We start from the raw sequence: 56131 nt of genomic DNA on the forward strand, positions 1-56131 counted from the left end.
GAGGCCGACGTCAAGGGCGGACGCCCAAACATTGGGCCGGAGAGGCGGCTGCGAGCCATGCTGCCGTAAATCCTGTTCAGCAACGACGTGGCGTAGGTGTCGTCCACCAGGTGCAGCCCGCCGGTGCCGCGCACTGTGTCTTCGAGTCGCAGCGTCACCGGAAAGTGCTGCGTGAACGGGTCAATGCCCTGCCGGTCGAATGAGAAAAAAGAAGTTGGATTGCGCGGTCCGCGTCCATGCGCAGATCTGTGCGTCGGCAAGGTCCAGGCAGGCGAACGCCGGTTGTGATTGCGCGTCTACGCGATCACGCCGCGCCCTTTGGACGAGCCCGCCCCTTCGACCGCCACGCCGCCGGCCGCGCAGAAGGTCGCCCAGTTGTAGAACTGCGATTTCGTGATCGACGAGAACGTTGGGCCGAGCCCGTAGGCGTTCGAGAACTCCATGTCCGAGAGCGGCCATCAGCTGGCCATCACCAGTGAGCACGTTGCTGCCCAGCACGCGCCTCAGGAAAGCGCAGCCGCCGGTGGCGATAACAACCGCGCCGGCCCTCACCCCCCCAGGTGTCGCTGCTCTGGCGGTTCACGCCGGTGGCACCGTAGACGGTGCTGTGCTCGAGGATGTGTGCACCCGATTCCTTCACGCGCTTGCGCATCAGCCGCATGTAGTCGGCACCTTGCAGCGCAGCGCGCTCTGATCGCCGGAGGGAAATGGATAGCCCAAGCCCTTGAGCCGCTCGACATTGGCCCAAGTCAGTTCGAGCCCCCGGTTCATCCAGGCGTGCTCGGCCAGGTGGCCGCCCATCGCGAGGCGGCTGTCCTAGGCCTCTTCGTGTGCCTTGCCGTCGAGCGATACATGCAAGAGACCAGTACCCGAAGACGCAGTGGCCCCGAGGTGCCGCAGAAGCTCTTGTCGGCCAACAGCACGTGCACGCCCTGCTCAGCTGTGCTCACCGCAACTTAGGCGCCAGCCGGGCCGCCGTCGATGACTAGCACGTCCACCTGGTGCTGAACGGAGTCATGGCCCCGGGAGGGAAGCTGCCGCTAGAAAGTTCTTGCGCCCATAGTCGTCCACCTTGCAAGGCAAAGAGAGCGATCGTGTCAACGCGCAGCGCGGCGCACAAAGAAGGAATACGTGGATCAATATGCCGTTGGCGCACCCAGCAAGCCCAGGGGCTGACCATGATGCACCAATTTCCGCATATCGAAGCATGTTTTCGTTATTTAACGAAAAAAGTATCGCTGACTACCATCTGGCCTCATTGAACTGGTCATAACAGGTCAGCCGCATGTCTACCGCCAGGGCGCTCGCGCCCATCGCCTTTTCTCCCGTCCCGCTCTACACCCAGGTGCGCGAGACACTGCGCGAGCGCATCCTCGACGGCACCTACGCACCACATGCGCAACTGCCCTCCGAAAGCGAAATGGTCGCGCTGTTCAAAGTCAGCCGCATCACGGTGCGGCAGGCGCTCAGCGACCTGCAGCGCGAGAACCTGATCTTCAAGATCCCGGGCAAGGGCACCTTCGTCGCCAAACCCAAGGCCTTCCAGCAGCTGGGCCAACTCGAGGGTTTTGCCGAATCAATGGGCCGCATGGGCTACGAGATCCGCAACCAGGTCACCAGCCACAAGACCGTGCCAGCCTCGCCGCGCGTAGCGCAGCGCCTGGGCCTGCCCGAGGGCACGCCGGTCGCGCAGATAAAGCGCGTGCGCCACCTCAACCGCGCCCCGGTGTCCTACGAGGTGACTTACCTGCCCCACGCCATCGGCGAGCGGCTGCGGCAGGCGGACCTCGCGGGCCGCGACATCTTCCTGATCCTTGAGAACGACTACGGCATCGCGCTCGGCCATGCCGACCTGCAGATCGACGCGATGCTCGCCGACGAAGTGCTCTCCCGCGCCCTGAGCGTGCCCGAGGGCACCGCCGTACTGCGCGTGGAGCGACTGACCCACACAGCCGAGGGCGCACCGCTGGATTTCGAAGACCTCTATTTCCGCGGCGATGCCTTCCAGCACCGCCTGCGCATCGCCCGCAGCTATCCCACGAAGACAACCCCATGAACATCCTCACCCGCACCGTCGACGTGCTGGTCATCGGCGGCGGCACGGCCGGTCCGATGGCCGCCGTCAAGGCCAAGGAAGCCAACCCGAAGCTCGAAGTGCTGCTGCTCGAGAAAGCCAACGTCAAGCGTAGCGGCGCCATCTCGATGGGGATGGACGGCCTCAACAACGCCGTGGTGCCGGGCTTCGCCACACCCGAGCAGTACGTCAAGGAAATCACCACCGCCAATGACGGCATCGTCAACCAGAAGACGGTGATGGCCTATGCGCGCAACAGCTATTCGATGATCGAGGAGCTCGACCGCTGGGGCGTCAAGTTCGAGAAGGACGAGACCGGCGACTACGCGATGCGCAAGGTGCACCACATGGGCACCTACGTGCTGCCGATGCCCGAGGGCCACAACATCAAGAACGTGCTCTACCGGCGCCTGAAGCGCACGCGCGTGGAGATGTCGCAGCGCCTCGTGGTCACGCGTCTGCTGACCGCGGCCGACGGCAGCATTGCAGGCGCGATGGCCTTCGACTGCCGCACGGCCGAGTTCCACGTGATCCGCGCCAAGTCGGTGGTGCTTGCCACGGGCGCGGCCGGCCGGCTCGGCCTTCCCGCCTCCGGCTACCTTTTCGGCACCTACGAGAACCCGACCAACGCGGGCGACGGCTACAGCATGGCCTACCACGCGGGTGCGGAGCTCTCGGGCATCGAGTGCTTCCAGATCAATCCGCTCATCAAGGACTACAACGGCCCCGCCTGCGCCTACGTGACCGGCCCCTTCGGCGGTCACACCACCAACAACAAGGGCGAGCGCTTCATCGAGTGCGACTACTGGAGCGGCCAGATGATGATGGAGTTCTACAACGAGCTGCAGGGCGGCAACGGCCCGGTCTTCCTCAAGCTGAGCCACCTAGCCGAGGAGACCATCGCCACCATCGAGCAGATCCTGCACACCAACGAGCGCCCGAGCCGCGGGCGCTTTCATGCCGGTCGCGGCACCGACTACCGCGAGCAGATGGTGGAGATGCACATCTCCGAAATCGGCCTGTGCAGCGGCCATTCGGCCTCTGGCGTTTGGGTGGACGAGCATGCGCGCACGACAGTGCCAGGCCTGCATGCGGCGGGCGATCTGGCCTGCGTGCCGCACAACTACATGCTCGGAGCCTTTGTCTACGGCCGGCTTGCAGGTGAAAGCGCTGCAAGGCATTGCGCAGAAATCGAGCTGCCCGCGCTCGACGAAGAACAGGTCGCACGCGAGCACGCCCGCGTCAGCGCCCCGCTCCTTCGCAGCGGCGGGCTGCCGCCCGCGCAGGTCGAATACAAGCTGCGCCGCATGGTCAACGACTACCTGCAGCCGCCCAAGGTCACGCGCAAGATGGAGATCGGCCTCTCGCGCTTCGAGCAGATCCACGAAGACCTCGAACAGCTCGCCGCCCCCGGCCCGCACGAGCTGATGCGCGCGATGGAAGTGCATGCGATCCGCGACTGCGCCGAGATGGCCGCGCGCGCCTCGCTCTACCGCACCGAGAGCCGCTGGGGCCTCTACCACCACCGCGTGGACTTTCCCGAGCGCAACGACCGCGACTGGTTCTGCCACACGCAGTTGCAAAAGCAAGGCGACGCGATGGTGAGCTTCAAGCGGCCGGTCGATCCCTACATCGTGCCGCTCGATGCGCACGAGATGTCGGCCTACCAGCACCTGCGCGTGTCCGCCGCCGTGCGCGAGCCGGTCGCGGCCTGACACCTTCACAACTGCACCGCGACAAAAAAAGAGAACCCCACATGCCCCTCGCCTTCAACCCCACCAGCGTGCCCGTGCGCGTGGACGACGACAAATGCATCGCCCACAAGGGCTGCACCGTCTGTGTGGACGTCTGCCCGCTCGACGTGCTCGCCATCGACCTTAGCAAGGGCAAGGCCTACATGAAGTTCGACGAGTGCTGGTACTGCATGCCTTGCGAAAAAGACTGCCCCACCGGCGCGGTCACCGTCGACATCCCCTACCTGCTGCGCTGAGCCGCGGCCGCCGCATTTCAACCCGGAGCATCACGATGAAAACCCAGAGAACCCTGACGCTGTGGAGTGCGACTCTTGGCCTGCTGCTGGCCCTGCCTGTCGTTTCGGTCGCACAGGCCGAGACCATCCGCATCGCCATCGGCACGCAGGACACCACGATCAACTGCGCCACCGGCGGCCTCTTGATCCGCGAACTGAAGCTGCTCGAGAAATACCTGCCGCGCACCGGCAAGTACAAGGACGCGCAGTACCAGATCGAGTGGAAGAACTTCACCTCCGGCGCACCGCTCACCAACGAAATGGTCGCGGGCAAGCTCGACCTCGGCTCGATGGCCGACTTTCCGGGCAGCTTCAACGGGGCCGCCTTTCAGAAGGCGGGACGCAAGAGCATCTTCATCACCGTGCTTTCCGGCAGCACCACGGGCAGCGGCAACGGTATCGTTGTGCCCAAGGATTCGAAGGTGCAGTCGCTCGCCGAACTCAAGGGCAAGACCATCTCGGTGCCCTTCGCCTCGACCTCGCACGGCATGCTGCTGCGCGCGATTCAGGCGCAAGGCTGGGACCCGCTGAAGGACGTGAACATCACCACCCAGGCGCCCGAGGTGGCCGGCCCCGCGCTGCAGGCCGGCAAGGTCGAGGCGCATGCGGATTTCGTGCCTTTCGCCGAGCTCTTTCCGTACCGTGGCTTCGCCCGCAAGATCTACGACGGCTCGCAGGCAAACGCGCCCACCTTCCACGGCAGCCTGGTGGACGAGGAGTACGCGAAGAAGTACCCCGAGGTCGTCACCGCCTACCTGCGCGCCGCGCTGGAAGCCGACCGCCTCGTGGCCGCCGAGCCTGAGAAATACAGCGAGCTAATCACCAAGGTCACGGGCATCGAGGCCGAAGTCAATTACCTCTTCCACGGCCCGCTCGGCCTGCAGACGCGCGACCTCAGCTGGAAGCCCGAATACCGCCAGGCGGTGAAGACATCGCTCGACACGCTGCGCCTGTTGAAGCGCACCGACAACGACATCGATGCCAATGCCTTCGTGCAGGACGGCTACATCCGCACCGCCTTCAAGGAGGCGGGCCTGGACTACGACAGGCAACTAAAGAACTACGCCCGTGCCCCGCTGGTCGCGAAGGATGCAGCGACCGGGAAGCCCATCGCCGATGTGAGCCGCGTGGCGCAGGTCTGGGTGGCCGGCGAGCCGCTGGTGCGCCACTACGCCTCGCCCGAGAACGCTTTCGCCGACTTGCAGAAGCTGGAGAAGGCAGGCAAGAAGGCGCGAGTGGTCTATGCGCAAGACCGCCACAGCGGCAACAAGCTGCTGGCGGCCGATGCGTGGTTCGTGCTCGGCGCTAAGGGCGAGGTCGATGTCTTCCTGCTCAAGGATCAGGCCGAGGGCTGGGCCGCAAAAAATGGTGGCAAGGTGGCGGACTTCGCCGGCGTGCGCGCCGCGCTGGCCGGCTGATGTTCCTCGGGCTTCACCATGACCAGCTTGTTCAACAACGGCAACCTGCCGCGCGCCACATGGCGCATTGCCGCGCTGTTCCTGTGCGTGCTCGCATGGCACCTGGCCACGCGCGAGCGTATGAACCTGGGCTTCATCACCTTCCAGAACGTGCCGCGACCGCGCGAGGTGGCCGAATCCGCGTGGTCGCTAGTTCAGTCGCCGCTGGTGCTGCAGCATCTGTCGGCGAGCCTGCGCCGCGTGTTCATCGGCTTCGGCCTCGCGGCAGTGGCGGGCGTTGCGCTCGGTCTTGCGATCGGCCGCGCCAACTGGGCCGAGGACACGCTGCTGCCGCCGCTCGAAGTGCTGCGCCCCATCCCCGCCGTCGCGTGGATTCCGCTGGCCATCCTGATGTTCCCGTCATCCGAAGCTTCGATGGTCTTTATCACCTTCGTCGGGGCGCTTTTTCCTGTGCTGCTCAACACCGTGCACGGCGTGGAGGTGGTGGATGCGCGCCTCGTCGCTTCGGCACGCAGCCTGGGCGCGGGCCGCCTCGCGGTGTTCCGCGAAGTGATCCTGCCAGGCGCGCTGCCGAGCGTGGTCACGGGCCTCGCCATTGGCATGGGCACCGCTTGGTTCTGCCTCGTCACGGCCGAGATGATCTCGGGCCAGTTTGGCATCGGCTACTACACGTGGATGTCGTACATGATCCAGAACTACGCGGACATCGTGGTGGGCATGCTCTTCATCGGCGTGCTCGGTATGGGCAGCAGCGTGCTGGTGCGGTGGGTCGGCCAATCGCTGATGCCATGGCGCGCCGTACAGGAGAAACGCGGATGAAGGCCGACGTGCAAACCGGCCGCATCGCCATCGACGACCTGCGTGTGCGCCTCGGCCAGGGCGCGCAGGCCTTCGATGCGGTGCAGGACATCACGCTGCATGTGGAGCCCGGCGAATTCGTCTGCCTGCTCGGTCCTTCGGGCTGTGGAAAGTCGACGCTGCTCGGCGCACTCGCCGGCCATCTGACGCCTGCGGGCGGTGTGATCCAGGTAGACGGCGAGCCCGTTTGCGGACCGCATCCGGACCGCGGCCTCGTCTTCCAGCATCACACGCTCTTCCCCTGGAAGAAGGTGCTCGACAACGTCGCTTTCGGCCTGAAGATGCAGGGCATCGGCCGCAGCGAGCGCCAAGCGCGCGCGCACGAGATGCTACGGCTTGTCGGCCTGGACGACTTCGCCAACTTCTACCCCTCGCAGCTCTCGGGCGGCATGCAGCAGCGCGCCGAGATCGCTCGGGTGCTCATCAACCGTCCGCGCGTGATGCTGATGGACGAGCCCTTCGGCGCGCTCGATGCGCAGACGCGGCTCATGATGCAGCGCCAGTTGCTCGACGCCTGGGCGCGCGTGCGCACCACCATCGTCTTCATCACGCACGACATCGACGAGGCGCTGTTCCTCGGCGATCGCGTGCTGGTGATGGGGCCGCGGCCGGGGCGCATCGTCGCCGAGTTTGTGCTCGGTTTTCACCGGCCGCGCGATCCGTCGCTGGTCACTTCTTCCGAATTCACTGCGCTCAAGCGGCGCTGCCTGCAGCTGCTGCATCCGCATGCGGACGCCAGCGAACCGCTGGAACGCCTCACGCCGCTCGGCGCCGCCCCCACCGCTGCGCAGCTGCGCTTTGCCATCTAGAAAAAAAAAGAATGACTTCCTCGCTCCTCGACGACCCCGAACTGCAGGCCATTGCCGAACGCCTGGCCTCGCCCGATGCCGAAGTGCGCCGCATCGCCGTGATGGACCTGGGCGACCTGTCCGACGAGACGCACACGCCGCTGCTGGTCGCGGCGCTGCGCGACGACACGCCGGCCGTGCGCGCCGCCGCCGCGCTGGCGCTCGAAACCATGGAGAGCCAATCCGCCGTCGAAGGGCTGGCGGCGGCGCTCGACGATGCCGATGCGCAAGTGCGCGAAGCCGCTGCCCACAGCCTGGCCGAACTGAAGGAGCCCGCATCGGCCGCGTGGCTGCTGCCGCATGCAGGCACCGGCCCTGCGCGGGTGCGCGCCGCCGTGCTGCGTGCGCTGCGCGAACTGCGCGTGCCAGCCAGCGCCGGCCCCGCGCTGGCGGTGCTTCAGGAACTACGCGCCGCGCAGGACTCCGCCGACGCCATCGCCCTGCGCCGCGAAGCCATCGGCGTGCTCGGCTACCTGAAACATGCGCCCGCGCTGCCCGCGCTGGCCGGCCTTGCCGCCTCCGACCCGGTGGACGAAGTGCGCCGCGCCGCCGTGGGCGCGTTGGCCTTCGCGGCGGGCGATGCGGATGCGCGCGTCGCGCTGGAAACCGCACTGCGCGACGCGAGCTGGCAGGTGCGCGAAGAAGCCGCCACCGCGCTCGGCAAGCTGCAGCAGCCCGCCGCGACCGCCGCGCTGCTGGTGGCCCTGGACGATGCCTACTGGCAGGTGCGCCTGCGTGCGGCCCGCAGCCTGGGGCGCCTACGCAGCGCCGAGGGCGTCACGCCGCTGCTCGCGACGCTGGGCCACAGCATCAGCAACCTGCGCAAGGAAGCCGCGCTGGCGCTCGGCGACATCGGTGATGCAGCCGCGCTGCCCGGCCTCGAACAGGCCGCGCACGATCCCGACCCTGAAGTGCGCAAGTCGGTGCGCTTGGCCATCGCGCAGATCGCGTCGCATGGTGCCTGAGTCCATCGTCGATCACCGGGCCAGTGAGGCGTTGGAGTTCCGCTGGTCGGATGGCACGCGGTATCTCGCCACATACAAGCTGCTTCGCTCGAGCTGCCCCTGTGCAGATTGCAAGGCACTGCGCGCAGCCGGCCGACAGGACGAAGTCGGCACCATTCAATTGAAAAACATGCAGCCCGTGGGCGCTTATGGCGTGCAGTTCTTCTTCAGCGACGGGCACTACCGGGGGATCTTCCCGTGGATTTTCCTGAAGGATCTGTTGGAAAAATCTCCCATATAGCGCACCGGACACACCAATGAACCGGTCCACCCGGGCACCTCCGTCGATCTAGCGTCAAGAGGGGTCTTGAGAGGACGCTTACCCAGTTCAGCCCTCAGCCGACTGATCTCCATTTGCTCTGCGCTCACGGCCTTGCTGTCGGCCCCGCTGAGCTTTCCCTCGCGCTTGGCCTTGACCCAGTTGAACAAGGTCTGCTCGACCAACCCCAGCGTGCGCGCCGCCGCCGCAAGGCTCTGCCCGCCTTCGACCAGCCGCACCGCTTCCTGCTTGAATTCGAGCGTGTAGCGCGCTCTTGCCGTCTTCGTCATTTCGACTCTCCTTGCTTGGATTGAAACACTCAGCAAGGGGTGCGTTTTTCGGGGGCAAGGTCAGTTCAGTGCCGCGGTCGTACGGTTCGAAAGCGAAGGTGCCACCGTCAGAAGTCCCGACAAGCATGTCGCTACCGATCCGTCAGCTCGTCTCGAAGCACATGTTTGCGCACTTTGCCTGTCGCCGTGCGCGGCAATTCTCCTGCTTCTCGGATGTAGAAAATCCGAGGAATCTTGTAGCGAGCGAGTCGTGGCGCGAGAAAGGCGCGCAGTGATTCCGCATCCAAACTTGTTTGTGCGCGACCTGCGACGACAGCCACAACTGTTTCCCCCCATTCGACATGCGGGATTCCTAGTACCGCTACTTCGGCGATTTCCGGGTGCTCGCTAAGGGCGTCTTCGACCTCCTTCGAATAGACGTTCTCGCCCCCGGTGACGATCATGTCGCGGGCCCGATCCACGATGAAGAGATAGCCGTCGTCATCTCTACGTGCAAGGTCGCCGGTTCGATAGAAGCCTTGATCATCGAAGGCCTCTTTATACGCTTTGGAGTCGTTGAGATAGCCCTGCATCGAGGCTGGCGAGCGAAGAAGGATTTCACCAACTTCACCTGATGCGCACTCGCGCCCGGAAGCGTGTTGCAGCCGAAGGGAAACCCCAGGCAACCCCGCGTATCCGATTGACCCTGCTTTGCGCAATGCGTCACTTGGAGGCAACAGAGTACCCAGTGGCCCTGTTTCAGTCATCCCATAAACCTGAAAGAACTGGGTCATGCGGTAGCTTCGGATCAGACGCTGCGCTACCTCAGCGCTCAGTGGCCCTCCACCACAGACCCAGGCGCGCACGTGTCCCAGGTCATGGCGGGCGGCCTCGCTGACAACTCCCAGAGGAGAAAGAAAGGCGATTGGGGAACCGAAGACCAAGGTAGTGCGATGCGTGTTGATTGCATGTACGAATCCTTCCGGGCTGTACTCGCGGAGCAGCACCGCGGTGCCGCCCATCATCAGAACGCCGAGAAGCCAGTTGTTCAACGGCGACGCATGCCAGATCGGCATGGCAATCAGGAACTTGTCTGCGTCGGTGATCGACATTCCCGTCGCCGTGCACAACGCTGTCATGAACACGTTGCGGTGGGTGTGTAGGCAGCCTTTGGGTTTGCCAGTTGTCCCGGAGGTATACAGAATTTCCGCCAGTAACTCGCCGGAAGCGCCGGTGCCGAATGGCAGGGGATCGGCCTGCTCAACGAGACGCTCTAGCAACTGGAGATGCTCGGCTTCTGAGTCCGTCACGATCCACAGGCATTTGTGCGAGACCGCGGTGGCGTGATGAGCCAACTGACCATCCACGACGCAGAGTTTCACCTCCGCATGTCCCAGGATGTAGTTCACCTCCGGTGTCTGCAACTTGTGGTTGATGGGAACCACCACCGCCCCCAGGCGCCAAGCAGCGAACAATGCCAGTACGAAGCCCGAGGTGTTCAGGCACATCAGGCCAACACGATCACCTGCGCCCACACCCAGTGCTTGCAACGCACTGGCGGCTTTGCGGGTCTGAACAGAGAACGCGCCGTAGCTCCAACTGATCTTGTCGGAGCGCAGGCATTCCTTCCCGGTCCTGATGCGGGCATGCTCATCGATGAGCGACACGAGATCCATTGCAGCTTCTCCCGGACGAAATTCGAGGAGTGTGCTCATGTCGCGCTGACGGGAAATGGCATCGAATCGGAGTCTTCCTCCAACCGGAACGCATTGCATACCGATGCAACCGTCCGATACCAACCAACGAGAAGCACGAACTCCATAAGCTGCGCGTCACTGTAGCGCTGAGCCAACCAGGCCCAGGTAGAGTCATTCAAGTCGGCGCTTTCAGCCAGTTCGTCCACTGTATCGAAGAAGCGAAGATCATCTTCGCTCCACAGCTCGGGCGTTGCATGTGGACCGTGGACTGTCGACGTCAAATGGGCTTCGCTTAGTTCCGCCGAGGGCCCGAAGGTGCTGGCATGCAATCCCCATTCATGCGCGGCACCAAGTTTTCCCGTCACGCGGTCGATGGCCATTTCCCTGTCACGTAGCGGCAAAAGGTGGTGTGCGAGAAAACCGGCACCTAGAACCCGCGCGCGAGATGCCAATTCGGGATGCACATGAAAGAGGCGAAAGATCAGCGGAGGTCGACGGTCGGAGTTTGGCGGTAGCCACTTTCGCAGTGATGCGGCGATGGCGGGTTGCTCGGCGTCAGGGATTGCGATGCGGGGCATTGGGGCCTTCTGTTGACAGATTCTATTCATGAACGGTTTGCTTTGGCGGCGGGGCGCTTCATGACGCAGGAGGTCGGCAGCACAGCATCTGCTGCATTCACTGTATCTACGGGCATCCATCCAAAGCCCGTCGCGTCTTGGTCGTGCACAACCCGCTTGCCGTCCACCTTTTTCCAGCTCGTTACAAAGACTTGTTGCTGCGCCTGGTGGTCATCACGTCGAAGCTCGACTGGCCCGTTCAAGCCTTCGAATTTCATGCCTTCAAGACGGGCTGCAACTGCAATCGGATCAGTGGACCGTGCCTCGCGGATGGCCTGGGAGAGCGCCACAATAGCATTGTGGCCAGCACCATTGATGAAGTCTTCGTTGAACTTCTCCTTGAACGAATCGATCACCTTCCCTCCTTTGAAACGAGGGTCGTTCGGGCTGAAAGTGGACACAAGCTTGACCCGCCCTTCACCCGCTGCGCCAACGGCAGCCGGAACGCCATAGGTGTTGGCGTTCAGGGTGTACAGGTCGATGTTCAGACCGGCGTCCCGCATGGCCCGTACCAGGAGAGAGAGGTCTTGACCCGCACCTGCCGTCACGACAGCGTCTGCGCCCGATTGGCGAATCTTCGCCGCGTACGGAGCAAAGTCTTTGACTTGGCCTGTGGGAAGGAAGTCTTCGCCGACCACTTGGACTTCGGGCCTCTTGCGGGCCAAAGTCTCCCGCGTAGCCTTTGCAACATCCTGGCCGTATGAGTAGTTGGGGTTGATCTGGTAGATCTTCTTGATGCTGGACTGGCGCGCCAGATACGTCGTCATGGAATCAACTTTCATATCGGAATTCGCATCGAAACGGAAGTGCCAATAGCTGCACTTGGCATTGGTCATGACTGGTGCTTGAGAAGCGTAGTTCAGGTACACAATCTCCTTGCCAGGGTTGCGTGTGTTGTGGCGCTCAATGGCCTCCATCAGCGCCACGCCGACCGCCGAAGAACTCGCACCCTGCACCACGTAGCGAATGTCCTGCCCGATGATGATGTTCAAGATCGTCAGTGCTTCTTGGGGCGAGTACTTGTTGTCGAAGGGAACGATCTGAAGCTTCACACGCCCTGCCCAGCCGTCCTGGTTGGCCAATTGCACCGAATGTTGAAAGCCCTTGAGCACGTTCAGTCCCAGGCCAGCCATGGAGCCGGACATCATGTCGAGCGAGGCGATTTTTACGGTCTGCTCGGGTTCGGATTGAGCCGCGGCCGCAAAGTACACAGCGCTTGCCGCGATGGCAAGAACGATTTTTCTCATAGGTTTTTCTCTCTTGATCTGGATGCCACTTCAGCCGGCCAACGGCTGGCTTCTTTGTGGTCCATAAAGTCTAATATCGCGACCTCTTTGAGGTGTTCAACTTGACTCGCATGGGCGTCAAACATCCTCCGTCTACGAATCCTCCACAGAGGCGGCGACCGCGTCAGACACGCGCGCACCACACTTCATTGGCCTTGCAGCAGGCCTTTGTTCAACTTCTGACGGAGCGCCCTTACGAGGCCATCACGATCCGGGAAATCGTGGCGTTGGCCGGCACGGCCTTGGGGAGCTTCTACGTGTATTTCCGCGACAAGGACGATCTTGCGCGCGTCTGCCTGCACATGAGGACGAAGTCGCTTCGCGAGGTAATGCGCGAGGCCTTGGCTCGCTGGGGTGGCAGGAACCTGCGAGTGATCGTGAGAGAGACGATTGACGCTCTCCTGGACGCCTGCCTCGAGCACCCTGCCGAGTGGGCGCTGCATTTCTTGTTGGAGCGACACCTGTCGCCACTGAGTGCATACAAGAAATCCCATCTGCAGTTCTCCATGGATTGGATGGCGCTTATCAACTCCAGTAGGGATGCACCGCTGTCGGTGCGCACGCCCAACGTGGCTAGTGCATGCCACACTCTTCTCCATGGCCTGATCTCCCACGCGTGCTTGATCAACGCGTCGGATGGCTCAAGCGCCGCATTGTTGAGTCAGCAGGCACATTCAGCCATCTGGTCTTTTCTAAAAGCGAACTGGCTCGTCGAGCCAAGTGCCAAGCCCCCCCAAGCATCAGCTGCAACCAAATCTCGACCAGCACACTGAACTGAATGGAATTGGTTCGATTTGCAACCGATCAGCAAACCTTGGGATAATCGGCAAATGGCAGGTATGAGCGCCCTGCCTCTCTCATGAATGATGAAATCGGGACGACCGTTACGGTCAAGAACATGGCTGAGGCGGACTGGCTGGATCTGGTGTCTCGCCAGGACCTGGCGGAAGACATCTGCCAGTTTGAATTTCGGAGTGAGGCCGGCGCGGAACTTCCGGCCTACACGGCCGGCGCCCATGTCAGTGTGAAGACCGGGGCAGGCGTGACCCGCGCCTACTCGCTGTGCGGTGATCCTGCGAATCGTTCGCGGTACCTGATTGCCGTGCTGAAGGAGAGCGCCGGCAGGGGAGGGTCCATCGCCTTGCACGAGCAAATGGTGATCGGCGCGTCCGTCAGTGTCGCTCAGCCGGACAACTTCTTTCCTCTCAGCGCTGCGGCCGGTCATCATGTGCTGATCGCTGGCGGCATTGGTGTCACGCCGTTGCTCGCGATGGCGCGCGTGCTCGGTCGCAGGCTGCCGGCGAACAGCCAGTTCTGTCGCTTATGTGGAGATCCACATAAAAGAAAGGCATGGATGTTCGTGGGCAGTGAACTCGCTGGCCAGCGCGCGGCCATCGTGATGAGCCTGGTGCAGTCGGCGCGCCTGAACGGCCATGACCCCTGGGCCTACCTGCGCGACGTGTTGCAGCGCCTGCCGACGCAGCGCGCCAGCCAAATCGAGGACTTGCTGCCGCACCGATGGCAGCCAGCGTCCGACGCGCGACCATGACCTTGCTCACGCAGGCCGTGATGGTCCGGGCGAACATCGACGTCGACCGCATGAGCGCGCAACAAAAGGTTGAGCTGGCTGACGAAATCTACGTCCAGCAGCCCAACCTGCTGGCCTCCATCCTCGTGTTGCCGCGCTACGGGGTCGACATGCTGCAGCTTGAGGTGCCGATCCACGTTCTGCTGGTCGCCTTCCAGGCCATGAAGCACTGCGGGCACGCCGTGCCAACGATCTCTGAAGACGTCCAGGAAACCTGCTTGCAGCGGCTGACGGCGACGATGCAGTTCACCGAGGGCGTGCCGCCAGACCTCGTTGCGCAGATGATCACGAACTCCTGCCTCGGCCACCCCGAGCGCTACTTGTTGGCGTTCGTGTACGGCCACCTTGGCCAGCACGACCTGCTGCGCGTGAGAACTGATGCCGAGAAGTTCCTGCTGCTGGCCGCCCTCAACCTCGTGGAGTGCGTTGCTTACGTCGGAGGGCGCTGTTGCATAACCCGAATTCAGGGCGAGCCTCCCCTTACCCCAGACGCAGCTATGCCACGCGCACAGTCTCAGGCGTTCCCAGACTGGTGAACCTGTTGAGGATCGATGCCCGTACCTGTAGCTCGGTCACCTGCCTCTGGAAGTCCCGTGCCATCACGCGCTCGCCCAGTCTCTTGAAGCACCCCATCTTGGTCTCCACCAGGCTGCGGCGGTGATAGCCGCTCCACTTCTTCCAGATTGAACGACCAAGCTTGCGTGTCGCCCTCAGGATTTCGTTTCTTGCCTGCGCCCCAGCTTTGCCATCCGCCCAAGGCTTGGCGTTCTTGCGTGTGGGGATGATCGCCGCGGCCTGCCGGCTGGCAATGGCCTCGTGGCACGCTTTGGTGTCATAAGCACCATCGGCGCTCACCGAATGCAGTTGTTCGTCCGCAGGAATCTGCGCCAGCAACTCCGGCAGCATCGGCGCATCGCCAATGGCGTTGTCCGTGATTTCGATGGCGCGGATCTCCAGCGTCTGCGCATCGATGCCCAGGTGCACCTTGCGCCACTGCCGGCGGTAGTCGGCACCGTGCTTCTTCGTCTTCCATTCGCCTTCGCCCAGCATCTTCACGCCGGTGCTGTCGATCAGCAGGTGTAGGCCCGCGCTGCTGCGGCGCGTGGCAATGGCCACACTCAATGTCTTCTGACGCCGCGACAAGGTGCTGTAGTCGGGCACGGCTCAGTCCAAGTGGGCCAACTTGATCAGGCTCTCGGCCAGGCCCGTCGCCTGGCGCAGGCCCAGCCCGAACATGCACTTCAAGGTCAGGCAGAACTGGATCGCAGCATCGCTGAACACAGCGGGCCGGCCTGAGCGACCACTGGCAGGAGCCAGCCATTGAAGGTTGGCATCGAGCCAAACCATCAAGGATCCCCTGCGCTTGAGCGCCGCGTTGTACTCACTCCAGTTCGTCGTGCGGTACTTCGCCCGCGGTGGCTTGCTCATCTGTCTAGCCTAGCCTAACCACGATCGGGGACCACTCCCGCGGGGTTATGCAACAACGCCCGCGTTGATCATGAAGTCGATGCAGCGCCTCTGGCTTGTGAGGTCGAGTTGGCCCGTTTCGGTGAAGGTTGTCGGCACGACCGGGAAGATGCCCCGATAGCGCGGCCTGGCCGTCATGGCATCACCTGGCCGCCGTTGACTTCAATGATCTGACCGGTGATGTAGCCGCTGGTGGCCTCGTTAGCGAGAAAAAGAAAGGCACCGACGCATTCTTCGGCCGTCCCTAGTCGGCCCATCGGTATTGCGTTCGCGAAGTTCTTCAGCACGTCGGGGCTGGAGTGTCCGTCATGAAATGGTGTCTCGATCACGCCTGGCGCCACGGCATTGACGCGGATATTTTCCTTCACCAGTTCCTTGGCCATGGTGCGCGTGATGGTTGAGACAAACCCCTTGCTGGCAGCGTATAGCCCGGCGCCTGGGCCGCCGCCGGTGCGCGCCGCCTGGGTCGTTACGTTGATGATGGCGCCACCGCCGTTTGCCGCCATCAAGGGGATCACGCGCCGGCTGACCGCGACCACGGATCGGGCGTTGAGGCGAAACACCGCGTCGATGTAGTCGTCGTCAGCATCGACGATGGGCGAGCGCTTAACGAAGCCGCCTGCGTTGTTGATCAACACGTCGATGCGACCGAAAGTCTCGTGGACGGTGCCAACCATCCGATCGACCGCGACGGAATCGCTCACATCGGCTTGGACCACGATGGCTTGGCCGCCGGCGACTTCGACATCGTGCGCGACCGCTTTGGCCTCCTCGAGACTGACGCGATAGTGCACGGCAACACGCGCGCCCTCTTTGCCCAGCGCGCGCGCCACGGCGGCACCAATGCCTGTACTGGCGCCTGTAAGCAGGACTGCCTTGTTCTTCAGATTGCTCATGTCGATTCTCTTGGGGGAAGGGATGGAAGAGACCGCCGCAGCGTGTTCGCTCAGAGTGCGGCGGCAGTGATCTCAAGTTGAGTAAGCCGCCGCGCCATGCGGCCGGCGAAGTTCTGCGTGACAAGTGGCAAGGCGCGTTGTGTTGGCACCAGGATGCCCACCTGCAACTTGGCCAGCGCTGGAAGTTCGAACGGCCGCCAGAGCAGATCCCCGTTTCTGAGTTCCTCGATGAATGCAATCTTCGAGAAGCACGAAATTCCCTTGCCGCCCATGATCAGGCGTTTGAGAAGGGGGGTGGAATTGCAGGTCGCGGCCGGCTCCATGTCGTCCCAGAAGGCGGCGAACTCGGCGGACAGCGAGGCGCTTAGTACTGGGTGCGAGTTCGAGCGCAGGAATGGATACTTGGCGCACTCCCTCAACGAAACACTCGCGTGCTTCGACAGCGGATGTCCCGGCGGCATGACCAAGCCGATCGGCAGGTTGGCAGTGGCGATCGACTCTACGCCGCCGGGCAGTCGGCTTACGAAGGTGAGTCCCACGTCGGCCTGGCCCGACATCACGAGCTGGGGGATCTCCATCGGTTGAGTCGAGGTGATGGTGTATGTGACCGCTGGAAAAATCTGCAAGAACTCCTCGACCGCCGATGGCAGGAGTTCCTCGAAGAACGAGTCCATCGCCGCGACTTTGACGTGGCCCGTCCGTTCGCCCTTGAGTGCATCGATCTCCGTGCGCATCACCTGGAACTGGTGCAGGGTTTCCTGCGCGTGCTTGAGTAGCCGTTCGCCGGCGGCGTTGAGACGCAGGCCATTGGGCAGGCGATCGAATAACTCGACGCCCAATTCGTCCTCGAGTTTGTGGATCTGGCGGTTGACGGCACTCGCAGCGACATAGAGGCGCTCGGAGGCCTTGCGCACCGAACCGGCGCTTGCCACTTCGATGAAGTACTTCAGGACGATGGCGTGCATCAGCCTGCCCTCCGGAAAGCAGCAGCATCATCCCACCATCCGGGTGCTCGGCGCTTCCTGCACGATGTACGGATGGTCGCAGGCCATACGCCTTCCATCGGCACCACCCGGCGATCCCAGTGCGCTGACTTCGATTCCAAAAAACTCGCGGTTGATCGCCGCGTAGTGGCGCAGCCCGAGCGGTAGCCGAAACTCCTCATAGATCGCCTGGGTGGGGCAGGCAGAGACACAAACGCCGCAATCGATGCATTCATCTGGGTGAATGTACAGAGTACGGGTACCCTCGTAGATGCAATCGACTGGACAGCACAGGACGCAGGCACCGTCCTTGCAGTCGATGCAGGCCGTGGTGATGACATGGGCCATGAAAGAAATATTCGTGAAATGGTGTTGCGTTCTAGCGGCCTTGCCACCGAGGCTTCCGCTTCTGCTGGAAGGCCAGCACACCTTCATTTGAATCTTCGGATTGCAGCGCCGTCACCAGCGCCGGCAGTCGCGTGCAGTGAGCCTGCGCAGGCGACATCGTGCTCGTAAGGCGAACCACCTGCTTGAGAGCTTTGAGCGACAGCGGAGCGCATGCCAAGATCTGTTGCACCCAGCGATCGACGGCACCGTCGAGTTCGACGCGTGGAACGACTTCGTTGATCAGGCCCATCTCCAGTGCACGGCTGGCGTTGACCCGTTGTCCTGTGAGCATCATGCCCATGGCTTGGCGGTACGGGATTTGGCGCTGCAGCAGCAACATGCCGCCGTCCAGGGGCAGGCGCCCCACCAGCGGTTCGGGCAATCCGAAGCTGGCTTCCTCACAGGCTACGACGAGGTCGCAGCCCAGCACCATTTCGAAGCCACCTCCCAGCGCGAAACCATTAACTCTTGCGATCACTGGAACGTTGAGTGTTTCGCGCAGCGCGATGCCACCGAAGCCGCCCGATCGCGAGGCCGCCCAGTAGTCGACACCCTTGAGGTTCGATGTGTTCTTCAGGTCCGCGCCGGCGCAAAAGGAACGCTCGCCAGCGCCGGTCAGCACCACGACGCGGATGTCGTTGTTCCGCTCAATTTCGTTCCAGATGCCAACTAGTTCGGCCTCGGTAGCGAGGTCGACTGCATTCAAAACCTCGGGACGATCAATCGTGATCGTGGCCACGTGGTTCGTGACGTCGAAGAGAACGCTCATGCTCCTGCCTCTTCGATTAGAGTCCGCGCTTCGGCCAGCAGCTCTTCCGTGTGCTGACCCAGTTTCGGCGGCTCCCGTCGCAGGCCCGCGCGAGTATCGGACATGCGGATCGGGCTCGCGATGAACCTGAGCGGGCGGTTAGCCGAGTCGTCGCCTTCGAGGATCATCTCGTTGTGCAGAGTCTGTGGATCGACGAGGGCCTCGCGCATATTGTGTACCGGTGCCGAAAGCAGATCCTGTTCCTCAAGGCGCGCCAGCCAGTATTCGCGCGTGCTGCTCGCAAAGCGCTCCCTGAAGATCGCATGCAGTTCGGCTTTGTGCCTGAACTGCGCTGCTAGATCGACGAAGCGCTCATCCTGCGAGAGGTCATCGATCTCCAGCGCTGTGCAGATGTTGCGCAACGGATGTGTCTTGAACGCGCCGACCAGCACCAGCGCACCGTTCTGCGTATCGAAGACGCCAGACAGGGGCATGGCGGCCCAGTTGACTTCCGAATCCTCCATCATGATCATCGCAGCTTCCTGCATCTGCATAGACAGCATCGAGTCGTAGAGCGAGACAGAGATCTTCTGGCCTTCGCCGGTACGTTCGCGCTGCAGTAGCGCGAACAAGATGCCTTGCACCATGTGCATGCCAGCCGTGTAGTCAGCCAACGCGGTTGGGTAGATTGAGATCGGCGCGGAGTCGTCTGCACGGCGCGCCATGACGCCGGTCAGAGCCTGCGCCAACACGTCCTGCCCCCCCTTGTGAGCGTAGGGGCCAGTCTCTCCAAAGCCGGTGCCCACCGCATAGATAATGCGCGGATTTATCTTCTTGCAATCCTGATATCCTAGGCCAAGGCGCTCCATCACACCGGCACGAAAGTTGTTGGTGACTACATCGGCATCGGCGATAAGCGCCTTGACCAAATCTACCTGTGCCGGGTCGCGCAGGTCGATCTCGACACTGCGCTTGTTCCGATTCAGGCTACAGAAGATCGGGTTGTCGTCACCGGCGACCGGTGCAAAAGTTGAGCGGCTCAGGTCTCCAGCACCTTTGCGCTCGATTTTGATCACGTCGGCTCCGTGGTCTGCCAGCATTTGTGTGCAGACTGGCCCCATCATGACCTGCGTGAAGTCGATCACGCGGATGCCGTGCAGAGGAAGCGTGTTCATGCTGCCTCCGCGAACGAGCGGGCGATGGTAGGGATGTCGGCATTGGGACCCTCTTGTTCGCCAGGGTCGGCGCCCTGGGCGCGTAGTGCGCGCTGCAGCTTCCCGATGTCGACGTTGCGCACCGACACGTTGGTGTCCAGCGAGAGCGCAGCGGCTGTACCGGTGGCTTCCCCCATTGCCATGCAGGGCGGGATTTCTCGGGAGACCTTCTGCGCGGCTGAGGTCGAGGAGTAGTGGCGACCGGCTACCAGCAGGTTGTCCACGCTGCGCGGCACCAGGGTGCGGTACGGGTAGTAGTAGTCGCGACCGCGTGCCACGCTGTCCTCGAAGCGCACGCGGTTGGCGACATCGTCCTTGGTCATCACGTACTCGCCTTCGAGAAGGCGCGTCTGGCGGATACCGGTCTGCGGCGCCAGGTCGATCAGATAGCAGTCCTTGAAGCCCGGCAGCTTGGCGCGGATAAATTCGATCACCTTGTGGATGGTGGCGCGCCCTTGCACCTCGGCGCGGGTCAGGTCGGCCACCTTCAGGCCGTCCAGGCCTGCCATGTGCGGGCAGTTGCACCACACCACGCCGGGTAGCGGCGTCTTGAGCCACCACGAATCCCAGGCGCCGCCCAGGATGTGCTTGACCTCGCGGTCGATCGTCGCGAAAGCTTCCGGCTCCTCATGCTCGAAGCACTCGGCTTCGTTGGTATCGACACCGCCGAGGCGAAATACCGTAGTCACGATGTAGGCACCGCTGATGTGCGGCGCGCCGGCGGAAGCTGCCACGTCCAGGTCACCCGTGGCGTCGATCACCACTTTGCCCAGGATGGCTTCGCGCCCGCTCTTGGATTCGACCACTACGCCCTTAACCTGGCCCTCTTCCACAAGCGTGCGCGAGAACCAGGAGTGCAGGCGCAAGTTGATCCCGGCCTGTTGCACCATTTCGAGAGAGGCGCGCTTGAAGGCGTCTGGATCAAAGGCTGCGGCGAAGCAGATCGGGTGCGGCTTTTCCTTGCTGTGGAAGTCGAAGGTGCCCCAGCGCTTCCAGCGACGCACCGACTCGGGCAAGACGCCCCAGTCCTTCTGCTTGGGATATTCGGCCAAGCCACGTTCGGCCATGCGCTCGATTATTTCGAGGCAGATGCCGCGCACCGAAATTTCCCTCTGGTGGTTGTCCCACATGTCGTCCAGCACCAGCACCATGCCGCCCGAGGCGAGACCTCCGAGATGGTTGTAGCGTTCCAGCAAGGTGACGCTCGCACCGTTGCGCGCGGCAGCGAGGGCCGCGGCCTGGCCGGCAGGACCGCCACCGACCACTACGACATCCGATTCGGCTGCGACGCGAATGTCGTGCGCAGGTTCATGCATCCAGTCGCCAATACGGCTCATAGGAATCTCCTAGTGAAGTTTTGAGAGGTGGGGCGTCGCTCGGAGCGAGGCCCCGAGGGTTTCAGTGGTGACCGTCGGGCTGCCAGCGGATGATCCAGCGCTCGGCCAAGGCCACGAGTAAGAAGAACAGGCCCGACAGAGTGGCGCTCATTACGATCGCGGCATAGAGCAGTGGCGAATCAAAGTTGAAGGTGGCCTGCAAGATCATGGCGCCGATGCCCACTGTGGCCCCTACCCACTCGCCCACTACCGCGCCAATCACGCTCATCGAGGCTGCGATGCGAAGGGCCGAGAACAGGTAGGGCAGAGCGTTCAACAGCCGCAGGCGGAAGAAAATCTCCATCTTGCTTGCGGACAGCACGCGCATCAGTTCCATGGCTTGCGGATTCACCGATTCGAGGCCGCGCACCATGTTCACGAGCGTCGGGAAGAAGCACACCAGTGCCGCGATGGTGATCTTCGGCTCCATGCCGTTGCCCATGATCAGCACAAGGACCGGAGCCTTGGCCACCAGCGGGACTGCATTGAACATCAGCACGACAGGGAAGAAGATGTCCTGCAGCGTCTTGTTGTGGACGAACACCGTGGCGACCGCCATGGCCGCCAGGTTGCCGATCAGGAAACCGCCGGCTGCTTCGAGCGCGGTCGGAATCAGGTTGTCCAGCAGAATAGCGCGCTTGGCGTAGAGCGTCTCGACAACCGCCCATGGCGTGGGTGCGATGAAAGGCTTGACATCGAAAAGAACGATGACGGCCCACCACAGCACGATGAGCCCGCCGATACCGAGTGCCGGTAGGATGCGACGGCGCCACAGGCGGCGGCGGCGGGCGGCCGCCCACGCGATGTATTCGGCGTCGGCCGGCGTCACTGCAAGGCCGGGCACCGGCGTATCGATGGAACTGGTAGTCATGTAAGCCTCAGCAGGTTTCCAGCACGCGCCGCAGGTGGGCCGTGAGCCGGACGAACTCGGGTGTTTCACGGATATCCAGGGTGCGGTTTTCCGGCAGATTCACCGGCACGATCTCGCGGACACGGCCGGGGTTGGCTGCGAGCATCAGTACGCGCTGGCCAAGGAAGGCAGCCTCATGGATGCTGTGCGTGACGAACAGGATCGTCACGCCGGTGTCTTTCCAGACGCGGCGGATCTCCTCATTGAGCCGGTCGCGCGTGATTTCGTCGAGCGCGCCGAAGGGCTCGTCCATCAGCAGGATTTTCGGATCGCTGGCTAGCGCGCGTGCGATCGACACGCGCTGGCGCTGCCCACCTGACATCTCGTGAGGCCAGGCGTGCGCCCGGTCCTTGAGGCCGACCAGTTCCAGAAGTTCTTGCGGAGAACGGCGGCCCTTGCGGCTGGCGCCACCGCCTACCTGCAGCGGCAGCTGGACATTCTGCAGCGCCGTGCGCCATGGCAGCAGCGCCGCGTCCTGGAAAACGAAGCCGATGTCGCGGTTCTTGCGCGCGGCCTGCGGTGAAGTGGAGAGCACCTCGATCTTTCCGCGGTTCGGCTCCAGCAGGTCTGCCACCACACGCAGGAAGGTCGACTTTCCGCAGCCCGACGGGCCCAGCAGTGTCAGGAATTCGCCCTGCGCAACGTCTAGGTCCAGGCTTTTGATCGCGGTGACATCGCGGCGCTCGGTGAAGAAGCGCATGCCGATATCGCGGCACGAGATCGCCGCAGCGGCGTTCAGTACGGCAGTCATGGCGTCAGACCTTCATACGGTCGGCGGTGGTCGACTTCAGCCCATCAAGCCAGATGACGTCGTCCACTTTCGGCGTTCGTGCGGTGAACTGGCGCAGTTCCGAATACATCGAGATCTGCGCCTGCCAGATAGCGGGATCCATGGTGCCCCATCCCTGAGTTTGCGCGAGGCCGCCGAAGGCATATTCGAGCATGGTGTCGACCGCGGCACGCTCGTCCTCGCGTTTGAGATTCGGATACTCTTTCACCAGGAGGTCGACCGATTGGTCGCGGTTGGTCTTCGCATGCTGCCAGCCGCGCGAGGTCGCACGCAAGAAGGCTTCGATGAGCTTCGGCTGGGACTCGAGTGTCTTGGTCGAGGCATAGTAGGGCAGCGCATAGAGTTGCACGCCCCCATCCCACAACGTCAGGTCGACACGGTCCGGGCCTAGTGCCTTGAGTGCGGTCGTGCTGGTGAGCCAGCCTGTGACGACGTCGACTTGGCCGGTCAGCAGCGGCACCATGTCGGAGCCGACCGTGATGATGGTGACGTCCTTCTCGGCGATCTTGTTCTTCGCCAGCAGGGCGCGCAGCAGGATGGCCGCGGTTGAGGGGATGCCGACCTTCTTGCCGATCAGGTCGGCGGGTTTGCGCACGGGATTCTTGGCCAGTGAGAAGAAGGTGAACGGATGCTTCTGGGCGCCGACAGCGAAGCACTTGATCGGCAGGCCCTGCGAGACGGCCAACATTACCGAGGGGCTGGACGAAACCTGGCCCACCTCATAGCGGCCAGAAGCCACGATGGCCACGCCATCGATGTTCGGTCCACCGGGCTGGATGGCGAACTCGATGCCTTCCTGCTCGTAGAAGCCCAGCCGCTTGGCCACTACCTCGCCGATCTGGTTGATGCTGGGGATCCAGCCGAGCTGCATGTTGATGCGCGCCTTGCCCTGCGCGAAGGTGTCGAACGACAGCATGCTGCCGAACGAGAGGCCCCCGGCAACGAGCGAGGTCTTGAGAAGGCTTCGGCGACCGGGGTCCCGGAGATTGGCCATGGCGGATTCCCTTGTAGAAGAATTGGGAGCGGAGAGCGTGACCCTGCGTGTTGTCTTCGTCACGTTGAAGGGCCAGCGGGAGCGAATGTTAGGAGCCCACCGCGTTGCTTCCAAGCATCGTTTTTCGCGCCGGGCGCGCTAAAAATTAGGCATCGGGGAAGACCCTGAATCGGCAAGAAGGCGATACAGAATGGGCCTCGCAACACGCAGCTTCGATATGTGCGGCTGCAGCGTGCTCAAGGTCGGTCACCATGCCGACTTGGTGATGCTCGACGCTGGATAGGTCGCCATCCCGAAAAACAAGGATCCAACACGACCAGCCGAAGGGATTCCAGCGCATTCGCCCCTACGGGCTCCGGGTCAACGGCAACCGCAAGGACGGCCTGACATGCTTTCGCGAACTCCGCTGCAACCATCCGCTAGTAATGCGGCCAAGTGCCGGCCGGGTCTTTCCAGTTCAACGCGCTACCGCGTATCGACGGCACGGGCACGGGCACGGGCACGGGCACGGGCACGGCGCAGGTGGCGGGACCGGCGTGCCGCCACCCAGCCTCTCACTCTTTGACAGCAGTTGCCTGTTGGTATTCGGTCGGAACGACTGGAGGGTTGACTGAGCGTGGTGAAACGCAACTACAGCCTGCGTTTCTGTGACTAGGGCCTGTTACTAATTGCGCGCACCGCGTGTTCGAGCGACATTGGTGGCATGGAGATCACACGAGCGCAGTTTGAGCAGATCGAGGACTGCTTGCCGACTCAGCGAGGCAATGTCAGCTTGTCGAACTTGCAGGTACTCAATGCCATCTTGTACGTCGCCGAGCATGGGTGCAAGTGGCGAGGCCTGCCCAAGCGGTTCGGCAACTGGCACACCATCTACACGCGCATGAATCGCTGGGCCAAGTCTGGCGTCCTGGACAGAGCCTTCGCGCGGCTACAGCTCGCGCAAGTGGTGCAGATCAAGATCGAAGCCGTGTCGTTGGACAGCACCAGCGTCAAGGTGCATCCCGATGGCACAGGCGCTCGAAAAAAAACGGTCCGCAAGCTATCGGCAAGTCCCGCGGCGGATGGAACACCAAGATCCACCTTCTCGCCGCGGACGCGCGCACGGCCGTAACGTTCTCGTTGTCGCCGGGTCAAGCGCACGATGCACCCGAAGGTCGCGAGTTGTTGAGGCGCTTGGGCGCGCCGAATCGGCCACTGCATCTGCTCATGGATCGCGCCTATGAAGGCAACGAGACTCGGCAGCTTGCGCTCGACTTGGGCTTTATCCCGGTCGTCCCGCCACTGCGCACCCGCGTCGAGCCGTGGGAATACGACCGCGCCATGTACAAGCGCCGCAACGAAGTCGAGCGCTTGTTCCGTCGGCTCAAGGGCTATCGGCGCATCTTCTCCCGATTCGACAAGCTGGACGTCATGTTCACCGCCTTCATCAGCTTCGCTCTCATCGCTGATGGCTTGCGGTTGTGTTAACAGGCCCTAGTTCGCTCCACACGTTCGCGAGCGCTTCAGCACACGTCATTGCGCTCCCCACGCTGCCTGCTGGAGCACAACGCGGTAGCCATCTAGGTCTGCAAACGTGCGACCGCGGCGTTGCCAATACGGATTAAAGGACGAGACCTCGGTGAAACCGGCGGTGAGCATGGCTTCGGATGAGCGCTGCCATTCTGCAGGGTCCGGCATATAGAAGACGGTGAGGTCCTCCACTGTGGGAGCCGGGATTACCGGGTGGTCGCTGCAATGCGTGAACGCGAAATGGTAGGGCAAGCCAGGAAACCCGACTATTGCAGCAGCAAACCCTTGGTGGTCCAAAAACCTGTCAAGTTCACGCAGGCCAAGGCCATCGCAATACATGGCTAGCGAGCGTTCCACGGAGCGGACTGGGCGAACGATTCGAAGCTGAACGGTCATGTGCAAGAACCTTCCATGGCTGAATTGAATCTGTACCTCAAAATCGTACTGCACAAGAGCGGTCCAACACTGCTGTGCAAGTGCGCCTACCTCGCTACCGCGAGGAAATTGCCCACCGCCTCCTAGCGAACTTCGCTGAGGCGCTGAACGTCGGCTCTTGCCGCCGAAAGCCGAAGTCTAGTCTGCAGGCTAGAGGCCGTCGATTGGTCCAGATGGACTGGAAGGCCATATACAGGGTTCAATTCGAGGAGTCGATCTCGGCGATAAGCGGTCGCGGCAATGGCAATATGTCGATAACTGTGCGTTCACGTTAAATATGCACTTTCGGCACTCAGGACATCGAGGGATGCGGCATGCTGGCACGCGACGACATCGGTATCCCGACCATCTGGGGGATCTTTTGAAAGATGCCCGGCACCTGGTCACCAGGCGCTACCTGCGTCAGCTCTATCCGGATCCGATGACGGGGCAGGCGCTGGTGCCGCTGATTGCACCGCAGGGCGGTATCTGGGGGGTGGCCAGTGCCTCGAAGGAACGCCCCATTCGCGCGGCGCTGCCAAGAGGCGTTGTGACGATTGAGCACCAAGCGAATACCTATTCGGATTGGCGCTTCACCTATCTCGGGGGGCAATGACAAGTGCATGGCTGCCCCATCTCCATAGGCCGGCAGTTTGTGGCGGCGGAGACTAGACTTTCGCTGCTCGCCGAGATCGGACCCTTGCCATGACACCAGAAACCTATCCAATCGTTGGGAAATTCAAGAACGAAACCGTCGCCACGATGACGCTGTATCTTGAAATGGTTCCCGAGGAGGTTGTTCTTGAACCTGGCGACGAGGTTGAGCTTCTTGCGCAACCCACCGATAACCTGCTGCCTCTTGATATCGCTCCCGTAGAAGGCGGTTTCCATATACACGCACACAAAGAATTTGGTCCTGATTGGCACGTCAGATTCAGAGGCCAAGTGCTCAAGGCCGGCAATCCAACGCGCCTTTCAAACTATCGCTGAAGCCAGGTTTTGCAACACCCACTTTACGACAACGACTCGACCGCCTGCGGATATCGCCGTGGCTGGCGCACTCTCGGGTGGAACCAGATGTTCATGGAGCTCTGGGAGTGATCGGACGCTTGATGAAACGCTTTCTTTTGTTGCTGGCAGAAATGGTCCCTTTCGCCGTCCTTGCAAGTCTTCCGTTGCAAATGTCCTTGGCCGAGATGGCTGAAGAAGCTGACCATGTACTTGTCGGCCACGTCGTGGGCGTCGACTTGGTTGACGGCACTGGCCGTCCCGTCGTGGATGATCAGGCGCGCACGGGGCCCGGTTTGAACAATGTCATTCGTCTTCGCATGGCAGTTGACGAGACTCTGATCACGACTGCCGTTCAAGTTCCGAAGGGGTTGTTGCTCCCGCTCGACCCAGTCATGCATTACAGCCTCGGACAGGTCAGGTCCGCTCACAAATCTTAACGACCGTTCTTGACCGCATCTTGTCTCAAGGCACGTCAATGAGCTGCGAAGCATGGATGACGAACTCGCTCAAACCGGCGATGGACTCCACTCCGTCTGGCCTCGTTGTATCGATTCTGACAAACGAACGGTTGGCCGTATCTTTCCATTCGGACTGGACTTCGCAGGCTATTTCGCCAGAGCGCGGATAGCAGCCGTCACCGACAAGCGCTGCGCGCACAACGATTGGGGCCTTCTCCACGAACAAATGCGCGTCCCCCTGTGCATCAATCAAGCGGCACTCGACCCAGTTAGGGAAGCTGCTGTCAACCATACGCAAAATCTCAACGGAGAGTGCCTTCATCTATGCTCCAAGTGCGGTAGTACGCTCGTGCTTTTGAGGTCATCTTCGGACGTCTACTACTGGTTGACTGTAGTCGGATGCGGGGGCTTTTTGATCACTCTTGTATCGCGGGTGTGCCAAGATTTGGTCTGGCGGCCGAATCGAGTGCACCGCAAGCTGACTCATGTCAATAGCGTTTGACGTGAGTCAACCGCAATCTGGCACACACGAAACTCGACTGCCATTCGCCGACGCCAGCGCATGCAGTCTCCCGAAAGCCACTTTCTCCAGTTCCCTTTGAGGCACGCGTTGCGCAGTAGCGGGTATGTCCGCTAAGTAGTGTTTCGGCATCATCGACAAGATTCAGAAAAACGTACGTGGCTAGTTAACTCGACACTTCGCATTCGGCCTGTTATGGTGTGCTATGAGTTTTCAAGATCTGCTCTCCATGCAGAGCCCAGGTGCGACCTTTGCTGTTGATGCGAGCAAGCTCAGTCTTGGCGATGCGGCATTCCATCACCTCGCCCTGGGATGGGAGCGCGATGGAGGAGGCGAGGGGTTCACCCTGAAAAAGGTCCACAGGGAGAGTCAAACCTCAAACGGGTATATCGATCTTGTCATGCTTCGGCGCGACGAAAAATAGGCTCCGCAGCCGCACGCGGCATACCGACTTGCTGTTCGATAGTACCTATCCAGATGGCATTGTAGATTGGCCGAGCTGCGTACGTTGTACGGCACTTGGGCGCGGCCGAAAGGGCATTGGCTGTGAAGAGGGCAGATCTCGGCCAAGTCTTAAAGTGAGTAAACCTCGTGCATCTTGATGCAGACACTCAAGCTCCACGGCTGCAGTACGCGGCGGCGAATCCAAAAAGTTCAAGACTCGTCGTGATCAAGGTTCGGCAGAGCGCATGGGCCGCACGGAGTTTCAAAGCCTCACGAAACCGCTACAGTCCAGCAATACCAACCGATCCACCTCGACGGCGCCTTCCCCGCAACCAAGGCCTGTCTCAAGCACATGTACGCGCAAGGCCGCGGCGGCAGCGTGATCTGCCCGGGTTTCGTACGCACGCCGCTGATCGAGAAGCCGATCCCCGAGCAGGCCAAGACGCTGGGCATCGGCGAGCAGGAAGTCATCAAGAACGTGATGCTCAAGGAAACGGTGGATGGCGAGTTCACGACCACCGAGGACGTGGCACGCGTCGCGCTACTGTTCGCGGGCTTCCCGACCAATGTGCTCACGAGCCAGTCGCTGGTCGTGAGTCACGGCTGGATCATGCAGTAAGAAGGCCGCCGAGTACGCAGGCAGCGATGCGAAAGCCAGCCTGCTGAGCTTGGTGGCGTCCGTCGCCCGGTGGGCCGCGGCATCCCCAATCTCAATGGCGCGTCGTCAAGGACCGGTGCAGCGCACCGAAGGCCTTGCCGACACGGGCGTTGTAATCGAGCATGACTTCCTGCAGGCGCCGGCTGTCGAACTCGACGCCCCGGGTGCGAGAAAAAAGCTGCGCCGCGGCCAGGGCATGCAGGCCGTGCTTGTTCTCCACCTCTCCTGCATGGCCGATCACATAGCCTTTGGCATTGCGCAAGCTCGTTGCATCCTCGAGAAGGTCCGGATTGGAGGAGAGCAGCTTGTCCTCGATGTGCTGCGCGATGAAATTGAACTCACGCCCGTTCCAGGTTTCCGAGGCCACCGAAATCATCATCGCGTGGAGGATCGATTCGTTGTGGCGTGAGGAATTCAATGGGGATTTGTGCTCGGCGACACCCGCGTCGTAGAGAAATTCCGAAAACTCATTGCACTCCGGAACTTCGTACCGGATGTCCACCCAGTCTTCGGCGTCGAGCGCCGCGGTCAGGTAGCCGTACATCCCGTCGTGCCCCTTGTGCCCGAGTCCGAAGTCGTCCTTGGCGACCTCGTGCATGTGCGCCATCGCGCCGTGATATCCGGGTTGCTGTTCGGCGGGGATGGAGATGGCATCCGCCGACAGGCGCATGATGATCTTTGCCGAAACCAGGCTCGTGGTCTTGTGGGTGTTGTACCAGCCGTTGAAAAATTTCAGCAAGCCGGCATCCACGACCTCTTTTTCCAGAAATGCCTTGAACGTGCTTTCGGCATGAATCTCGGCCTGCCGTGTCGTCGGATGGTGCAGCACCTCCTGCATCGCCTCCTGAATCTCGGATATTTCTTCGATGCGGACATTTTTCGGTGGCGCGTTGAAATCGGCCGAGATCTTGCGCCCTGGTATCTGCAAGGCGTCGATGTGCTTCGGCAGCGCATTGATGAACGACTCCCCGAATTCCCGCATCGACTTTTCCTTGGCGGCGGCTTCGATTCGGCGAGGTTGGATCTCCAGACTCATGATTCGTCTTCCGTTGATTGGGATTGAAGAAAGTCAACCATTCAGCCCTCTGAGAAGGTCGGACTTCAGGTCGATGGGGTCCTCCAGGCCGATCGACAGCCGGACCAGGCCTTCGGTGATTCCCGCCAGCGCCCGCTCGTTCGGGGTGATGCGCGAATGGATGGTCGAGGCCGGATGCAGGATGGTCGATTTCACATCGCCGAGATTGGCCGTCCTGGAAAAAAGCCGGGCTCGATCCATGATGCTCCAGGCCGTATTCCGCTGTGCTTCCGGTGTGTGACCCCGGACTTGAAAGGAGACCACGGATCCGCCGGAGCGTTGCTGCTCGCCGGCCAGAAGGTGTTGCGGGTGCGATGGAAGTCCCGGATAGAACACGCGATCGACCTCTGGAATCGTTTCCAGCCATCGGGCGAGTTCCAGCGCGCTTTCGGATTGGCGATTCAATCTGATCTGCAGGGTTTCGAGGCCTTTGAGCAGAACCCAGGCGTTGAATGCCGAAAGCGTCGGACCGGTCAGGCGGACAAAAGGAAATATCGTTTCCTTGATGAATTTGTCCCGGCCCAATATGGCTCCACCCAGCACGCGCCCCTGTCCATCGATCAATTTGGTGGCCGAGTGGATGACAACATCGGCGCCCAGGCGGATCGGGTTTTGAATGGCGGGCGAGCAGAAGGTGTTGTCCACCACGAGCAACACGCCCTTTTCGTGAGCGACGTTCGCAATCGCCTGGATATCGCCGATCTCCATTAATGGATTCGACGGGGTCTCGAGAAACAGGAGCTTCGTGTTGCCTTGGATGGCCTGCTGCCAGGCGGAAACGTCCGTCAGGGGCACGAACGTCGTTTCGACCCCCACTCTCGGAAGAAAAGCGGAGAGCATCTGGATGGTCGAGCCGAACAAGCTCTGGGAGGCGATGACGTGATCGCCTGTCTTGAGCGTCGAGAGCAGCAGGGTCAGGATCGCGCTCATGCCCGATGCGGTCGCAATGCAGGCTTGCGCCCCTTCCAGTGAAGCGAGCCGCTCCTGGAACATCGATACCGTGGGGTTGGAAAACCGCGAGTAGTAGAAGCCCTTTTCCGAGTTTGCAGCCTGCCGCGCGATGCTTTCCGCACTCTCGAAGATGTAGCTCGAAGACAGGAACAGGGACTCCGAATGCTCCTGAAACTCGGAGCGCATCACCCCGTCGCGCAGAGCTCTCGTTGAAAATTGCAAGGATCGATCGTCGGAAGCAGTCATTGAAACCTCGGTCAGTTCGTGTCGACAGATGCTGGAGTCAGCGCCGGAAATATTTTTCCTTTCAACATCGCCATCGAGAGAAAGGAAATTGCACCCAGTGTCAGGAGGAAATAAAGAGACAGCCCCACCTCCAGGGAATTCATGATGAATGCAAAAAATGCGGGAGCCACGGCCCTTGCCAGCATGGTGGCCGACTGGATATAGCCTTGGGCGGCACCGTAGGCCTGAGCCTCGAAGAACTCGGTCGTGATCAGAGCGCGGGAAATCAACCCCGCTCCGAGAGAGAGACCGTTCAGTATGGAAAATATATAAAGAAGCGTTGTGCCCGGAGAAAAGGCGATGCACACCGAAAGAGCGATCAGGGAAATGGCCTGAAATCCCATGGCACACACGCCCAAACCGTAGTAACTGATCTTCTGGCTCAGCCTGCCGACCATCAATACCCGTATCAATATCTGAGCCGGTCCGACCAGGGCCGCCGTGAGGACGGACTCGTGCATCGAATAGTTTCCCCACAGAAGCAGCGGAACAAGCTGGACCGCCAGTACTGCCGATATCGCTGAGTTCGTCCCGAAGGCCGCGAGCATGAGTAAGAGCTGCCTGTTGCGAGCAAGCAAAGGCGACCTGGGGGGACGTGATGATGAGTCGGCAGCAATGAAGTCCGGATGCCTCCGGGGAACATAGGCAAGATGAAGGGCGGCACAAAGCAGGTTGAGTGCGGCCAGCACCCTTAGTGAATCGCGCCATCCGAATTCGGCGATCAGATAAGAGCAAAGCGGCAGGAAGACGGCGCCAGAGGCCGCGGTTCCGAGCGAACAATACAAGATGGCCTTGCGCCCGATCTCCATCCCCATCTGAACGAAGACCGCGTATGCGGTTTGACTCAGAACAGCTGCCATCGCTACACCCAGTCCGATCCAGGCGACAGCAAAGATCATCGGGTTTTCATTTACCGAAAGCGCAAGCAGGAGGACGGAAGACAATGCGGCACCTACCGAGAGCGGAAAAAATCCGCCCCACCGGTCGACCCATTTCCCGATGGGGATGGCGCAAAGCCCGCTGACGCCTAGGGCGATAGAAAAGGACGTCACGATGAACGTCTTTCCCCAGCCGAGTTCACGATGGATTGGATCGATGAAGAGCGTGAAAGAGGAGTAGATCGTCCCCCACAGAATGAACTGGCAGATCGATATTGCGGCAATGGCTATGCCGAGGCGCTTGATTCTCAAGCGGCGCTCCTGCCGATTTTTTTCGATGCTTTGATCGTATCTCTATTAGTCATATCGATCCCTGGAAAGAGGTGCGGCACCGGGGCGGTGCAATGCAATCGTTGCGTAAGCGTAAGGCCGTTGCATTTCTTCGGAAAGAATCCCTTCAATGCTTCTTTCTTGCTAATTGACGCCGCATATCTATATTTGACAAAGTTTCAACTGCGGTGAAGTTCATCAAGCCCGTTTCGGGCAGAAGCTCGCCGCCCTAGTACAACATCCCTCAAATAGATTTTCTATTGTGGGGTGTTGAGGTAAGCTCAGTTCTCGTGAGTCCAGGCCGTCCAGCACAGGTTGTCAAACTGTCGAAGAAGGAGCGCAATGCGCTGCAGGCGCTGGTGCGCCGCGGCACGGCGCCGCAACGGGACGTGGTTCGCGCCCGGATTGCCTTGATGGCTCACGAGGGCCAGACGAATGCGGCCATTGCGAGCACACTCGGACTGTCATTGCCCAGCGTATCGATGTGGCGCGCTCGCGTGGACAGTCAAGGCGCGGAAGGCTTGCGCGAGGCGCAGCGTCCGGGGCGACCGCGACTGATCGGGGATGCGCAGAGGCTGCAACTGCTGGCGTTGGCGTGCGAACCGGCCGAGCGATACGGCCGCTCGACGCCGACGCTGGATGAACTGTGCGAACGGGCAACCGCGCTCGGGGTGGTCGAGCAGATCAGCCGCAGCCACATGCAGCGCATCCTGCAGGCGGCCGAACTGCGCCCCCACCGGGTGCGACAATGGCTGCACAGCGTGGATCCGCAGTTTCGTGAGAAGGTCAACGCGATCTGTGCGCTGTATCGGCGGGCGCCCAAGGACTCGGTGGTCCTGAGCATTGACGAGAAGACGGGCATCCAGGCCATCGAGCGCAAGCACTGGGACAGGCCACCGAGCCTCGCGCGAGTGCGCCGGCAAGAGTTCGAGTACATCCGGCACGGCACCCAGGCGCTGACTGCTGCGCTGGAGGTGCATTCCGGGCGCGTGCTGGCACGCTGCACGGATCGCCGCACACAGGACGACCTGGGGGGCTTCATGGAGCAGGTCGCCCGTGCCTATCCTCGTGGAACCGTGCATGTGATCTGGGACAACCTGAACACCCACCGCGCCTACGGCGTCTGGAAGGACTTCAACGCGCGGCACGGCGGTCGCTTCGTCTTCCACTTCACGCCCTTGCATGCCAGTTGGGTGAACCAGATCGAGCTGCTGTTTGCCATCTACACGCGGCGGATCCTTCGTCACGCCAGCCATCGCTCCACAGAACATCTGCGACAGCGCACGCAGGAGTTTGTCGCCCAGCGCAATCGCTCACCCCAGCCCTTCAAGTGGACGTTTGCCGGCTTTGAGTTGCAAACTGGCCAACCCAAGAGGTTCCCTTCCGATGCCCACACTACTGGCCCAAGCACGCGCCGACGAACTCCAGCGTCAGCTGGCTCGACTCATCGGACATGAGCAGGCGCGGGTGCGCCCCTACGGCAAGCACCTGCTGATCCAAATGCACCGCGACGACGATGTCGACACGGTGGCTCGCCTGACGGAGCTCGCTCGCAATCGATACACCGCTGCGTTCCGTAGTCATACGGGGCGCTGGGAGCCCTTGCCCATCAACGGCGACCTCGAGCAAGCGGCCGATTCGATCGTGACGCTGCTGGCACCGTTCTTGGCTGCTGAATAGACAATATATTTAGGGGATGTCGTACTAGGACGGCTTCTGGCCGATAGTACCCATTCGCGCGAGGCCGCGGGATGTCGGCAATCGCTGCGAAGCGGCTGAACAAGTCGCCAGTCGCCACAAAGCAGTCGTTCACTACGCCACTTTTTCCGCGTGCCGTGCGGCGATCCAGGACAACGCTCCGACGTCGGCACCGCCGGTTTCCACGATCTCGGTGCCTGCCATCATCAGCCCATAGCCGTGCTCGTGCTCCCAAGCGCAACTGAAGTCCAGTCCAATATAAGGCGCGCCAGCGACGGGGTGCAGATTGATGTTGTTGAGCCGGACCAAAGGCAACAGCGTGGCCTCATCCCAGCACTCGGGAAGTCGAAACGCATCGTCAGCCAAGACGGTCGAACCCTCGATGGCGCGCAGGGACGGCAGATCGGCCAGCATGGCCTCCAACACTGCGCCGAAAAAGGCGGCGTCGTTCACGAGCAGCCAACGTGCTGCCTCAATCATCGCCGCGCTGGGCGCAGAGCCGGATCCGTCATCGTTCTCGAAATAGGCGACCACTTCACCGAAATCAGCAATCCGGTCGGACTCAGCGTAGCCCCGCATTGCGGCTCGGGCGGTTGCATCGCGAAACCTTGCCGTATGAGGCAATCGCAAGGCCGTCACCCAGGCACACCAGCTTCCCTTGGGCCCATAAAGCATAGGCAGGCCTGGCACGTTCAGCGGAAGGTAGCTGGGAGGGATATGGGCGATGTTCATGGTGCCAGAGGCGATAGTCGAAGGACCGGTTCAGGCCGCCTACCGAAGCAAGCTTGCAACGTAGCTCAGTGCGCCAGCAATTTCTTCATGGAGGCTAGGTAGAAGCCAGACGCATAGTGGTCGACGCGCGCGTACTCCTTGTAGCCGTGCTTAAGGTAGAACGCCGGCGCCTGCCACTCGAAGGTGTCGAGCTTGGCGTTCGTCGCACCCAACTCGATGGCCTGCCGCTCGGCCTCGGTTAGCAGGCGGCTGCCCAGGCCCGAGCCGCGCACGTCGGCTTCGACAAACAGGACTTCGATGTTGAGCCAGTAGAGAAAAACGAAGCTTCGCAGCCCGCCGAGCAATCGGCCGTTCCCGTCCCTGGCGTTGAGCCGGATGTACTGCTGCTCGGGATACTCACCGACGAAGCCGTGGTTGTAGAGGCGTAGCTTGCGGCCGAGTTCGCCGGAGCGGAGTTCTTCGGGGGTGGCGGCTGTGATGGTGATGTTTTCCATTTGGAAGAAGGGTAACGAGGCCGCGCCTCCGAGGTCGGCTTTTGGCAGACTGTAGCCGGACACTTTGGTCTTCAATAGGCGCCGCACCTGGGCATACAGCCATCCACATCATGCAGCTTACCTTCAGCGACCACGTTTTGCATCTTGCAGACCTCGTTGAAGCTCCAGACCTCAAAGGCATCACCCGGGATCGCATAGTGATTTTTTGAACTCGACCACTCCGAGAGGCGACCGCGTTGAGAGACCGCTTCTCTGATCGAGCCAGTTTTTCAAGTGCAGAGTATCTCGGTATTTGGTTTTGTCGCCGGTAGACCTCGCTTTAACACGGCGGAGGCCAAAGGCTTATTGAAATCAAAACCTAAGTATTAGTCGAGGGAGCCATTGAGATTTGCAGATGCTCTATCCGTGACGTTGTGCTCACGGCTGACATAAGGCACCCCTGCGTATTGACCGCTCGCCCCTGAGAATTGGACTTCGACGTGTTTCGATACAGAACCGTCGCGGTTAGCCAAAAAAAACACAGGGATGTCAGAGCATGAATCGCCAGCTTCACCGCGTCATTTTCAACGCTGCCAGAGGTATGCGGATGGTGGTTCAAGAGACTGCCACGGCCACAGGCAAAGCCTCGAGCAAGGCCACGACGGTAGCAGGCGGTGCACTGGCCGCCGCCGCTGCCCTTGCCCCCATGCTGATCGGTGCCGCATTGGCGGGGATGCTCTCGGCGACGTCGGCCCATGGGCAGATCGTGGGCGCGCCCAACGTTCCTGGCAACCTGCGCCCCACGGTGCTGGTGGCACCCAACGGCGTGCCCTACGTCAACATACAAACGCCCTCGGCCGCAGGCGTTTCCCGCAATGTCTACAACCAATTCAATATTGGAAACAACGGCGCGATCCTGAATAACAGCCGGGTCAATGTGCAGTCCCAGCTCGGGGGCTACATACAGGGCAACCCATTCCTGGCCACAGGACCCGCGCGAATTATTGTCAACGAAGTCAACGGCGGGAATCCAAGCCAGATTCGCGGCTATCTGGAAGTTGCGGGCCAACGGGCCGAGATCATCATCGCGAACCCGGCCGGGATCAACATCGATGGAGGCGGCTTTATCAACGCGTCTCGCGCAACGGTGACCACGGGCACGCCGCAATTCAACGCCATCGGCGGCCTCGACAGCTTTCTCGTGCGAGGAGGAACAGTCACCATCGATGGTGCAGGCCTCGATGCCAGCAAAACAGACTACGCGGCCATCCTCGCTCGCGCCGTGCAGCTCAATGCTGCAATCTACGCCACCGATCTCAAGGTGGTCACAGGCGCAAACCAGATCAGCGCCGACCATACGCAGATCACTCCCACGACGGGCACGGGCGCAGCACCCACCTTCGCTCTCGACGTTGCTGCATTGGGCGGCATGTATTCCGGGAAGATTGTGCTCGTGGGCACAGAGCAAGGGCTCGGAGTGCGCAACGCCGGCAACATCGGCGCGAGCGCCGGAAGCCTGGTAGTCACGGCCTCGGGCCGTCTGGAGAACACTGGCACGCTGGAAGGCCAGAGCGTGCAGCTCGCGAGCACGAGCAGCGACATCGTCAACCAGGGAACGATCCGCCAGACCAGCATGGCCTCGCTGTCGCTCGCGGCGCCGATGGTCTCCAATGCGAATGGGGGCTGGATCGGCGCGGAGCCCGTACCGGCTCCCACAACCGACGGAGGCAGCACCGGCACAACCACTCCAGGCACGGGTTCGACCGGATCGACGGGCACCGCGACACCGACAGACGGCACGACGACCGCTGGCACGCCAACACCGGCTCCCGCCGTAGCGCCAGCTCCCATCGAGCCTGGCCGCATTACTGCAGCAGGCGCGATCAGGAACGACGGCGGCAAGATCTACGCAGGCGGTCCCATCACCTTGCAAACCGCCAACCTCGTGAATAGCGGCGGTACGTTATCCGTGGCGAGCATGGCCCTCAACCAGCCGGGTTTCAGCAACGAGCGCGGAACGCTCAATGTCTCGGGGGCTTTCACGGGCAACCTTGGCACCTTCAGCAATGCGGGTGGTGTGCTGCGCGCCGGCAGCCTGGACATCGCCACGGCGGGCGACTTCGACAACCAGGACGGCGTGCTGACCAGCGACACCGATGCGAAGCTCACAGTCGGGGGCAGCGCCAACAACGCGCGGGGGGCGATCTCAGCAGCAGGCGCACTGACTGCCAATGTCGCGGGCGCCACCACCAACACTGCCGGGACCTTGGCCTCGAACCAGGCCCTGACGCTCCATACCGGCTCGCTGGATAACTCGAAGGGCAGCATCCAATCGGCGCAGGCGGGCGTGCAGCTCGCGGTAGCAGGTGCGCTGGTTAACGGCGATGGCGGCTCCATCAACACAGCCACCGACCTGGCCATTCAAGCGGGCTCGCTCTCGAATGGTGGCACCCTGCGGGGCGCCAATGACGTCAACGTCACAGTTGGAGGCACGCTCACCAACGGCGGCAGCATCACCGCAGGCCGCAACACGACACTCGCGGCCGAGAATGTCCAAAGCAATGCCGCAGGCGTGATCGGTGCTGGTATCCAGAGCGACGGCCAGTTGGCCACCGGCCAAATCGCGCAGGGCACGCTGCGCGTCACCGCAACCGGTGCGCTGGTTGCCAACGGCACTAACCTCGCCGCAGGCGACGCCGCGTTTCAGGGGGCGAGCGTCGATCTCTCCGGCAAGCAGACCAGCGCCGCCAACATCGCCATCGTCGCGACCCAGGGCGATGTGAACACCAGCAAGTCGGTGATCACCACGCCTGGCATGTTGAGCATCGTGGCGACCGGCGCGTTGACGAACGTCGAAGGCGTGCTGGCTGCCAACGGAGCCACGCAGGTCGATGCCGCCAGCCTCGACAACAACCATGGCACGTTGGCCAGTGTGACCGGCGATCTGCGCGTCACCACCAGCGGCACGACCGACAACACCTCGGGCAGCCTGCTCGCGGCAGGCGCCACCGTGCTTGCGAACAGCGGCCTTGTGAACACCGATGGCAAGGTCAGCGGCCGCAGCCTGGCCGTCGACACGCACAACGGGACCTTGCAGAACCTGCGCGGAACGCTCACAGCAGGCAGCACCGTCGATCTGAGCACGGGCTCCATCGTGAACGACGCCGGCCTGATCCAGTCGGGCGGGGCGATGACCATCGACACGCATGGCGGCACGCTGGGCAACACCAACGCCGCCGGCTACGCGAACGGCCAGGGCGGCATCGTCAGCGCCGACACGCTGCGTATTGCCACAGGTGCCGCGGGTTCCTTCGGCCGCCTGGACAACGGTGCTGGCTTCATCGGCTCGAAGAACGCGCTGACTGTCAGCACCGGCGAGTTTGTCAACGGCAGCGGCGGCCTCGTGCTGGGTCAATCGACGCTCGCCATCGACACGCACGGCGCGATCTACGACAACCGAGGTGGCCAGACGCTGGCCGTGGGCGATCTGCAGCTCGACGCAGGAAGCATCCGGAACGCGGGCGCCTTGATCCGTTCGAGCGCCACGACCACGCTGCGTGCGGGAAGCGTCGACAACACCGCCACCTCCGGCACCGATCAAGGCATCGAGGGCAAGAACGTCGGGATCACGGCCACGACCGTCAGCAACGCATCTGGCGCCATTCGCGCCGATGTGAACGTCACGCTCAACAGCACAGGCCTCGTCGACAACGGCGCCGGCGGCCTGGTCTCCGCAGGCGATACCGTCAGCATCACCGATCCGAACGGGGCGTTGGCTGGCGCCAAGACCTTGAGCGTGACCAACGCCGGCACCCTGCTCGCGGGCAAGACACTCACCGTCGATGCTGCCTCGCTGACCACTACGGGCAAGCTGCTCTCCCAAGGCGACATGAACCTCGCCCTGACGCAGGACGTGACCCTCGCTGCGGGCACCGAGACCATTGCGAACCACGACCTGCGTATCGCCACCAGCGGCAACATCGCCAACAGCGGGCGCATCGCCGCCGGCAACGACCTGTCGTTGTCGGCCACCAACATCGAGAACACCGCCACCGGCGACATCCAGGGTTCCACCACCCATCTGAGCGCCACGGGTACGGTGACCAACCGGGGCGTGATCGATGGCGTCGTGACCCGCATCGACGCAGGCACGCTGACCAACATCGGAACCGGCCGCATCTACGGCGACCAGATTTCCATTGGCGTCGACACGCTGAACAACCTTGCCGAGACCGTCAACGGCGCCACCAGCGCTGCCACCATCGCGGCACGAACCCGCCTGGACATTGGCGCTAAGAACGTCAACAACCGCGACGGCGCGCTCATCTTCAGCGACGGCAATCTCGCCATTGGCGGCAGTCTCGATGCGCTCGGCCATGCCACCGGCTCCGCCACGAGCATCGACAACCACGCCGCGACCATCGAGGCCACCGGCAACGTCGATATCAAGACCGCCACGCTGAACAATACCAACGGCGGCGTCACCTGGGCCCTGCAGCCAGGTTCGCCCCAGAACTTCGTCGAATACCAGATTCCGGGCGGCAGTCAGCGCTGGACGGCCGACGAAGTGCTCATCGGCTTCGGGGGACTCGTCCGGATTCCCGACACCGGATGGAACGGGTGGGCTGCCGACAGTGCGTCCAACCCTTTGAGGGCCGGCAGCGACCCCTATGCGCGACTGCTGATTCCTTCGCCGGACTACCCTCTGGAAAAGTTCCGCGCCTATTACATGCGAAGCCCGGAGAGCAGCCACGACCGGACGTTCCAAGAGTGCACTGTCGGGCAGGACAGCACCTGCCATCCGGTGCTCGTCCCTGGTGCTTGGTACTCGCGCACCGATCCGATCTGGGCCACCTTTGGCGTCACGCCGCCGGCCGAGGACTTGCCCGCGGATTTCATCGGCCGGCGCTACCCCGACATCACAGTGGGGCAGGCGGGCATCACAAGCTGGGACACCAGCGAGCCTCCGCACGAGGTATTCATGGCTTTCGACCACCCGGTCACGCAAGCCGAGTACGACCAGTGGCAGGCCTATCGCGCGGCACACAAGGCGCTGGACAAGGCCACGCTGGCCTTCATCTACACGATGACGGGCTCGCCCGCGATGGCGACAGACTACAAGCCAACACGCTTTTCATCGACCTTCGACGCCTACGTCTACACCGTCACCTCGTCCACGCCAGTCCTGCAAAGTTCCGCACCGGCCAAGATCATCGCCGGCGGCGCGATGAACATCCAGGTGGGCAGCGGCACCAACGAGAACAGCCAGATCCTGGCTGGCGGGGCGTTGACGGTCAGCGGCGGGACTATCCAGAATGTCGGCTTGACGGTCGATGCACCCACCGTGCGGGTCGGCACAGTGCTTCACAGTTACGTCGAGGAACACTCCGGCGACGATGAGCGGGTCTACCAGATCGCGCCGTACAACCTGACGACCAACGGCACGGCCACGCTCTCGGCTGCGCGTCAGCAGGGCAATACCGCTGTCGCCGTTGGCACCCCGGGCCTCGGGTCCCTGTCGGTGGGGCAGACCGGGGCCAGCGCGCAGGCCAGCGGCGGCGTTGCAGGTGGTGCGCGCGTCAATCCCATCATCGAGGTGCCGTCGACCGGTGGACCAGGCGGAACCACAGGTGTCGCAGGCGCCACCATCGTGCGCACCAGCGTGCCGAACACGGCGGTTCCCAGTGCGAGCCTGTTCAGGACCTTGACCAACCCGTCGAGCCATTACCTGATCGAGACTGATCCGCGCTTCGCCAACTACCGCAACTGGCTCAGCAGCGACTATCTACTCAACAACCTCGGGCTCGATCCGAACAACACGCTCAAGCGCCTGGGCGACGGTTTCTACGAGCAGCGCCTGATCCGCGAGCAGGTGGCCCAGTTGACCGGCTTCCGGTTCCTGGACGGCTTCGAGAGCGATGACGCGCAGTACACGGCGCTCATGAACGCCGGGGTGACCTTTGCGAGGCAGTACGGCCTGCGCCCGGGCATTGCACTGACGGACGCGCAGATGGCCCAGTTGACCAGCGACATCGTCTGGCTGGTCGAGCAGACCGTCACTCTGCCCGATGGCAGCACCCAGCGCGTGCTGGTGCCCCAGGTCTATGTGCACGTCAAACCCGGTGACATCGACGGCTCCGGTGCGCTGCTGTCCGGCCGCAGCGTGGACATGCGCTTCACCGGCGACCTCACGAACGCTGGCGGAACGATTGCAGGTCGGCATGCGGTCTCGCTCTCGGGCGACAACATCAGCAACCTCGCGGGTCGCATTACGGGCGAAGATGTTGCGCTGACCGCCAGGACCGACATCAACGTGATCGGCGCCGTGGTCGATGCCAGCAAGAGCCTGACTGCCGTGGCGGGACGCGACATCAACGTGGTGACCACCACCCGCGATTCGAGGAGCCAGGTGGGCGCGCTGCCTCGCTCGGATGCATCGAGCGGCGTGAAGCTCGGCGCCGTCACGCTGGACCGCGTAGCGGGGTTGTATGTGACCAGTCCGGGCGGAGACCTGACTGCCGTGGCAGGGCGCGACATGAACTTGGTCAGCGCCGAGGTCAAGAGCGCGGGCGATGCGACCCTGGTCGCCGGACGCGACGTGAACCTCGAGACCGTGACGACCGGGCGCACCGAGGACATCCGCTGGAGTTCCAATAACTCGCGCAAGAACGAGGAGAGCAAGGAAATCGGGACCGCTGTCAGCGGCGCTGGCAATGTGAGCATCGGCGCCGGCCGCAACCTGACCGGCAAGGCCGCGACCTTGAGCGCGGGTGAGACGCTCAGTCTCAGCGCAGGTGATCAACTCACCCTTGTTGCGGGCGAGAACCAGACATCGGCCGCCACGAAGGACGCACAGAAGAGTGGCATGACCCACTCCAGCTTCAATGCCGATAGCCAGGAGACAACACTGGCGCGCACCACGCTCGCCGGCAAAGAGATCCAGCTCAAGAGCGGCGGCGACATGACGCTAGGCGCCATCAAGGCCGACGCCGACAAGATCGATATCGAGGCCGGCGGCAAGCTCAACCTGCTCACGCAGAAAACGACCAAGGCCGGCAGCAGCAACGAGAACGACGGCGACGGGGCCTGGGTGTCGGCCAAGAGCAATGGCCGTTCGGACGAGACCAGCCAGTACAACCTGTTCAACACGCTGAACCTGAACATCAAGGCCAGCGGCGGGGTGACCGCGCAACTGGGTCAGAACGCCAGTCTCACGGATCTGGCCAAGCAGCCTGGCATGGCCTGGGTAAACCAGCTCGCGTCCGATCCGGCCTTCGCGAACAGCGTGCAATGGGAGCGGGTGCAGGAGGAACACAAGAAGTGGGCGCAGAGCCAGACGAGCCTCGGGCCGGTGGCCTCCGTCATCGTCAGCGTGGTGGTGGGGGTGGCCACTGCGGGAGCTGGGTCTGCCGCAGTGGGAACGGCAACCACAGCCACGACAACCGGGACCGGCATCGCGGGAGCGATGGGGCTGTCTGCCACGACGACCAGCATCGCAACCGCAGCGATGCAGGCCGGCATCACTGCGATTGCCAGCCAGGCGACGATCTCGTTCGTCAACAATAACGGCGATCTCGGGAAGGTGTTCGATGAACTCGGCAAGAGCCAAAGCGTCAAGAACATCCTGACGGCGATGATCACGGCGGGTGCCATCCAAGGGCTGAGCGTCGGCAACGTGCTGCCGGACAACCTCGCCAATGCGACGAATGGCAAGGCGCTCTTTACCGACCAGTTGCAGCGCCAACTGCTCGACGGCGCCGCCAGCGCGGTGATACGCAGCGCGATCAATGGCACGAGCCTGGAAGATGAACTCAGCCATGCCATCTCGACCGCGCTGCTGAACACCGTCGCGGCGCAAGGCGCCAACGAGATCGGAGACTTGCGGGTCAATGAAACCTTGAACGTGTACGGCCAGCAGGTGGCGCATGCCGTCCTGGGCTGCCTCGTGGGTGCAGGACGGGCGTCAGCCGGAGGCAGCAGCAGCGGCGGTGGATGCGCGGCAGGCGCCATCGGCGCGGTGGTGGGCGAACTGACGGCTGCCGCGTTCAACCCCACAGGCAATCCTGCGCTGGCCGAACAGACGCTCCAGGCGGCCACCGTGATGAGCGCGGTCGTCGGCGCGCTGGCGGGCGGCAGCGCGAGCGCGGGCTACATCGCGGCGGCGGCCGGGGTCAACGCGGCCGAGAACAATTTCCTGCTGCACAGCCAGGCCCTTGCGATGAAGGAGGACTTTGCGGCTTGCGCCCAAAAAGCCGGCGGTTGCTCCGAGCAAGAGATCAAGAACATCACTCAGACGTATCTGAAGCTCTCGAGCGACAACATCGATGCCGTCGGTAAGTGCGTTGCCGCTGGGGATGCGGCTTGCGTGCGGCGGCTCGAGGGGCAGGCTGCGACCGCGAGCGAAGTGGATGGCGCGATTCCCGTGGGCTACGGGGACATCTCCAGGGTGTTCCAGGGACGGCAGAACAACGTCAACAACTACGGCTCCGTGAAGGGGGCGCAGAGCCTGTTTGGGTCGGACGAACAGCAGGCCCAGGAAGTCGCGCAGTTCCGGCAGGCCAACTGTGCCACGAGGTCGGCGGCCGATTGCAACGCCATGGTCGATCAGGCTATCAAGGACCGTTACGCGCGCGCGGGCACTCTGATGCTGGCGGGCGGCGCCGCAGGCGCGGCGGCGACGCGGTTGGTCGGCCTGAAAGTGCCGGCCAGCGTCAAGACACCGATCAAGCCGGGTGTTGTTGCGGATGACCTTCCACCCGGATTCACGAGGGGATCGGGCGGAAATGGACGCGTCGTCGGCGACATCGATCCCGTCACGGGGGAGTTCCTGCTGAACACAGGCGGCAATGCGGTGGCGCTGCCGTCGAGCTATGTGCCGATGAGCGTGGGCAACCTGCCGACCGGGTACCAGGGCGTGCTGAACGTAGGCACGGGCGAGATCATGATGATGACGGCGGGCGGGCAAATTTTGCCGCTACCGGCCAATGTGGCAAGTACGTTGCCCAATCCGCAGGCTCTGCCGAATCCGGCCGCGACGCCGCAGCCGGTGTCGAGCCTGTTTGGGCAAACGTTAATCGGGCCTGCGGTCTCGCACACGCCGGGGCGCCAAACAGGCGTCCTTGGTGAGGATGTCGGACTGCAGACGCTGAATACTCGGACGGGGTTGAACTTTGCGCCGTTGCAGAACAACAGCAACCAAGGGGCGGACGGTGTCGCCCTTGACCACAACACAAGAACCATCTACGTCGCGGAGGTGAAGTCCTCGCAGAACGGGGTTGACAATGCCGCCTCGGCCGAGGGCAATCCTGTAACTCTTTTGCAGGGCTGGGTACGCGATTCGCTGAATCCTCCTCAGGGGCAAGTGCCTGGTTCTACTTGGCAATCTCAACCGTCAGAGAATATTGCTTTGGCTCGATCAATTCAAAGAGCTACCAATGCTGGTTATCGAGTAGTTGGTGTGCAGGTTCAAGTGGGGGTTCCGGCGCCTGGGGTGAGTGGAATTCCTCAAATTAAGATAAACCCATGGCCATAGAAATTTATGAGAATTATTAAAGAGCCGGTTCGTATTGGCGTTGATCCGCGCTGGATGACTCGTAAAAAAATTATTCAAGGGATCGAAAGAACGACCCCATGGGATATGAGTGAAGCGGAAGAGTACAGCGCGAGAGTCGATAAGGAAAATACTCTCAATATACCTCCGACCGCTTCTTTTTACCCTGTTGGCGCTCGATTGCTTGCCAAAGCTGAAGCGCTTGCGTTAAGCAATCAGCCTTGGGAACGAGAGGCGGTGGGTGCTTTGGGGTATCTGAAGTTTGGATATCAGTTGTACTATTTCTGGCATCGCCAGTTCCGAAGACTGTTCTTGAATCCAAATCAACCTTTGCGGATGTTCGATTGGGAGTCCACAACGGAATGCATGGCAAGGTATTTCATCTTGGGGCAAATCGATGAGGCGGTGTACATGGGCTATATGACCCATGCAGCATTGAATCAAACCTTTCAGCTCCAGCTCTCTTACGAGGGGCAGCACCGTCGATGCCACGCTTTCATGTTGCGCCTGTTCGCGGACTGGCGCGGCGATGCCAGTCATGATTGGCCTGCATTTGCGCACGAGGAGCCTCTGTATGAGGGGCTTCTTGCCCTTTGGCGAGAACCGGACTCCGAATCGCTCAAGCCGTGGCTACTGGCAGCGTGTGATCATCACACGCAAGGACTCAAAAAGGGAGAGGAGGCGGCGTTTACAGATTGCGGCGGCTTCCCGCGAACACCTTTGGAGATTCTCTTGATATTTCGTTTGCGCGAACTGATCGGGCTCTCCAATCCCGTGCTCGATCATCCGCTGATGGAAGCTCCCTTTGATCGTTTTCCAGAGACCCCGCCTGCGTATGTGCCGGATAGGCTGACGCTTGGGACGTTGGAGCGGGTACGCCAGGACTGGCCGAATTTCGATCAGGAGGTAGAGCTCAGCTCACTGATCGACTTGTCGCGGACTCCTGCTGTTTAGCCACCAAAAAAGCAAGCGACGAAGTGCGTGACGCGAGTCGAGAGGTCGACGGCGATTCCTGCAAAGCCTTGCGACTTTTTCCCATGACGCATTTGAAAACCGGCTTTGCTGCAGCCGTTGCCATCCTGCCGATGCTCGCATCCGCACAGCTGGCGAGCACACCGCAACCTTTCGTCGAACAACAGCGCCAGCAAGAGCGCGAACGTGCGCTGCGCGAGCAGAACGAGCGCACCGTCGACCAGCGTCCGCAGGCCGCACCACCGGCGCCCACGCAGCGCATCCCCGAGTCCGAGTCCCCGTGCTTCCGCATCGACCGCGTGCGGCTGGTTGGCGAGCAGTCCGAAGCCTTCCAGTGGGCCGTCGCTGATCTGTCCGGCTCCGACGGCAACGACTCGCCGGTCGGCCGCTGCCTGGGCACGGCCGGCGTCAACGTGGTGCTCGCGCGCGCCCAGCAAGCCGTCATCACCAGGGGCTGGGTCACCACCCGCGTGCTGGCCGCGCCTCAGGACCTCTCGGACGGCACCTTGACCCTGTCGCTCGTGCCCGGCCGCATCGCTGCCATCCGCCTGACGCCGGATTCTTCATCGACGCTGCTCGGCAGTGCCGCCTTGCTGACCACCGCCATCCCCGCACGGGTAGGTGAACTCTTGAACCTGCGCGACATCGAGCAGGGCCTGGAGAACCTGAAGCGCGCCCCGACTGCCGAAGCCGACATCCAGATCGAGCCGTCGACGGCCGCGAACGCCAGGCCCGGCGACAGCGACCTGGTGGTCAAGTACGTGCAGTCAAAGAAGTGGCGCGTCACCCTGAGCCTGGACGACAGCGGCACCAAGGCCACCGGCCGCTACCAGGCTGGGGCCACGGTGTCGGTGGACAACCCCTTCGGCCTGAACGACCTGTTTTACCTCAGCGCCAACCACAGCATCAACAGCCACTTCCTGTCGGAGCCGAGCTACGGCACCGAGGGCCAGACCATTCACTACTCGCTGCCTTACGGCTATTGGCTGCTGGGCTTCACCGCCTCCAACAGCCAGTACCACCAGAGTGTGGCCGGCCTGAACCAGGACTACGTCTACGCCGGCAAGACCAACAATGCCGAGGTCAAGCTCTCGCGCCTGCTCTACCGCGACCAGCATCGCAAGACCACGGCAGCGGTCAAGGGCTGGCGCCGCGAGTCGCGCAACTTCGTGGACGACACCGAGGTCGAGGTGCAGCACCGCGTGGTCGGCGGCTGGGAGCTCAGCCTGAACCACAAGGAGTTCATCGGCGAGGCGACGCTCGAAGGCACGCTGGCCTACAAGCGCGGCACCGGTGGCTTTGGCTCCCGCACCGCGCCCGAAGAAGAGTTCGGTGAGGGCACCTCGCGCCTGAAGCTCTACACCGCCGAGATCAGCGTCAACGCGCCGTTCAAGTTGAGCGACCAGAAGTTCCGCTACTCGGGCCTGATCCGCGCCCAATGGAACCGCACGCCGCTGACGCCGCAGGACCGCTTCGCCATCGGCGGGCGCTACACGGTGCGCGGCTTCGACGGTGAGACCAGCCTGATGGGCGAGCGGGGCATGTTGATTCGCAACGACATCGGGTGGACCATGGGGCAGAGCGGGGCGGAACTCTACGCCGGCATGGACTACGGCCATGTCGGCGGGCGCTCCACGGCTGACCTTCTCGGCCGGAATCTGGCCGGCGCCGTCATTGGCGTGCGTGGCCAGTGGAGCAAGCTGAGCTACGACTTCTTCATGGGGGCGCCGATCTCCAAGCCCGAGGGCTATCGCACTGCCAAGGTCACGCTAGGCTTCAACTTGAATGCCAGCTTCTAGGTCAACACATCAAATCAGCGGCTCAGCTCCGGGGAGGAAATTCATGTTTACGAAAACGCTTGCAGCGCTGACCGCAGCGGCTGCATTGACTGCCTGCGTCGCCCCGACCTCGTATCGGGAGTCAGGCGCGCAGGGCAACTACTTTGGCTATGCGAGCAACAAGCTCTCCGATCAGTTCTACCGCGTGCGTTTCACGGGCTCGTCTCGCACGCCGTTGCGCTGGTCCGATGCGTTCGTGCTCTATCGCACCGCGCAGATTGCAAAAGAAGCTGGAGCACCGGCTTTCAAGATCGTTGAGGGCGCCGTCGACACCACCGTGCTCACAGGTGACGAAGTTTTTGGGTGGATGAATCCACTTGCCGATGTGGAGGTGAGCCAGGCGGCGCAGCGCACGCAGCCAGATGGAGACAGGGTTATCGGCCTTCACGAGCCCTACATGCAACGAACTGCGGGCGCGATGCCTGTATTCCGGGCTCCGCCTCCGCCGATGGTCAAGAGCCAGGCACCTTTGTTCATCTACATCCCTTCCAGCGGGCCAGGGCCTGCGCAGCCGGTGCGCTCGATACTTGTCGAGCTGCGATCTGACACCAAGGACATGGACGACAAGACTTTCGTCACCGACGATGTTCTCGCTCGTCTGGGGCCTCGCATTAAGCAAGCGTCACCACCGTCAGATGCGCCGCGCTCTGCATCGAACACCTGATCCAGACATCTTCCGCGCCAAGTCCTACACACCCGGCGTGCTGATCCAGATCGTGCACGCCCCATTGGACAGAGATCGGCTCTGAGAGCCACGAAGTTCAACAGAAAAGAGAATGAAGCTGTCAAATCCTTTCCCACATGCTGCGACCGTCGTCGCCGTCACCGCCTGCGTGATCTTGACCGGTTGCGCCACCAAGCTCGCGCAGCCCATCACCGGCTACACCTGCTGTAACCTGCGCCCCGACTACGGCTGGGTTTCCAGCACCAACATGCTGGGAGGCGCCATCGTGCCGGCCGGCGAGCCCGTGGTGATCGACACCCTGAAGCGCGACCGCTATGCCTACGGGACCATCGGAGGCGATTACGTCTCGCTGCGCGATGACACCGCCCGCAGCAGGGAAGACATGCTGCGCTGGACGAACCAGATCGTTGTTCCGACAGATCCCAAGTTGACGCTGGCAACCTGGAGCCCCGACGTACAGAAGGCCGTCTACTCGGCCAAGGTCGTCGTCGGCATGACGCGGCCTCAGGTGCTGATGTCGCTCAGCTATCCGTCTCGCAACGACACCAAAGACTTGAACGGCAATACTTGGCGGTACTGGACGACCCAGGAGGATGAGCCGGTGGACATCCTCTTTGGCGTTGATGGCAGCGTGAGCGGCTTCTCCGGTAAGCCGTCCGCTGTCCGCACGGTCGAGTTCAAGCGCTGACCATGGTCCGTCCCGTTGGCGTGCCTCGGCGCACGCGCATGGCCGTGGCCGCAGTCCTTGTTCTCTCCCCGTTAGTGGCTCTGGCTCAGCAGTCCTCCACCACCCCGCAACCCTTCGTTGAGCAGCAACGCCAGCAGGAGTGCGAATGCGCCCTCCGGGAACAAAATGAGCGGACTGTCGATCAGCGTCCGCAGGCTGCACCGGCGGCACCTACGCAGCGCATCCTCGAATCCGAGTCTCCGTGCTTCCGCATCGACCGCGTGCTCTTGGTTGGTGAGCAATCCGAGGCCTTCCAATGGGCCATCGCCGATCTGTCGGGGCCGAACGGCAATGACTCGCCCCTGCTATCCGATCGGACGGCCAAGACCAGCTTCGGCTTTAACCTCAACGCAAGTTTCTGATCAGTTTCCGACGCTTGCCGCCGAGAAAATTTAGCGGATTGCCATGAGCGAGAAATCTTTCGTCATCCGTCTGGGCGCTCGCTGGCGCATGTTTGCAAGCGAGCGCGACGGCATGACATTCCTCGGCACCGTCCAGAGCGGCGTGGCGGGCATCGGCGCACTGGCGAGAACCTGCGATGGCGGCTACGTCCAAGTCAACGGCGATGTCGTGGCCGTGCTCGATGCCAGAAAAATCAGGCTTGCGCTGCGCATGCGGCCGGACAAGACAGAGGGGCAGCCGTGCGCGACGCATCTCTTGGACGACCGCCTGGTCGCTGACCATCCCCGATGGCCGCAGCCCGTTCTTGCAGCGACCAACTCACTCGCGGCTTCTGCTCCCAGGCCGGTGATTACGGTGAAGAAGCGGCGCGTGGCGGTGCGTGTAACAACCGGTGCGGCCCAGGCATCGGAACAAGCATCGGAACCGGCAGATCAACAGGGGTCGGGCATCGGCTGAAAACCAACGTCTAAGTAAGCCGTATGAAACAGAACCCACGCAGCATCGCAAGCGATGCCTGCGCGGAAGCAGGTCGAGGGGCTACGGTCACGCACGAGCGGGCCTCGGCGCCGAGCGACCATAACTACTGCCATGCGCCGGCGATGTATGGCAGCGTACGCATGTCCAACAACTGGCGAGTCACGCTGTCCCGCGGCGGCAAGAGGTTCCTGAGGGGGAGCGCCTTCAGCCGGTATGGCGGCGAGCCCGCTGCACTGGCGTGCGCGCAGGCCTACCGGGACGAGATCGTGCGCCAACATTCGCCGCCAGAGCGACGTGAACTGGCGCAGAAACTGCACCAGACTAAAAAAAGCGGCGTCTCCGGCGTGACCTTCCGCTTGAACGCCAACCGCGAAATCATGAGTTGGCACGCGCTCACCCGTGTGAACGCGGATCGCTTGTTGACCAAGTCCTTTGGCGTGAAGCGCTACGGAGCGGCCCAGGCTGAGTGCCTGGCGATTGCAGAGCGCGAGAAGCAGTTGAAGCAAATGAAAGGGCTCAGAAAGGTTCATCCGGCAGAACAAAGCGTGGGGGTGAATGCGGTGAAGGCGCCAGATGCTTTGAAAGGAACGGCGGGCCGATCGCGACGGACGTTGTCAAAACCCATTGCAGTTGTCGAGATCCTGAGAAAGAACAAAAACTCCGGCATGCCAGGAGTTTCTTGCATCAAGAGCGCTGACGGGTTGCCCCGCTATTGGCTTGCCAAGACAGGCGGAATAGATGGGAGGAGGCCCGCTTGCTGGCAATTGCTGCGCGCCGAGAGCAACTGCGCCTCAAAGAGGACTCACAGCTTCGGTCCAAGAATTCCAACTGAGAAGGGCAAGGTGATGGTTCACAGTAGGCTCGGAATCTTGCGCTTGCTCACCGGGCGGATGTACTTGGCCAGCCGACGAAGTGGCGAGGGCTATTGATCAAGTTTCCACAGGAGTGCCCCGTGCAGACTCACCGAAGTATCTTGATGCTGACTTGCGATCCTCCTGGGCAGCGCGGCTGCTCATCACGGACGTGGAAAGCTCGATGGGCGATGTCGACCTGCTTGTCAACAATGCTGGCATTCAGTTCACCGCTCGCGTCGAGGACTTCTCGGTCTCAAAGTGGGACGACATCATCGCGATCAATCTTCCCTCGGTGTTCCACACCAGTGCAGCGGTGCTACCAGGAATGCAGAAACGCCAGCATGGGCGGATCATCAACATCGCGTCAGCGCACGGACTGGTGGCATCCGCGGAGAAGGCCGCATATGTCGCCGCGAAGCACGGAGTGGTGGGTTTGACGAAGACCATTGCGCTCGAGAATGCCAAATCGGACCTCACCTGCAACGCGACCTGCCCAGGGTGGGTGAAGACGGCGCTGGTCGAAACTCAGATCCAGAAGTACATGGAGCGCAAGAGTCTGTCCTATCAAGATGCAACGGCAACGCTGCTGACTGGGAAGGAGCCCGGCGGACGGTTCACTACCCCCGAGAAGATTGTTGCCGCCGTGCTGTTTCTCGCGAGCGATGCGGGCAACAACATGACCGGCATCAGCCTTGCCATGGATGGCGGCTGGACTGCCCAGTAGTGTTCCGATAGGAACGGCGCAGGTCAAGCTGACGATTCAGATTTCCTGATGGCCCCGGCAAGGCCTGCGCGCTCTTTCGACGCGATCGACTGAACCGGCGATCGGCTTCAACCTGGCCGCGAAAAAGGCGGCGGCCACGCAGCGATTCGCGACGCCAGATTTCGATGGATACGTGCCCGAACAGCGTGCAGGCAAGCCCAGTTCGCGCAGCCGCTGCGAGCACGAATTTTCTTGCGTGGCGAGCCAACGCGGCCTTGCCTTGCACAGCTCAGTTTTGATCCACCATGGTCGCGCGCGCCTGCGCTGCGTTTTCAACAATGTGCGGTGCGACGCCACGTTGCTTTAAGGCATCGCCCAGCTTCATGCGCAGAAAACCGCTGGTGGTGTAGCGCGCTACGCTGCGGTAGTACTGCTCGACCAGACTGCGCACCATCTCCGAGTAGGCGTCCAGCACGTCCGGCAGGATGGTGGAGTGGTCGTAGTTGACAACCACGTCCACCCGGTGGCCCAACGGCCCGACGCGCCGGACCACCTGCTCGCGAATGGCCTGGACATCGGCCATGCAGCGTACGGTGTGCCCTTCGAAGTTCACGAACAGCAGGTTCTTGCTCGCGTCGTAGGCAAAGCGCTGCTCCAGCGGCACGCCGAGCATGTCCTCGCGCAGCCCCATGGCTGCGGTAGCGAAGATGCGTGCATCCATCGGCATCGGGGGCGCGTGCATCACGGGCACGAAGTCCATGCATTCCAGGATGTCCCGCTGCAGATCCACGCCGGGCGCGATCTCGACTAGCTCTAGCCCATCGGCGCACAGGCGGAACACGCAGCGCTCGGTCACGTACAGCACGCGCTGGCCGCGCTGCACCGCGATGCGACCGCTGAAGGTGCGGTGCTCGACCTGGTGCACGAACTTCTTCGTGTTGCCGGCCATGAAGCTGCCCACGAACACCACCCGCTTGGCGTTCTGGCTGATGTTGATGAAGCCGCCCGCACCGGCCAGCTTGGGGCCGAACTTGCTGACGTTGAGGTTGCCTTCGCGGTCGGCCTGGGCTAGGCCCAGGAAGGCGATGTCCAAGCCGCCACCGTCGTAGAAGTCGAACTGGTAGGGCTGGTCAATGATGGCCTGCGTATTGACGGCGGCGCCGAAGTTCAGGCCGCCGGCTGGCACGCCGCCGATCACGCCGGGCTCGGCCGTCAGGGTCAGCAGGTCGATCACCTTCTCCTCGCTCGCCACTTCGGCGATGCCCTCCGGCATGCCGATGCCCAGGTTCACCACGCTGTTGGCATGCAGCTCCATGGCCGCACGCCGCGCGATGGTCTTGCGCGAGCCCATGGCCATGGGTGCGGTGCCGGCCAGCGGCACGCGCAGCTCGCCGCTGAAGGCCGGGCTGTAGGGCTCGGCGAAGGTCTGCCAGTGGTTCTCGGGCTTGGCCACTACGACACAGTCCACAAGCACGCCGGGGATCTTGACCTGCCGCGCCGGCAGCGCATGGCGCTCGGCCAGGCGCTCAACCTGCACGATGACCGTGCCGCCAGAGTTGCGCACGGCCATGGCGATGGCCAGCGCCTCCAGCGTCAGCGCTTCCTTCTCCATGGTGATGTTGCCGTCCGGGTCGGCCGTGGTGCCGCGGATGATGCCCACGTCGATGGGGAAGGCTTGGTAGAACAGGTAGTCGCGACCATCGATGGGCATCAGCCGAACGATGTCCTGCGTGGTCTTCGCGTTGAGCTTGCCGCCGCCGTGGCGCGGGTCGACGAAGGTCCCGAGGCCCACGCTGGACAGGTGGCCGGGCTTGCCGCCGGCGATGTCGCGGAAGAGGTGCGAGATCACACCCTGCGGCAGGTTGTAGGCCTCGATGCGGTTGGACACAGCCAGCTGCTGCAGGCCTGGCACCAGGCCCCAGTGCCCGCCGACCACGCGCTTGACCAGGCCTTCGTGCGCCAGATGGTTCAGGCCCTTGTGCTTGCCATCGCCTTGTCCGGCCGCGTAGACCAACGTGAGGTTGCGCGGTTTTCCGTGGGCCTGGGGATGCTCGTCCTCCGACGCAAGGAACAGCTCCTCGAGCGCGATAGCGATCTCCTCGGCGAAGCCGATGCCGACGAAGCCGCCGGTGGCCACCGTGTCGCCGTCACGGATCAGGCGCACGGCCTGCGCGGCGGTGACGATCTTGCTGCGTTGCGCGGCGGCCGCGCCCTGTGCCGGGTCATGCATGCTTGTCTCCTCTTGTTCTTTGGCGGTGCCGAATGTCAGTTGAACGGCTCTTCGCGGATGCGGCGCTTGTGGTCTTCGACCGGGTCCACCTCGGTCTGCATCTGCTCGCGCACGATGCGCGCGGCTGTGCCATCGGCCTGCATGGCGGCCCAGGCCGCCTGCCACTGCGCGGCCTCGTCCTGCGAGTAGTCGCGCGAGCTGGCCAGGTACAGCCTCGAAGGCCGGATCACCTGGCCGAACTGCAGCAGGTCCAGGTTGCCGCGCACCTCGCGCACGGCGTGCACGACCATGGCGCGTGGCGCGATCCAGGCGTCGATGCGCCGGTCCTTCATGCGTTTGGCGTTCATCCATTCCTCGCGCTGTGGTGAGAGCTTGCTGAAGTTCAGCGAACGCGCCAGCGCCTCGGCACTGGAGAATTCGAGCACGCCGACCGGCTGGTCCTTGACGCGTGCCAGGTCCGATACGTCCACACCGGGCGAGCCCACCAACACCAAATCGTCGGTCATCAACTCCACCATCCAGCGGTAGTGCGGCTCGCGCTCAGGCGAGCGTGTTAGCGCCAGGATGCCGACGCGCGGCCCCTGGCGCGCAATCTCCTGCGCACGGAACCAGGGCATGTATTCAATGCGGCCCGAATGGCCGACGCGGGCTGCCAGCTCCTGAACCAGCGCGTGCAGTACGCCGCGCCCGGGCCCGGGGTAGGCCGAGACCGAGGCCGATGGCACCTGGTAGGTATAGGGGGGCAGCTCGGCCGCCAGCAGGCGCAGCTCCTGTGCAGGGGCCAGAGCTAGAGCCTGGGCTTGGGCGCGGCCAGCCAGCAGCGCTGCCGCGATGCACAGCGTGAGGAACAGGCGCGCCATGGTCAGAACACCCCCACGGTAAGGTACAGACCCAGTACCAGGATGCTGGCTGCGAACGCCGTCAGGCTACCTACCACGAACAGGTCGAAGTAGGACTGGCGGTGCGTCAGCCCGCAGATGGCCAGCAGCGTGATCACCGCGCCGTTGTGCGGCAGGATGTCCATGGCCGCCGAGCCCATGGCGGCGATGCGGTGCATGATCTCCGGGTTGATGCCCGCGGCCTGCGCCGCGTTGACGTAGTACTCGCCCATGGCGCCCAGTGCCAGGCTCATGCCGCCCGAGGCCGAGCCGGTCATGCCGGCCAGCACGGTGACCACCAGCCACAGTGAGATCACAGGGTCGGACGCCACCGAGCGCAGTCCCTCGCGCACCACAGCAAAAGCCGCCAGCGCGGCGATCACGGCACCGTAGCCCACCTCGGACGCAGTGTTGGTCATGGGCAGCAGCGAGCCCAACGTACCCTTGTTGATGGCGCCCTGCAGGTCGACGATGCGTTTGCGGTTGGTCACGGCCAACACCACGATGGCGGCCAGCATGGCGCCGATGATGGCCCAGATGGCCAGCACCTTCTTGAGGTCGATGTTCTTGAACTTGGCCGTGGCCAGCTCGCTGTGGTCTAAGGCCGGGATCACGTACTTGGAGAGCAGGAAGTTCAGGCAAATCACCATCAGAATGGGCAGCAGCGCCAGGAAAAATGAGGGTAAGTTGGAGTTGTCCACCGCCGCGAACTCCTCCTTGTGCTCACCATAGCCTTCGCCCGCCTTGCGTGCGGCGGCCGTGCGCCGCGACAGCCACAGCATGCCGGTGGCGAACATGAACATGGCCGCCACCAGACCCATGCCGGGCGCTGCGTAGATGGTGGTCTTGAAGAACGGAATCGGGATTGCGTTCTGGATGGCCGGGGTGCCCGGCAGCGCCACCATGGTGAAGGTGAAGCTACCCAGGCCGATAGCGGCCGGGATCAGCCGCTTAGGGATCTGTGCCTCGCGGAACAGCGAGGCCGCGATCGGGTAGACCGAGAAGGCCACCACGAACAGCGACACGCCGCCATAGGTCAGCAGCGCGCAGGCCAGGACCACGGCGAGGATGGCGCGCTCGCCGCCGACCCAACGCACGATCTGGTGGGCGATGGCGCGCGCCGCGCCCGACTCGTCCATCAGCTTGCCGAACACAGCGCCCAGCAGGAACAGCGGGAAGTAGGTTGCGAAGTAGCTGCCCAGCGCGGGCATGAAGATCTGCGTGTAGCTGGCAAAGAACGGCAGGTCGCCCAGGTTGAAGGCGATCGCCACGGCCGCGCAGATGGGGGAAATGAAGATGACGTTCCAGCCGCGATGGGCCAAGAAGATAAGCAGCGCCAAAGACGCAAAAATACCAGCGATGCCAAGCATGAGTCTTGTCTCCTACAGGGGGCGAATGCCCTTACTTCTGCGAAGACCGTGCCAGGGCTCAAATCTTGGTCAGTCACTCCAAAATCAAGGGTTAACCTGGGTAATTGCGGCCACTGCGGGCGACCTGCGGCGCAGCAATGTCCATGAAACTGGACACTACTGGAGTCGGATGTACAGTGCCCAAGACATGGGGTAAAGGTGCTATCCGACCCGCCCCGACAACAACGAGAAGACAAGAGCCGGAGAACGCAATGAGTACATTGGTGCAAACCGAGGCCTGGCCCAATAGCGTGTTGG

51 protein-coding genes and 7 pseudogenes (2 of these 58 running past the window's edge) are annotated in these 56131 nt (G+C 62.4%); 29 read left to right on the forward strand and 29 right to left on the reverse strand.

What is annotated here, in order from left to right:
• Positions 1–66, forward strand: a pseudogene (locus ACAM42_RS06255) (IS5/IS1182 family transposase) (its annotated part extends 132 nt beyond the left edge of the window); the annotation flags it as partial.
• 230 nt (positions 67–296) lie between these two features.
• Here the strand turns inward: ACAM42_RS06255 and ACAM42_RS06260 are convergent.
• The 3 genes from ACAM42_RS06260 to ACAM42_RS06270 are packed head-to-tail and all read right to left on the reverse strand — an operon-like array spanning position 297 to position 801.
• Complete coding sequence (locus ACAM42_RS06260; RefSeq protein WP_369631426.1) at positions 297–443, reverse strand: hypothetical protein; 147 nt, start codon at positions 441–443, stop codon at positions 297–299.
• 26 nt (positions 444–469) lie between these two features.
• Complete coding sequence (locus tag ACAM42_RS06265; protein ID WP_369631427.1) at positions 470–661, reverse strand: hypothetical protein; 192 nt, start codon at positions 659–661, stop codon at positions 470–472.
• Positions 652–801 (reverse strand): hypothetical protein, encoded by a 150-nt coding sequence (locus ACAM42_RS06270; protein WP_369631428.1) that lies wholly within the window; start codon positions 799–801, stop codon positions 652–654. The genes ACAM42_RS06265 and ACAM42_RS06270 overlap by 10 nt, the downstream gene beginning before the upstream one ends.
• Positions 802–1285: 484 nt before the next feature.
• Here ACAM42_RS06270 and ACAM42_RS06275 point away from each other — a divergent pair, with 484 nt between their 5' ends.
• Genes ACAM42_RS06275 through ACAM42_RS06310 form a run of 8 tightly spaced genes read left to right on the forward strand, consistent with a single transcriptional unit; the run spans position 1286 to position 8472 of the window.
• Positions 1286–2056 carry a GntR family transcriptional regulator gene (locus tag ACAM42_RS06275; protein WP_369631429.1) on the forward strand — a complete coding sequence of 257 codons (771 nt, stop codon included), beginning with the start codon at positions 1286–1288 and terminating at the stop codon, positions 2054–2056.
• Positions 2053–3789 carry a fumarate reductase/succinate dehydrogenase flavoprotein subunit gene (locus ACAM42_RS06280; protein WP_369631430.1) on the forward strand — a complete coding sequence of 579 codons (1737 nt, stop codon included), beginning with the start codon at positions 2053–2055 and terminating at the stop codon, positions 3787–3789. The genes ACAM42_RS06275 and ACAM42_RS06280 overlap by 4 nt, the downstream gene beginning before the upstream one ends.
• A gap of 41 nt (positions 3790–3830) precedes the next feature.
• Positions 3831–4064: a ferredoxin family protein gene (locus ACAM42_RS06285; RefSeq protein ID WP_286542440.1), complete on the forward strand. Its 234-nt coding sequence runs from the start codon at positions 3831–3833 to the stop codon at positions 4062–4064.
• A 35-nt stretch (positions 4065–4099) separates the two neighbouring features.
• Positions 4100–5521 carry an ABC transporter substrate-binding protein gene (locus tag ACAM42_RS06290; protein WP_369631431.1) on the forward strand — a complete coding sequence of 474 codons (1422 nt, stop codon included), beginning with the start codon at positions 4100–4102 and terminating at the stop codon, positions 5519–5521.
• Between the two features lie 18 nt (positions 5522–5539).
• Positions 5540–6340, forward strand: a complete 801-nt coding sequence (locus tag ACAM42_RS06295) for an ABC transporter permease (RefSeq protein WP_369631432.1) — start codon at positions 5540–5542, stop codon at positions 6338–6340.
• The gene (locus ACAM42_RS06300; protein WP_369631433.1) at positions 6337–7188 is read left to right on the forward strand and encodes an ABC transporter ATP-binding protein; all 852 of its coding nucleotides are present in this window, start codon (positions 6337–6339) and stop codon (positions 7186–7188) included. Before ACAM42_RS06295 ends, ACAM42_RS06300 begins: the two co-directional genes overlap by 4 nt.
• Before the next feature lie 11 nt (positions 7189–7199).
• Positions 7200–8192, forward strand: coding sequence for a HEAT repeat domain-containing protein (locus tag ACAM42_RS06305; protein WP_369631434.1), 993 nt, complete (start codon positions 7200–7202; stop codon positions 8190–8192).
• Positions 8182–8472 (forward strand): gamma-butyrobetaine hydroxylase-like domain-containing protein, encoded by a 291-nt coding sequence (locus ACAM42_RS06310; RefSeq protein ID WP_369631435.1) that lies wholly within the window; start codon positions 8182–8184, stop codon positions 8470–8472. Before ACAM42_RS06305 ends, ACAM42_RS06310 begins: the two co-directional genes overlap by 11 nt.
• 77 nt (positions 8473–8549) lie before the next feature.
• Here the strand turns inward: ACAM42_RS06310 and ACAM42_RS06315 are convergent.
• From ACAM42_RS06315 to ACAM42_RS06330, 4 genes and pseudogenes are all read right to left on the reverse strand, one after another.
• Positions 8550–8780 (reverse strand): annotated as a pseudogene (locus ACAM42_RS06315) (transposase); the annotation flags it as partial.
• Between the two features lie 131 nt (positions 8781–8911).
• Positions 8912–10474, reverse strand: coding sequence for a class I adenylate-forming enzyme family protein (locus tag ACAM42_RS06320; protein WP_369631436.1), 1563 nt, complete (start codon positions 10472–10474; stop codon positions 8912–8914).
• Positions 10471–11034 carry a hypothetical protein gene (locus ACAM42_RS06325; RefSeq protein ID WP_369631437.1) on the reverse strand — a complete coding sequence of 188 codons (564 nt, stop codon included), beginning with the start codon at positions 11032–11034 and terminating at the stop codon, positions 10471–10473. Before ACAM42_RS06325 ends, ACAM42_RS06320 begins: the two co-directional genes overlap by 4 nt.
• A gap of 26 nt (positions 11035–11060) precedes the next feature.
• The gene (locus ACAM42_RS06330; protein WP_369631438.1) at positions 11061–12320 is read right to left on the reverse strand and encodes a branched-chain amino acid ABC transporter substrate-binding protein; all 1260 of its coding nucleotides are present in this window, start codon (positions 12318–12320) and stop codon (positions 11061–11063) included.
• Positions 12321–12514: 194 nt separating this feature from the next.
• On the opposite strand from ACAM42_RS06330, the gene ACAM42_RS06335 reads away from it, so the two are divergent.
• The 3 genes and pseudogenes from ACAM42_RS06335 (at position 12515) to ACAM42_RS06345 (ending at position 14483) form a co-directional block, all read left to right on the forward strand.
• Positions 12515–13132 (forward strand): TetR/AcrR family transcriptional regulator, encoded by a 618-nt coding sequence (locus tag ACAM42_RS06335; RefSeq protein WP_369631439.1) that lies wholly within the window; start codon positions 12515–12517, stop codon positions 13130–13132.
• Positions 13133–13710: 578 nt separating this feature from the next.
• A pseudogene (locus ACAM42_RS06340) lies at positions 13711–13908 on the forward strand (transposase domain-containing protein); the annotation flags it as partial.
• Entirely contained in the window at positions 13905–14483 is a 579-nt protein-coding gene (locus ACAM42_RS06345) for a hypothetical protein (RefSeq protein WP_369631440.1), read from the forward strand. The pseudogene ACAM42_RS06340 and the gene ACAM42_RS06345, both read left to right, overlap by 4 nt.
• Here the strand turns inward: ACAM42_RS06345 and ACAM42_RS06350 are convergent.
• The 11 genes and pseudogenes from ACAM42_RS06350 to ACAM42_RS06400 all read right to left on the reverse strand — a co-directional run bounded on the left by ACAM42_RS06350 (position 14443) and on the right by ACAM42_RS06400 (position 23712).
• A pseudogene (locus ACAM42_RS06350) lies at positions 14443–15375 on the reverse strand (IS5 family transposase). The gene ACAM42_RS06345 and the pseudogene ACAM42_RS06350 overlap by 41 nt on opposite strands.
• 57 nt (positions 15376–15432) lie before the next feature.
• A pseudogene (locus tag ACAM42_RS06355) lies at positions 15433–15552 on the reverse strand (dihydrodipicolinate synthase family protein); the annotation flags it as partial.
• The gene (locus tag ACAM42_RS06360) at positions 15549–16310 is read right to left on the reverse strand and encodes an SDR family NAD(P)-dependent oxidoreductase (RefSeq protein WP_369631441.1); all 762 of its coding nucleotides are present in this window, start codon (positions 16308–16310) and stop codon (positions 15549–15551) included. The gene ACAM42_RS06360 and the pseudogene ACAM42_RS06355, both read right to left, overlap by 4 nt.
• A 50-nt stretch (positions 16311–16360) precedes the next feature.
• Positions 16361–17275, reverse strand: coding sequence for a LysR family transcriptional regulator (locus ACAM42_RS06365; RefSeq protein WP_369631442.1), 915 nt, complete (start codon positions 17273–17275; stop codon positions 16361–16363).
• A gap of 27 nt (positions 17276–17302) precedes the next feature.
• Positions 17303–17641 (reverse strand): ferredoxin family protein, encoded by a 339-nt coding sequence (locus tag ACAM42_RS06370; protein WP_369631443.1) that lies wholly within the window; start codon positions 17639–17641, stop codon positions 17303–17305.
• Positions 17642–17672: 31 nt separating this feature from the next.
• A complete protein-coding gene (locus ACAM42_RS06375; RefSeq protein WP_369631444.1) occupies positions 17673–18449 on the reverse strand; it encodes an enoyl-CoA hydratase-related protein in 777 nt (258 codons plus the stop codon).
• On the reverse strand, positions 18446–19603 hold the full coding sequence (locus ACAM42_RS06380) for a CaiB/BaiF CoA transferase family protein (protein WP_369631445.1): 1158 nt from the start codon (positions 19601–19603) through the stop codon (positions 18446–18448). The genes ACAM42_RS06375 and ACAM42_RS06380 overlap by 4 nt, the downstream gene beginning before the upstream one ends.
• The gene (locus ACAM42_RS06385) at positions 19600–20979 is read right to left on the reverse strand and encodes an FAD-dependent oxidoreductase (RefSeq protein ID WP_369631446.1); all 1380 of its coding nucleotides are present in this window, start codon (positions 20977–20979) and stop codon (positions 19600–19602) included. The genes ACAM42_RS06380 and ACAM42_RS06385 overlap by 4 nt, the downstream gene beginning before the upstream one ends.
• 61 nt (positions 20980–21040) lie before the next feature.
• Positions 21041–21889 carry an ABC transporter permease gene (locus ACAM42_RS06390; protein ID WP_369631447.1) on the reverse strand — a complete coding sequence of 283 codons (849 nt, stop codon included), beginning with the start codon at positions 21887–21889 and terminating at the stop codon, positions 21041–21043.
• A 7-nt stretch (positions 21890–21896) separates the two neighbouring features.
• A complete protein-coding gene (locus tag ACAM42_RS06395) occupies positions 21897–22679 on the reverse strand; it encodes an ABC transporter ATP-binding protein (protein ID WP_369631448.1) in 783 nt (260 codons plus the stop codon).
• Positions 22680–22683: 4 nt separating this feature from the next.
• Positions 22684–23712 carry an ABC transporter substrate-binding protein gene (locus ACAM42_RS06400; protein ID WP_369631449.1) on the reverse strand — a complete coding sequence of 343 codons (1029 nt, stop codon included), beginning with the start codon at positions 23710–23712 and terminating at the stop codon, positions 22684–22686.
• Between the two features lie 703 nt (positions 23713–24415).
• Here ACAM42_RS06400 and ACAM42_RS06405 point away from each other — a divergent pair.
• Positions 24416–25179 (forward strand): IS5 family transposase gene (locus ACAM42_RS06405; RefSeq protein WP_369631450.1). Its coding sequence is split into 2 segments (ribosomal slippage): positions 24416–24731 and positions 24731–25179, totalling 765 coding nucleotides; the frame shifts between segments, so codons are not numbered across the junction.
• Positions 25180–25224: 45 nt separating this feature from the next.
• Here the strand turns inward: ACAM42_RS06405 and ACAM42_RS06410 are convergent.
• A complete protein-coding gene (locus ACAM42_RS06410) occupies positions 25225–25617 on the reverse strand; it encodes a VOC family protein (protein ID WP_369631451.1) in 393 nt (130 codons plus the stop codon).
• Positions 25618–25963: 346 nt separating this feature from the next.
• Here ACAM42_RS06410 and ACAM42_RS06415 point away from each other — a divergent pair, with 346 nt between their 5' ends.
• Both ACAM42_RS06415 and ACAM42_RS06420 read left to right on the forward strand, forming a co-directional pair.
• Positions 25964–26251, forward strand: coding sequence for a hypothetical protein (locus ACAM42_RS06415; RefSeq protein WP_369631452.1), 288 nt, complete (start codon positions 25964–25966; stop codon positions 26249–26251).
• A gap of 89 nt (positions 26252–26340) precedes the next feature.
• On the forward strand, positions 26341–26625 hold the full coding sequence (locus ACAM42_RS06420; protein WP_369631453.1) for a hypothetical protein: 285 nt from the start codon (positions 26341–26343) through the stop codon (positions 26623–26625).
• 23 nt (positions 26626–26648) lie between these two features.
• Here the strand turns inward: ACAM42_RS06420 and ACAM42_RS06425 are convergent, their stop codons facing one another.
• Together ACAM42_RS06425 and ACAM42_RS06430 are read right to left on the reverse strand one after the other, a co-directional pair.
• A complete protein-coding gene (locus ACAM42_RS06425) occupies positions 26649–27044 on the reverse strand; it encodes a hypothetical protein (RefSeq protein ID WP_369631454.1) in 396 nt (131 codons plus the stop codon).
• Positions 27045–27108: 64 nt separating this feature from the next.
• Entirely contained in the window at positions 27109–27426 is a 318-nt protein-coding gene (locus tag ACAM42_RS06430; protein ID WP_369631455.1) for a hypothetical protein, read from the reverse strand.
• 403 nt (positions 27427–27829) lie between these two features.
• On the opposite strand from ACAM42_RS06430, the gene ACAM42_RS06435 reads away from it, so the two are divergent.
• Complete coding sequence (locus ACAM42_RS06435; protein ID WP_369631456.1) at positions 27830–28048, forward strand: hypothetical protein; 219 nt, start codon at positions 27830–27832, stop codon at positions 28046–28048.
• Positions 28049–28372: 324 nt separating this feature from the next.
• A pseudogene (locus tag ACAM42_RS06440) lies at positions 28373–28687 on the forward strand (3-hydroxybutyrate dehydrogenase); the annotation flags it as partial.
• Between the two features lie 91 nt (positions 28688–28778).
• On the opposite strand, the gene ACAM42_RS06445 reads toward ACAM42_RS06440, so the two are convergent.
• The 3 genes from ACAM42_RS06445 to ACAM42_RS06455 are packed head-to-tail and all read right to left on the reverse strand — an operon-like array spanning position 28779 to position 32227.
• Positions 28779–29762, reverse strand: a complete 984-nt coding sequence (locus ACAM42_RS06445; protein WP_369631457.1) for a hypothetical protein — start codon at positions 29760–29762, stop codon at positions 28779–28781.
• 33 nt (positions 29763–29795) lie between these two features.
• Positions 29796–30998 carry an O-succinylhomoserine sulfhydrylase gene (locus tag ACAM42_RS06450; RefSeq protein WP_369631458.1) on the reverse strand — a complete coding sequence of 401 codons (1203 nt, stop codon included), beginning with the start codon at positions 30996–30998 and terminating at the stop codon, positions 29796–29798.
• 11 nt (positions 30999–31009) lie between these two features.
• Positions 31010–32227 carry an MFS transporter gene (locus ACAM42_RS06455; RefSeq protein WP_369631459.1) on the reverse strand — a complete coding sequence of 406 codons (1218 nt, stop codon included), beginning with the start codon at positions 32225–32227 and terminating at the stop codon, positions 31010–31012.
• 308 nt (positions 32228–32535) lie between these two features.
• Between ACAM42_RS06455 and ACAM42_RS06460 the strand changes: the two genes are divergently transcribed.
• Positions 32536–33702: an IS630 family transposase gene (locus tag ACAM42_RS06460; protein WP_369631460.1), complete on the forward strand. Its 1167-nt coding sequence runs from the start codon at positions 32536–32538 to the stop codon at positions 33700–33702.
• The gene (locus ACAM42_RS06465; RefSeq protein ID WP_369631461.1) at positions 33632–33925 is read left to right on the forward strand and encodes a hypothetical protein; all 294 of its coding nucleotides are present in this window, start codon (positions 33632–33634) and stop codon (positions 33923–33925) included. The genes ACAM42_RS06460 and ACAM42_RS06465 overlap by 71 nt, the downstream gene beginning before the upstream one ends.
• 132 nt (positions 33926–34057) lie before the next feature.
• On the opposite strand, the gene ACAM42_RS06470 is transcribed toward ACAM42_RS06465, so the two are convergent.
• On the reverse strand, positions 34058–34675 hold the full coding sequence (locus ACAM42_RS06470) for a hypothetical protein (RefSeq protein WP_369631462.1): 618 nt from the start codon (positions 34673–34675) through the stop codon (positions 34058–34060).
• 65 nt (positions 34676–34740) lie between these two features.
• Entirely contained in the window at positions 34741–35169 is a 429-nt protein-coding gene (locus tag ACAM42_RS06475) for a GNAT family N-acetyltransferase (RefSeq protein WP_369631463.1), read from the reverse strand.
• A 535-nt stretch (positions 35170–35704) separates the two neighbouring features.
• Between ACAM42_RS06475 and ACAM42_RS06480 the strand changes: the two genes are divergently transcribed.
• From ACAM42_RS06480 to ACAM42_RS06520, 9 genes and pseudogenes are all read left to right on the forward strand, one after another.
• Positions 35705–44680 carry a filamentous hemagglutinin N-terminal domain-containing protein gene (locus ACAM42_RS06480; protein ID WP_369631464.1) on the forward strand — a complete coding sequence of 2992 codons (8976 nt, stop codon included), beginning with the start codon at positions 35705–35707 and terminating at the stop codon, positions 44678–44680.
• Positions 44681–44686: 6 nt separating this feature from the next.
• Positions 44687–45652 (forward strand): hypothetical protein, encoded by a 966-nt coding sequence (locus ACAM42_RS06485; protein ID WP_369631465.1) that lies wholly within the window; start codon positions 44687–44689, stop codon positions 45650–45652.
• A gap of 131 nt (positions 45653–45783) precedes the next feature.
• Positions 45784–47469, forward strand: a complete 1686-nt coding sequence (locus ACAM42_RS06490) for a ShlB/FhaC/HecB family hemolysin secretion/activation protein (protein ID WP_369632729.1) — start codon at positions 45784–45786, stop codon at positions 47467–47469.
• Positions 47470–47512: 43 nt separating this feature from the next.
• Positions 47513–48172: a hypothetical protein gene (locus ACAM42_RS06495; protein WP_369631466.1), complete on the forward strand. Its 660-nt coding sequence runs from the start codon at positions 47513–47515 to the stop codon at positions 48170–48172.
• A 112-nt stretch (positions 48173–48284) separates the two neighbouring features.
• A complete protein-coding gene (locus ACAM42_RS06500) occupies positions 48285–48881 on the forward strand; it encodes a hypothetical protein (protein ID WP_369631467.1) in 597 nt (198 codons plus the stop codon).
• A gap of 38 nt (positions 48882–48919) precedes the next feature.
• Positions 48920–49225 (forward strand): annotated as a pseudogene (locus ACAM42_RS06505) (ShlB/FhaC/HecB family hemolysin secretion/activation protein); the annotation flags it as partial.
• 100 nt (positions 49226–49325) lie between these two features.
• A complete protein-coding gene (locus ACAM42_RS06510) occupies positions 49326–49778 on the forward strand; it encodes a hypothetical protein (protein ID WP_369631468.1) in 453 nt (150 codons plus the stop codon).
• 23 nt (positions 49779–49801) lie between these two features.
• Positions 49802–50728 carry a hypothetical protein gene (locus ACAM42_RS06515; protein WP_369631469.1) on the forward strand — a complete coding sequence of 309 codons (927 nt, stop codon included), beginning with the start codon at positions 49802–49804 and terminating at the stop codon, positions 50726–50728.
• Positions 50729–50744: 16 nt separating this feature from the next.
• A complete protein-coding gene (locus ACAM42_RS06520; protein WP_369631470.1) occupies positions 50745–51377 on the forward strand; it encodes an SDR family oxidoreductase in 633 nt (210 codons plus the stop codon).
• A 268-nt stretch (positions 51378–51645) separates the two neighbouring features.
• Here the strand turns inward: ACAM42_RS06520 and ACAM42_RS06525 are convergent, their stop codons facing one another.
• The 3 genes from ACAM42_RS06525 to ACAM42_RS06535 are packed head-to-tail and all read right to left on the reverse strand — an operon-like array spanning position 51646 to position 55834.
• On the reverse strand, positions 51646–53586 hold the full coding sequence (locus ACAM42_RS06525) for an acyl CoA:acetate/3-ketoacid CoA transferase (protein WP_369631471.1): 1941 nt from the start codon (positions 53584–53586) through the stop codon (positions 51646–51648).
• A 35-nt stretch (positions 53587–53621) separates the two neighbouring features.
• The gene (locus ACAM42_RS06530; protein WP_369631472.1) at positions 53622–54446 is read right to left on the reverse strand and encodes a transporter substrate-binding domain-containing protein; all 825 of its coding nucleotides are present in this window, start codon (positions 54444–54446) and stop codon (positions 53622–53624) included.
• A 2-nt stretch (positions 54447–54448) separates the two neighbouring features.
• The gene (locus ACAM42_RS06535; protein WP_369631473.1) at positions 54449–55834 is read right to left on the reverse strand and encodes a GntP family permease; all 1386 of its coding nucleotides are present in this window, start codon (positions 55832–55834) and stop codon (positions 54449–54451) included.
• Positions 55835–56085: 251 nt separating this feature from the next.
• On the opposite strand from ACAM42_RS06535, the gene ACAM42_RS06540 reads away from it, so the two are divergent.
• Positions 56086–56131, forward strand: partial view of a sigma-54 interaction domain-containing protein gene (locus ACAM42_RS06540; RefSeq protein ID WP_369631474.1) — the beginning only. The gene runs 1442 nt beyond the window's last position; the window shows 46 of its 1488 coding nt (coding positions 1–46); the start codon lies at positions 56086–56088; its stop codon lies off the right edge, out of view.

This window comes from Variovorax sp. V35, from assembly GCF_041154465.1.
In the GTDB taxonomy this organism is placed as follows: domain Bacteria; phylum Pseudomonadota; class Gammaproteobacteria; order Burkholderiales; family Burkholderiaceae_C; genus Variovorax; species Variovorax boronicumulans.

Excerpts from the sequence above, each read along its gene's own strand:
- ACAM42_RS06260 (WP_369631426.1), bottom strand. The coding sequence starts at position 443 with ATGGAGTTCTCGAACGCCTACGGGCTCGGCCCAACGTTCTCGTCGATC.
- ACAM42_RS06265 (WP_369631427.1), bottom strand. The coding sequence starts at position 661 with ATGCGGCTGATGCGCAAGCGCGTGAAGGAATCGGGTGCACACATCCTC.
- ACAM42_RS06270 (WP_369631428.1), bottom strand. The coding sequence starts at position 801 with ATGGGCGGCCACCTGGCCGAGCACGCCTGGATGAACCGGGGGCTCGAA.
- ACAM42_RS06275 (WP_369631429.1), top strand. The coding sequence starts at position 1,286 with ATGTCTACCGCCAGGGCGCTCGCGCCCATCGCCTTTTCTCCCGTCCCG.
- ACAM42_RS06280 (WP_369631430.1), top strand. The coding sequence starts at position 2,053 with ATGAACATCCTCACCCGCACCGTCGACGTGCTGGTCATCGGCGGCGGC.
- ACAM42_RS06285 (WP_286542440.1), top strand. The coding sequence starts at position 3,831 with ATGCCCCTCGCCTTCAACCCCACCAGCGTGCCCGTGCGCGTGGACGAC.
- ACAM42_RS06290 (WP_369631431.1), top strand. The coding sequence starts at position 4,100 with ATGAAAACCCAGAGAACCCTGACGCTGTGGAGTGCGACTCTTGGCCTG.
- ACAM42_RS06295 (WP_369631432.1), top strand. The coding sequence starts at position 5,540 with ATGACCAGCTTGTTCAACAACGGCAACCTGCCGCGCGCCACATGGCGC.
- ACAM42_RS06300 (WP_369631433.1), top strand. The coding sequence starts at position 6,337 with ATGAAGGCCGACGTGCAAACCGGCCGCATCGCCATCGACGACCTGCGT.
- ACAM42_RS06305 (WP_369631434.1), top strand. The coding sequence starts at position 7,200 with ATGACTTCCTCGCTCCTCGACGACCCCGAACTGCAGGCCATTGCCGAA.
- ACAM42_RS06310 (WP_369631435.1), top strand. The coding sequence starts at position 8,182 with ATGGTGCCTGAGTCCATCGTCGATCACCGGGCCAGTGAGGCGTTGGAG.
- ACAM42_RS06320 (WP_369631436.1), bottom strand. The coding sequence starts at position 10,474 with ATGAGCACACTCCTCGAATTTCGTCCGGGAGAAGCTGCAATGGATCTC.
- ACAM42_RS06325 (WP_369631437.1), bottom strand. The coding sequence starts at position 11,034 with ATGCCCCGCATCGCAATCCCTGACGCCGAGCAACCCGCCATCGCCGCA.
- ACAM42_RS06330 (WP_369631438.1), bottom strand. The coding sequence starts at position 12,320 with ATGAGAAAAATCGTTCTTGCCATCGCGGCAAGCGCTGTGTACTTTGCG.
- ACAM42_RS06345 (WP_369631440.1), top strand. The coding sequence starts at position 13,905 with ATGACCTTGCTCACGCAGGCCGTGATGGTCCGGGCGAACATCGACGTC.
- ACAM42_RS06360 (WP_369631441.1), bottom strand. The coding sequence starts at position 16,310 with ATGAGCAATCTGAAGAACAAGGCAGTCCTGCTTACAGGCGCCAGTACA.
- ACAM42_RS06365 (WP_369631442.1), bottom strand. The coding sequence starts at position 17,275 with ATGCACGCCATCGTCCTGAAGTACTTCATCGAAGTGGCAAGCGCCGGT.
- ACAM42_RS06370 (WP_369631443.1), bottom strand. The coding sequence starts at position 17,641 with ATGGCCCATGTCATCACCACGGCCTGCATCGACTGCAAGGACGGTGCC.
- ACAM42_RS06375 (WP_369631444.1), bottom strand. The coding sequence starts at position 18,449 with ATGAGCGTTCTCTTCGACGTCACGAACCACGTGGCCACGATCACGATT.
- ACAM42_RS06380 (WP_369631445.1), bottom strand. The coding sequence starts at position 19,603 with ATGAACACGCTTCCTCTGCACGGCATCCGCGTGATCGACTTCACGCAG.
- ACAM42_RS06385 (WP_369631446.1), bottom strand. The coding sequence starts at position 20,979 with ATGAGCCGTATTGGCGACTGGATGCATGAACCTGCGCACGACATTCGC.
- ACAM42_RS06390 (WP_369631447.1), bottom strand. The coding sequence starts at position 21,889 with ATGACTACCAGTTCCATCGATACGCCGGTGCCCGGCCTTGCAGTGACG.
- ACAM42_RS06395 (WP_369631448.1), bottom strand. The coding sequence starts at position 22,679 with ATGACTGCCGTACTGAACGCCGCTGCGGCGATCTCGTGCCGCGATATC.
- ACAM42_RS06400 (WP_369631449.1), bottom strand. The coding sequence starts at position 23,712 with ATGGCCAATCTCCGGGACCCCGGTCGCCGAAGCCTTCTCAAGACCTCG.
- ACAM42_RS06410 (WP_369631451.1), bottom strand. The coding sequence starts at position 25,617 with ATGACCGTTCAGCTTCGAATCGTTCGCCCAGTCCGCTCCGTGGAACGC.
- ACAM42_RS06415 (WP_369631452.1), top strand. The coding sequence starts at position 25,964 with ATGCGGCATGCTGGCACGCGACGACATCGGTATCCCGACCATCTGGGG.
- ACAM42_RS06420 (WP_369631453.1), top strand. The coding sequence starts at position 26,341 with ATGACACCAGAAACCTATCCAATCGTTGGGAAATTCAAGAACGAAACC.
- ACAM42_RS06425 (WP_369631454.1), bottom strand. The coding sequence starts at position 27,044 with ATGCATGACTGGGTCGAGCGGGAGCAACAACCCCTTCGGAACTTGAAC.
- ACAM42_RS06430 (WP_369631455.1), bottom strand. The coding sequence starts at position 27,426 with ATGAAGGCACTCTCCGTTGAGATTTTGCGTATGGTTGACAGCAGCTTC.
- ACAM42_RS06435 (WP_369631456.1), top strand. The coding sequence starts at position 27,830 with ATGAGTTTTCAAGATCTGCTCTCCATGCAGAGCCCAGGTGCGACCTTT.
- ACAM42_RS06445 (WP_369631457.1), bottom strand. The coding sequence starts at position 29,762 with ATGAGTCTGGAGATCCAACCTCGCCGAATCGAAGCCGCCGCCAAGGAA.
- ACAM42_RS06450 (WP_369631458.1), bottom strand. The coding sequence starts at position 30,998 with ATGACTGCTTCCGACGATCGATCCTTGCAATTTTCAACGAGAGCTCTG.
- ACAM42_RS06465 (WP_369631461.1), top strand. The coding sequence starts at position 33,632 with ATGCCCACACTACTGGCCCAAGCACGCGCCGACGAACTCCAGCGTCAG.
- ACAM42_RS06470 (WP_369631462.1), bottom strand. The coding sequence starts at position 34,675 with ATGAACATCGCCCATATCCCTCCCAGCTACCTTCCGCTGAACGTGCCA.
- ACAM42_RS06475 (WP_369631463.1), bottom strand. The coding sequence starts at position 35,169 with ATGGAAAACATCACCATCACAGCCGCCACCCCCGAAGAACTCCGCTCC.
- ACAM42_RS06480 (WP_369631464.1), top strand. The coding sequence starts at position 35,705 with ATGAATCGCCAGCTTCACCGCGTCATTTTCAACGCTGCCAGAGGTATG.
- ACAM42_RS06485 (WP_369631465.1), top strand. The coding sequence starts at position 44,687 with ATGAGAATTATTAAAGAGCCGGTTCGTATTGGCGTTGATCCGCGCTGG.
- ACAM42_RS06490 (WP_369632729.1), top strand. The coding sequence starts at position 45,784 with ATGCTCGCATCCGCACAGCTGGCGAGCACACCGCAACCTTTCGTCGAA.
- ACAM42_RS06495 (WP_369631466.1), top strand. The coding sequence starts at position 47,513 with ATGTTTACGAAAACGCTTGCAGCGCTGACCGCAGCGGCTGCATTGACT.
- ACAM42_RS06500 (WP_369631467.1), top strand. The coding sequence starts at position 48,285 with ATGAAGCTGTCAAATCCTTTCCCACATGCTGCGACCGTCGTCGCCGTC.
- ACAM42_RS06510 (WP_369631468.1), top strand. The coding sequence starts at position 49,326 with ATGAGCGAGAAATCTTTCGTCATCCGTCTGGGCGCTCGCTGGCGCATG.
- ACAM42_RS06515 (WP_369631469.1), top strand. The coding sequence starts at position 49,802 with ATGAAACAGAACCCACGCAGCATCGCAAGCGATGCCTGCGCGGAAGCA.
- ACAM42_RS06525 (WP_369631471.1), bottom strand. The coding sequence starts at position 53,586 with ATGCATGACCCGGCACAGGGCGCGGCCGCCGCGCAACGCAGCAAGATC.
- ACAM42_RS06530 (WP_369631472.1), bottom strand. The coding sequence starts at position 54,446 with ATGGCGCGCCTGTTCCTCACGCTGTGCATCGCGGCAGCGCTGCTGGCT.
- ACAM42_RS06535 (WP_369631473.1), bottom strand. The coding sequence starts at position 55,834 with ATGCTTGGCATCGCTGGTATTTTTGCGTCTTTGGCGCTGCTTATCTTC.